Consider the following 57,671-nt stretch of genomic DNA (forward strand, 5'->3'; position numbering starts at 1 on the left):
AGCCTCGTAGGGTTCCGGCTTGCCGCCGGCTGCCCAGTGTTCGAGGACGGGATCGAGGATTTCCCAAGACAATTCGACTTCGGCATTGACGGGGAAGAGAGACGGCTCGCCGAGCAACACGTCGAGGATGAGTCGCTCGTACGCCTCCGGTGACGACTCGGTGAAAGCCTGACCGTACGAGAAGTCCATGTTGACGTCACGGACTTCCATGCTCGATCCGGGAACCTTCGAGCCGAACCGCATGGTGACGCCCTCGTCAGGCTGCACGCGGATCACGAGTGCGTTCTGGCCGAGATCTTCGGTCATGGTCTTGTCGAACGGCAGGTGTGGTGCGCGCTTGAAGACCACGGCGATCTCGGTGACGCGGCGGCCGAGACGCTTGCCCGTGCGCAGGTAGAACGGCACGCCCGCCCAGCGACGGGTGTCGACCTCGAGGGTGATGGCGGCAAAGGTCTCCGTTGTGGAGTCCGCTGCGAAGCCCTCTTCTTCGAGGAGTCCGACTACCGGCAACCCGCCCTGCCAACCACCTTCGTATTGTCCGCGGGCAGTGGTCTCGTCGAGTGGTTCGGCCAGACGCGTTGCCGAAAGAACCTTGATCTTCTCCGCCTGCAGATTGAGCGGTTCGAAGCTGATGGGTTCTTCCATCGCCGTGAACGCGAGCAATTGGAGCAGGTGGTTCTGGATCACGTCACGGGCCGCGCCGATGCCGTCGTAGTACCCGGCACGGCCACCTAGGCCGATGTCCTCGGCCATCGTGATCTGGACGTGGTCGACGTAGTGCGCGTTCCAGATCGGATCGAACAACTGGTTCGCGAAGCGCAGAGCCAGGATGTTCTGGACCGTTTCCTTGCCGAGGTAGTGGTCGATACGGAAGACCGTGTCCTCGGGGAACACCTTGTTGACGACGGCGTTCAGTTCGCGAGCGCTCTCGAGGTCGTGACCGAACGGCTTCTCGATGACAACTCGTCGCCACTGACCGTCCTCGGCCTGCGCGAGGCCCGACGCCGACAGTTGCTCGAGCACCTGAGGAAACGCGTTGGGCGGAATCGCAAGGTAGAACCCGTGATTGCCGCCGATACCACGTTCGTTGTCGAGGGTGGCCAACGTCTCGGACAGGTTCTGGAAGGCCTCGGCCTCGTCGAAACTGCCCTCCACGAACCGGATACCTTCGGCGAGCCTCTCCCAGACGTCCTGACGGAACTTGGTGCGAGCACCGTCCTTGACTGCTTCGAGGACGACGTTCGCGAAGTCCTCGTCCGTCCATTCACGCCGGGCGAACCCGACCAGAGCGAATCCGGGCGGCAACAGTCCACGGTTGGCGAGGTCGTAGATGGCTGGCATGAGCTTGCGCCTGGCGAGGTCGCCGGTAACACCGAAGATCACCAGGGCGCAGGGCCCCGCAATGTGCGGAAGCCGTTTGTCGGTGCTGTCCCGAAGGGGATTCACCCAATCTGATGCCGCCGCGGAATCGCTCACAGGCTCAGCTCTTCTGGGTTGCTGCGCGAAGCTGCTCGGCAGTTGCGTCGAGCAACTCGTTCCAGGACACCTCGAACTTGTCGACGCCCTCGGTCTCGAGGACCTTGAACACGTCCGCAAGATCGATGCCGACAGCTGCGAGCTGATCGAAGACGACCTGCGAGTCCTGAGCGGTGCCCGAAATCGTGTCGCCCGTGATCTCACCGTGGTCGGCGAGAGCGTCGAGCGTCTTCTCCGGCATGGTGTTGACCGTGTTGGGCGCAACCAGCTCGGTGACGTAGAGCGTGTCCGGGTAATCCGGGTTCTTCACGCCGGTCGACGCCCACAGCGGGCGCTGAGCCTTGGCGCCATCGGCCAGGAGAGCCTGGAAGCGCGGCTGCACCTCGAAGATCTGCTGGTACGCGTTGTACGCCAGACGAGCGTTTGCGAGTGCAGCCTTGCCACGAAGCTCGAGAGCTTCCGGCGTGCCGATCGCCGTGAGGCGGTTGTCGATCTCGGAATCCACACGGGAGACGAAGAACGAGGCGACCGACTCGATGGACGAGATGTCGCGGCCGGCAGCCTTGGCGGTGTCCAGACCGTCGAGGTACGCGCCCATGACAGCTTCGTAGCGCTCGACCGAGAAGATCAAAGTGACGTTGACGCTGATGCCTTCACCGATCACCTTGGCGATGGCGGGGATACCGGCCAGCGTTGCGGGGATCTTGATGAGGACATTCGGGCGGTCGACGATCTTGTGCAGCTCGATCGCCTGCGCGACAGTCGCGTCGGTGTCGTGCGCCAGACGAGGATCGACCTCGATGGACACGCGGCCGTCGACGCCGTTCGATGCCTCGAACTGCGGGGCCAAGATGTCGCACGCAGCGCGCACGTCGTCGGTGGTGACGGCCGTGATGGTGGCGTCGACATCGGCGCCGCGCTCGGCCAACTCGCGAACCTGAGCGTCGTAGTCGGAGCCCTTGGACAGTGCCGCCTGGAAGATCGACGGGTTGGTCGTGACACCCACGATCGACTTCGTGTCGATGAGGTTTTGCAAGTTGCCGGACTGGATGCGATCTCGCGAGAGGTCGTCAAGCCAGATGGAAACGCCTGCAGCGGAGAGCTTTTCGGTATTCACGTTCTGTGTCATCGAGATCATCCCTTCACAGATGCGAGGGAGCGCTGCGCGGCTTCGACAGTCGCGTCGGCGGTGATGCCGAACTCCCGGTACAAGGTCTTGTAATCGGCGGAAGCGCCGTAATGCTCGAGCGAGACGGCCTGGCCGGCGTCGCCGAGGATGCGCCACCACGGCATTGCGATACCGGCTTCGACGGACACGCGTGCGCGGACGGCGGGCGGAATGACCTCGTCGCGGTACGCCTGATCCTGCTCGAGGAACCAGTCGAGGCACGGCACGGAAACGACGCGGGTTGCGACGCCCTGAGCTTCGAGGGTCTCGCGAGCCTCGGTGGCCAGATGCAGTTCGGAACCGGTCGCAAGCAAGATGACCTCGGGCGAACCGTTGGCAGCGTCGACGAGGACGTAAGCGCCGCGCTTGACGCCTTCGGCAGCCTTCTCCTTGGTGCCTTCGAGAACCGGGATGTCCTGGCGGGTGAGCGCCAGAGCCGTCGGGCCCGTCTTGTTCTCGAGTGCTGCCTGCCATGCGAACGAGGTCTCGTTGGCGTCACCCGGGCGGACGACGGCGAGGTTCGGGATCGCACGAAGAGCAGCGAGGTGCTCGACCGGCTGGTGAGTCGGGCCGTCTTCGCCGAGACCGATCGAGTCGTGGGTCCAGACGTAGGTGACGGCAGTCTTCATCAGTGCAGCCAGGCGAACCGCCGGACGCATGTAGTCGGAGAAGACCATGAAGGTTCCGCCGTACGGGCGGGTCGGGCCGTGCAGCGCGATGCCATTGAGGATCGAGCCCATCGCGTGCTCACGGATACCGAAGTGAAGCGTGCGGCCGTAAGGCTGCGCAGTCCAGTCGCTCGTGGAGATGGAGAAGGGGCCGAACGAATCTGCGCCCTTGATGGTGGTGTTGTTGCTGCCGGCGAGGTCGGCGGAACCGCCCCACAGCTCGGGCAGGATCGGTCCGAGCGCGTTGAGAGCCGAACCGGAGGCCTTGCGAGTCGCAACGCCCTTGGCGTCGGCCTCGTAGGTCGGGAGAGCGTCGGCCCAGCCGGCAGGGAACTCACCGGCGAACAGGCGGTCGAAGAGTTCCTTGCGCTCGGACTCACGTGCGGCCCACGCGTCGAACTCGACCTGCCATGCCTTGTGTGCGTCGGCTCCGCGCGAGACGACCTCACGGGCGTGAGCCAGAGCGTCGGCGTCGACGTCGAAGGACTTGCTCGGATCGAACCCGAGGGCTTCCTTGACCGCGGCGACCTCGTCGGCACCGAGTGCGGAGCCGTGAACGTCGCCGGTGTTCATCTTCTTCGGCGCCGGGAAACCGATGATGGTGCGGAGCAAGATGATGGACGGACGATCGACGACGGCCTTGGCAGCGGCAACCGCGTCGAGGATGCCGGAGACGTTCTCGCCGCCATCGACGTGCTGAACGTGCCAGCCGTACGCCTCGTAGCGCTTTCCGACATCTTCGCCGAGAGCGATGGCGGTGTCGTGCTCGATGGAGATCTTGTTGTCGTCGTAGAAGACGATCAGGTTGCCCAGTTCCTGGACACCCGCGAGTGACGACGCCTCGGAGGTGACGCCTTCCTCGATGTCACCGTCGGACGCGATCACGTAGATGTGATGGTCGAAGGGGGAGGAGCCGACCGGGGTCTCCGGATCGAACAGCCCGCGCTCACGACGCGCAGCCATGGCCATGCCGACTGCGGACGCAAGGCCCTGGCCGAGCGGACCGGTGGTCATCTCGACACCGACGGTGTGGCCGACCTCGGGGTGACCGGGGGTCAGTGCGCCCCATGTGCGGAGAGCTTCGAGGTCAGCAAGCTCGAGACCGTAGCCCGACAGGTAGAGCTGGGTGTACAGCGTCAAGGACGAATGGCCACAGGAAAGAACGAAGCGGTCACGGCCGACCCATTCTGCATCCGAAGGATCGTGGCGCATGATGCGCTGAAAGAGGGTGTATGCCAACGGCGCCAAGCTCATTGCAGTTCCGGGATGGCCGTTGCCGACCTTCTGAACCGCGTCGGCGGCGAGCACGCGGGCGGTATCGACAGCCTTGGTGTCCAGGTCGGTCCAGTCCGAGGGGTGGACGGGTTGCGTGAGGACGTGGATCTCGTCTGTGATCGACACTGGCAGATGTCTCCTGACATGGTGTACGTGGATTGCGAGGGTGGGGTGTCCCTCCACTGCGTAACCCAGCCTAATGGTCCTGGCTGTCCGGGTCGATTCGGTTCCTCAATGGCTGCGGTCTACCATCGTTCGTAGTAGAGGACAGTGTCAGCAGTGTGTCGTGAACAGTTAGTGCGGTAACGCGTGGTGCAAGGAGAGAACGTGCGGACAGGGCAACAGCCGAGCGGACATGGCTTCGGCAGCCCAGGTGCCGCCCCGCGGGCGACCAATACCGATACGGTGTGGGGTCGCGCAACGGGCAAGGTTCTGGCTTATATCGCGCTCACGAAGCCGCGAGTTATCGAATTGTTGTTGGTGGCAACCATTCCGGCAATGCTGCTGGCCGATCGCGGAACGGTCGACATCGTTCTGATCCTCAGCACCCTCTTCGGTGGCTGGATGGGCGCAGCGAGTGCGAACTCGCTCAACTGCGTCGTCGACGCCGACATCGACAAGGTCATGAAGCGCACCGCGAAGCGTCCGTTGGCCCGCGAGGCGGTGCCGACCCGTAACGCACTCGTCTTCGGACTTCTTCTCGGACTCGCGTCGTTCCTGTGGCTGTGGTGGCGAGCCAACCTCCTGGCCGGCATCCTCGTCGTGATCACGATCGCGTTCTACGTCCTCATCTACACGATGGTTCTCAAGCGTCGTACCTGGCAGAACGTCATCTGGGGTGGCGCAGCCGGATGTATGCCCGTCCTCGTAGGCTGGGCCGCTGTCACCGGGTCGCTGAGCTGGCAGCCCGTCGTGCTGTTCCTGATCATCTTCTTCTGGACGCCGCCGCACACCTGGGCGCTCGCGATGCGATACAAAGAGGATTACAAGGCGGCAGGTGTTCCCATGCTTCCGGTGATCGCCACCGAGGAGCACGTGACCAAGCAGATCCTGTTCTACAGCTGGGCGATGGTCGTCACGACGCTTGTCCTCGTCCCCGCGTCGGGCGTCATCTACGCCGCAATCACCATCGTCGCCGGTGCGTGGTTCCTGCTCATGGCTCATCAGCTGTACCGCAGCGTTCGCGGCGGTGCTCAGGTCAAGCCGCTGCGCCTGTTCCTGCAGTCGAACAACTATCTTGCGATCGTTTTCGTCGGCCTCGCTGTCGACTCGGTTCTCGGACTCCAGACGATCAGCGACATGCTCAGCTGATTCTGCTGTGCGCCTTTATTAACCGCCCGCGGTTAATGAAGGCGCACAGCACTTCGCTAGGGGATCAGAACGATCGACCCGGTCGTTGCTCTACCTTCCAGATCCCGATGGGCTGTTGCCGCGTCGGCGAGGGGATACTCGGCGCCGACGCGAATATCGAGCTTCCCGGCCGCAATGGCGTCGAAGACATCGCCGGCACGCCAGGTCAGTTCCTCACGAGTGCGAATGTGATGCGCGAGCGTCGGACGCGTCAGGAACAACGAACCCGATGAATTGAGCCGCTGCGGATCGACGGGCGGAACCGGGCCACTGGCCGCACCGAACAACGCGACAGTGCCGCGAATACGGACGGAAGCCAAGCTCGAATCAAAAGTTGTCGCGCCGACGCCGTCGTATGCCGCCGCTACTCCTTCGCCGCCGGTCAACTCCCGGACTCGCGCTGCGATGTCCTCGTCGTACCGCAGGACCTCCGAGGCACCGGCGCCGCGCGAGAGTTCTTCCTTCGCATCCGACGACACAGTCGTGATGACCTTCGCCCCGAGGCTGACGGCCATCTGCGTCAGGATCAACCCGACGCCGCCCGCGCCTGCATGCACGAGCACGGTGTCGCCGCTCTGGATCGGATACGTCGACTTCGCGAGGTAGTGCGCCGTCATCCCCTGCAGGAGCGCCGACGCTGCGGCCGATGCCGGTACACCGTCGGGCACCTTCACCGCGACTGCGGCGGGAACGGCCACCTTCTCGGCGTAGCTGCCCGTGGCGGCCGCCCACGCGACACGGTCACCAACGGCGAATTCGGTGACGTCGGAACCGACAGCTTCGACGACGCCGCTGCCTTCGTCGCCGGGAATGTAGGGGAGCGGACGCTTGTACTGGCCCATTCGGAAATACGTGTCGATGAAATTGATGCCGATCGCTTCGGTCCTGACGAGTAGATCGCCTGGGCCGGGTGTCGGTTCGGGTTGTTCGGTCAGAGTCAGAACCTCTGGTCCGCCGGTCTCGGTCACGTAGATGGCTCGCATGGTTTCTGTTCTACACCCGGAACGGCCGACGCTCAGTCCATGCCTGGTGTCGCTTCCGGGCTACCGACCAGTATTGTCGAGTCATGAGCACCGATACCGAGAAGTCGGACGCCACCCCGTCCGCGCCGGAACTGCCGAAGTCCACGGTGAACGCCATCACCAAGTTCGTCGCCGAGCACGGCGGCACCGCCAGCGCCGTCATTCAGCCGGTCGGCCTGGCCGGCGTTCGCATCACTCTCGTGGGTGCCGACGGCATCCTCGGTGATCAGGTCGTCGAGGACCTTGCCACGGCCAATGCCGTCGTTGCGTCGTTCGACACCGTCACCGTTGCCGAGTGGGAGCGTGAGCTGACGAGCATCGTCACCCCCCAGGAAGGCCACTTCAAGAAGATGGCCGGTTGGGTCGCCAACCAGACTCGGTTCCCGAAAGCACGCAACGAAGCCTGAAATGACGTGTGGGGCGTAGGAACACTTCTTGGTGTTCCTACGCCCCACACGTGTCTTGAAGCGTCAGAGAGCCGGTATCGGCGAATCGGTCGGCGTGTACTGGCGGATCTTACCCGCAGCCCAAACTGCTGCGGTCGCAGCCGTGCACAGTCCCGCACCGGCGACGTGCATGATCACCAGAATTTCCGGCACATCGGTGAAGTACTGCACGACCCCGATGAGCGCTTGGGCGAGGATCAGTCCGAGCAGGACCTTCAGACGGATCTTCACGGCCGCAGATGTCCCGACCGCATATAGACCGAATGTCAGACCCACGACCAGCGCGAGATATCCGACCAGCAGCTGTGAGTGCAGATGAACAAGCGTCACGATCTCGACCTCCAGGCGCGGAACCGTGCGGTCCAGGCCTTTGTCGCCCGCGTGGGGACCTGCACCCGTCACGAGAGTTCCGGCGACCAATACGCCGGCGAGCGCGACACCGGACAGCGCGGTAAGCCAGCGCAGCGGCTTCGGCATCACGACCAGAGTTGTTGCCTCGTCGGGTTCCGCGATCTTCGCGTACATCACCGTGGCAACCCAGACCATCAGCATCGACGCAACCAAGTGAATGGCGACCGTCCACCACAGGAGACCTGTGAGGACGGTGATACCGCCGATCACTGCCTGAACGACAGTGCCGAGCGGCATCATCCAGGCGTAGACAAGCACCTCTTTGCGGCGGCGAGCGCGAGTCACCGCGAGCACGATTGCGGCAGCGACGATGACGACCAGGAACGTGAGTAGGCGGTTGCCGAACTCGACGGCTTGGTGAATCACCGCGACCTGTCCGTGGCCGACCGGGACGAAGCTACCGGGGAAGCATTGCGGCCACGTCGGGCAACCGAGTCCCGAGTCCGTCACGCGCACCACCGCGCCGGTGACAGCGATGCCGCCCTGCGTCAGGATCACGATGAACGCGATGATTTTCTGCGTTTTCAGCGAGGGGAGAGGTAGTCGATCCACCAAGCGTAAAAATCCGGCATACACACGATTCACCACGCCAACGATCGTAGTTCCCCATCAACTACACAGTGTCGTTGGGGCCAGCTCGCTTCGCGCCTGCCCCGCGTCGTTGGGGCCAGCTCGCTGCGCGCCTGCCCCGCGTCGTTGGGGCCAGCTCGCTGCGCGCCTGCCCCGCGTCGTTGGGGCCAGCTCGCTGCGCGCCTGCCCCGCGTCGTCGGGACCAGCTCGCGTCAGTTCGCGCGAACGCGCACGATTCCTGAGATCGTTCCCTGGAAGTACTCGCCCGACTCGGTGATGAGTGCCGACATCTGCAGGGTGTCGTTGAGGATCGTCGACGGCAGCGGAGCCGAACCGATCTGTGACCCGTCCTTCGAGTCGATCACCGCGAACGAGTACCCGTCGAGCGGAGAGGTGCTCGGATTACCGTCCCGCGTGACGGTGTAGATCGAGCCGTCCGCCGTCGAGAGGTGCGGTACCGCGGAGCTACGAATCGTGTTGTCCCACACGACATGGCAGCCGACCGGATCTATGTCGACCCGGGTCATTCCGCCGTTGAAGGGTGCCGTGGCGGGGACCGCTGGACCGGCACCTTCAGGAGTCGTGGGGTACGGGTATCCGTAAGTGCCGGCCACGTAGACCGAATGACCGATGCCGACGGGGGAGTTCTCGCTGCCACTCGGTGAGCCGTCCTTGCTGGCCGCGGACAACACCGGCTGCGTGCACACCTCGGCGCCCGTGTCAGCGCGATAGACGTGCAAGCTCACTGTCGGGTGGGCGTTGTCGACGATGGTCAAGAAATCGCTGCCCGTCGACGGGCCGAAGTATGTCGGAGTCGATCCGGTTCCCCAGCTGAGCTGACCCGGATTGCGGGCCGGCCCTCGGTCGTACGGCTGACGCCAGTCGATGACGACTTCGTCGCCACTTCGCTTCAGTTGGTAAAGCGCGTGGGTCGTTGCGACGGCAGTGCCCGTCGGGGAGGTGGAGATGCTGTTCTGCACCTGCTCACCCTCGGGGAGCGCAATGCTGTGCGCGATTCGATCCGCGCCGACGTACCCGACGGTGCCGTGCCCCGTGGCGAACCAGACATTGCCGTCCCAATCCGGGGCGAGGCCGGTGACGTTGTCGTCGGCGGCAACCGCACCACTGAGATCGATGACATCCGCGAGTTCCAGCCGCCAACTGCCGTCCGGATTCTGCGCATGGGAAATGCGGACCAGTTGACGGTTTCCGTCGACGGCTACGAGACGGTTCTCGTTGTCGAGGTAGGCGTAGACGCCGCCGAGGAGGCTGCCCTTCGCGAGCGGCAGTTGCGCGACCGACCGGCCCAACGGTGTGGCGTCGGCCTTCGGATCGATCAAATGGATGGTCGGGATCTGGCCGATCATCGTCGTGCAGAGCGAGACGATCATGCCGTCGGAACCCTGGAGGACCGTCGGGCAGGCGGCCATCATCGGGAAAGCTGTCACCTCGTGTGGGCCGGTTCCTGGACCAGGCAGCGGAGTGACGTCGGACGAGCCCGCGTCACCGTGCATGGTGGAAGTACCGACGGGACCGAGGTGAGGATTTGCAGGTGCGAGTGGACCGGACACCGAAGGGGTCGCCGTTGCGGGTCCGGCACACAACATCACTGTTGCGGCCACACAGCCGACGATCTGAGCTGTCCGTCGTGTACTCACGTGAACTTGAACCACCTTGCTGCGCAGACTCCGGCCACTGCGGCCCAGACGAGAAGTACGAGAATCGAGAACCAGTCCATCGAGGTGTCGAGGGCCGCTTCGAGTGCGTGTGCCAGGGCGCCGGACGGAACAATGCGCACCAGCGTGTGAACAGCGGTCGGGAGTTCACCGCTGGCGAAGACCACACTGCCGATGCCCACCATGATGAACCACAGGACGTTGGCGAGCGCGAGAACGATTTCTGCTCGCAATGTACCGCCGAGCAGCAGGCCAAGCGCTGCAAATGTGACAGTACCGATGGCAATGACCACTGCGCCGAGTACAAGTTCGACGAACGACGGACGCCACCCCAACGCCAAACCGATAGCGCCGAGCAACAGCGACTGCAGCGCCACGACGATGATGACGGCAGCGCTCTTGCCTGCGATGATTCCCCACCGCGGTAGAGGCGTTGCACCGAGTCGTTTGAGCGCGCCGTATCGGCGATCGAATCCGACGGCGATGGCCTGTCCGGTGAACGCCGTCGACATCACGGCAACCATCATGACACCAGGGAGCACGGTATCGACCCGAGAATCGCCCAAATCGCCGATCGGAAGTAGACACAGTCCGATGAGCAGGGTGATCGGGATGAACATGGTGAGCAGCAATTGCTCACCGTTGCGGAGCAGAAGTGTTAGCTCCAGTTTGGTCTGCGCCACCAGCATCTTGGCCGCCGAATTGGGGCGGGGATCCGGCGAGAAGGTGCCTGGCTCGAAGCGGTTCTCGGCGAGCCGTCGGTCTCTGGCAACGCTGATGGGACTGCTCTGGCCGTTCGACGCTGTTTCGTTCATGACCTTGATCTCCGTCATCCCCTCAGTTCCCGGCCCGTCAATTCGAGGAAGACGTCTTCCAGACTCCGTTGATCGACGCGAATGTCGTTGATCAGCACGTCCTGATCGGCACACCACGTCGCAACTGTTGCCACGGTTGCCGGATCGATTGCACCTTCGACGACGTAGGTGCCTGGGTTGGATTCCTCGATGCGGAACCCGGCGAGTGAACCGGCCAGCGAATCGAGGCTCAAACCGGGAACCGTCGTCAGACGGAGTTGTCCTTCGGCGCCCTTGCTGGTGACCTCGGCCGGCGTTCCCGATGCGACGATCTTGCCGTGGTCGATGATGACCAGTTCGTCGGCGAGTGCTTCGGCCTCGTCCATGAGGTGTGTGGTGAGCAGGACGCTCACGCCGTCGCGTCGCAGAGCGTCGATGAGTTCCCACACGAGCAGGCGCGCCTGAGCGTCGAGCCCAGCGGTGGGTTCGTCCAGAAATACCAATTCGGGGCGGCCGACCAGCGCGCACGCCAGGGACAGTCGTTGCTGCTGGCCTCCGGAGAGACGGCGGTACGGGGTCTTGCGCGCATCGGTGAGGCCGAGTTTGGAAAGGAGCCAGGCGGGATCGAGCGGGTCGGCCGAGTATGCGGCCACGAGGTCGAGCATTTCCCCGGCCTTGGACCCGGGGTACGCGCCGCCGCCCTGCAACATGACGCCGATTCGTGAGCGGACTTCACCGGAGTCGGCGATGGGGTCGAGACCGAGCACTCGAACCGTGCCGGCATCGGGGGTGACAAACCCTTCGCACATCTCGACGGTGGTTGTCTTACCGGCTCCGTTGGGGCCGAGCAGGGCAACGACCTGGGCCGTCTCGACAGTGAGATCGATACCGTCGACGGCTCGAACACCGTCGAAGGACTTGACGACACCCTGGATCTGTACCGCCGGCGTCGACGATCTGGAGGCTCTCGAGGTCACGGGGAATCAGCGTAAGCCCCCGCCGAGTTGTCTTCGTCTACCGGTCCGCCTTTCGTGATCTCCGCTACTGGCTTGTCGCTACGCCAGGGGAGTGAATTGCGGGTGAAGACGATGAGCGTTCCGGCGGTGAGGATGGTCGCGATGACGGCCTGCACGATCATGAACGGAAGGTATTCGGCGCCGTTGGACATCAACATGACGCTGACGATCGAGGTGAAGACGACGGCAGGGATGCGGAAAATCGGTGCGGTTGCCCACGCGGCCAGCGGAAGGATCGCCCACAGCAGATACCACGGCTGAACGACGGGGAACAGGAGAACGATCGCTCCGAGCGCGATGCCGAGTCCACCGACCGGGTGTATGCGGCCCATGTACACCGAGATCATCATCCGTGCGGTGACGAGCATGGCGACGAGAGTCGCGATGGGACGCGTGATCGTGAGGATCGCCGTCGTGTGATCGCCGAGTCCAAGCAGTACACCGGCCAATCCCGTGCCGACGCCCAAGAGCGTCGGGATGGACATCCAACTCCGGACTGCGGTGGCGGTGTCGAGGGTGTTGATCCAACCCATACCGAGCCCACTGGCCACGCTGATGACAAACGTGACGACAGCGGCAACGACGCCCAGGAGAATCGCGGCTCCCGCCAGGGCTTTCCAGGTTCCACCCCAACGCCGAGCCAAGGCCATGCCGACAAATCCCAGCGCAAGCAAGGACGGAATCTTGACGGTCGACGACAACGCGATCAAACCTGATCCCGCAACGAGATAGAACAGCGCTTGCCCACGGATGGGCCCGGACCCTTCGACTGCGCGGAGGGCGATCTCGATTCCGGCGAGCATCAACCCGAGCATGAGCGCTTCGTTGTGGATGCCGGCCACCAAGTGGAAGAGCAACAGAGGGTTCGCGGCACCGAGCCAGAGCGAACTGACAGCAGAGACACCGCATCGCTTGGCCAGTCGAGGTATCGCCCACACGATGAGCGCGACGCCGGCCAATGCGAGCAAGCGGTGCAAGAAGATTCCGGCCACGATGTTGTCGCCGGTCAGTGAGCTGATCCCGCGTCCCAGCCACAGGAAGAACGGACCGTACGGAGCCGGGGTGTCGCGCCAGATCGTCGGAACCGTGCGGGTGAGAACGTGGTCGACGCCCAGTGCCGCCTTGGGGCCGATGGCGTACGGATCGAGTCCACGGGCCGCGATTTCGCTTTGTGCCAGATACGAGTAGACATCGCGGCTGAACATCGGCGGTGCGACCGAGAGCGGCAGGATCCACAGCAGGAGTGTGCGGTCCAACTGGGAACGGGTCATGCGCCGCGGTGCGCCGGAACGGCTGCGTATGTCCCCGACTGCAAATCGGCCCATCATCAGCCAGGCGAGAACGACGAGCACGGTTCCGGTCATCGTCATGGTGAGTGAGACCGTCGGCATACGTCCGGGAAGGCTGAGGACTCGAAGTCCTGCGGTCGGATTCTGCAGGACGGGTTGTGCGCCGGCGCCGAGCGCTCCGACTGCCATCAAGACCGCGCCGGTCGCGCCGAATCGGCGGATCCCTCGCAGTTGTGCGGTTTCCTTCGCGTTCAGGCCCGGGCGCTCGTCCTCGTCGCCGTGCAGCACCGCGGCCATGCTCTGCCGGGGAGCGGATCCGAAAGGTCGAACGCCGATTGTGGAAAGCGCGAGTGCCTTGGGTTTTTCCAGCAGGATCGCGCGCGCCGATCGCGCGGTCGTCGTCTTCTCGGGGGTCTGCGGCACATCAGGCAGCGTAGCGGCTCCATCCAGCCGGACAGACAAGCACAAACAACGTACGTTGTCTGGATATTCCCGAATGTAATGCAGGTTGCCCTTAGTGGACCTGCGAAAAGAATTCCGTCACACTTGTGTTGTGAAAAGAAATGCGTCAGACCCACGAAGCAAGGAAGTTGCAGGTCAGCCCACTGTAGCGGCCTCGCCGAGTGCTGCCGCAAATCCGGTTACGGTGAGCGTCGAAGGTCAGACGCGGGCGGCAGTGGTCAAGCTGCTACTCGAAGAAGGCCCCATTACCGCCTCCGAAATCGGCACACGCCTCGGTTTGAGTGCCGCAGGTGTCCGACGTCACTTGGATGCGTTGATCGAGTCGGGCGAAGCCCGTACCGCTTCGGCGTCGTCGCTGCGTCAGCGCGGACGAGGTCGTCCCGCCAAGCAGTTCCAGATCACCGCGACCGGTCGCGGCCGCCTCGGCCACACTTACGACGATCTGGCGGGAGCCGCGATGCGGCAACTCCGTGAAATCGGCGGAGACGCGGCAATCGAGGAGTTCGCCAAGCGTCGGGTCCAGGCGATCGTCGGAGACGTCGAACCGGCTGATCCGACAGATGTCGACAACGTCGAGGCGACAGCGGACGCAATCGCCGAAGCCTTCAACGCGGTGGGGTTCGCAGCGTCGACCCGGCCGGTCGGCAACGGCGTGCAGATCTGCCAACACCATTGCCCGGTTTCCCATGTGGCAGAAGAGTTTCCGGAACTGTGCGAGGCAGAGCAGCAAGCATTCCGGCAATTGCTCGGGACTCATGTCCAGCGTCTGGCGACCATCGCCAACGGTGACTGCGCCTGCACGACGCACGTGCCCCTCGTGTCCACCGGGAGTAGATGACCGGACCACAGTGTTCTACCGAGCGTTGCCACCGTGCAGCGTTCGAATAGAGATTTTTCAGCTAGTTCTTCAAAGTCAGAACTGCTCGACCACAGCGACCAGCCCTCGCTGAACCCGAGCAGCCGTCAAGAAACAAGACTCCGGAAGGAGCTCGCATGACCGTCACATCAGACCAGGCGACTACCACTGCGGCAGCAGGCACCGAGCCGCTCACGCAGGAAGAGACCATCGCGTCCCTCGGTCATTACGGCTACGGCTGGTCCGATTCCGACGAAGCCGGAGCCAGCGCGCAGCGCGGGTTGTCCGAGGCTGTCGTGCGGGACATCTCCGCCAAGAAGAGCGAGCCCGAGTGGATGCTCGACATCCGCCTCAAGGCGCTGCGCACCTTCGACAAGAAGCCGATGCCGAACTGGGGCAGCGACCTCGAAGGTATTCACTTCGACAACATCAAGTACTTCGTCCGGTCCAGCGAGAAGCAGGCCGAGTCGTGGGAAGACCTGCCCGAGGACATCAAGAACACGTACGACAAGCTCGGCATCCCCGAGGCGGAGAAGCAGCGCCTCGTTGCCGGCGTCGCAGCTCAGTACGAGTCCGAGGTCGTCTACCACTCGATCCGTGAGGACCTCGAGGAGCAGGGCGTCATCTTCCTCGACACGGACACCGGTCTCAAGCAGCACCCGGAGCTGTTCAAGGAGTACTTCGGATCGGTCATCCCGGCCGGCGACAACAAGTTCTCCGCGCTGAACACCGCCGTGTGGTCCGGTGGCTCGTTCATCTACGTTCCGCCGGGAGTCCACGTGGACATCCCGTTGCAGGCGTACTTCCGCATCAACACCGAGAACATGGGTCAGTTCGAGCGCACCCTGATCATCGTCGACGAAGATGCCTCCGTGCACTACGTCGAGGGTTGCACCGCGCCGATCTACAAGTCCGATTCACTGCACTCGGCCGTCGTCGAGATCATCGTGAAGAAGGGCGGCCACTGCCGCTACACGACCATCCAGAACTGGTCCAACAACGTCTACAACCTGGTGACCAAGCGCACCAAGGTCGAGGCAGGCGGATCCATGGAGTGGGTCGACGGCAACATCGGCTCCAAGGTCACCATGAAGTACCCGGCCGTGTGGCTGATGGGCGAGTACGCCCGCGGTGAGGTTCTCTCCGTTGCGTTCTCCGGCGAGGGCCAGCACCAGGACACCGGCGCCAAGATGCTCCACCTCGCGCCGCACACGTCCTCGACCATCATCAGCAAGTCTGTCGCCCGTGGTGGTGGACGTGCGTCGTACCGCGGTCTGGTGCAGGTCAACAAGGGTGCCCACGGCTCCAAGTCGACCGTCAAGTGTGACGCTCTGCTGGTCGACCAGATCAGCCGAAGCGACACCTACCCGTACGTCGACATCCGCGAGGACGACGTCACCATGGGTCACGAGGCCACCGTCTCCAAGGTCAGTGACGATCAGCTCTTCTACCTGATGAGCCGCGGACTGACCGAGGACGAGGCGATGGCCACCATCGTGCGTGGATTCGTCGAGCCCATCGCGAAGGAACTCCCGATGGAGTACGCGCTCGAGCTCAACCGCCTTATCGAACTTCAGATGGAAGGGGCTGTGGGTTAGTGACCACGCCAGAGACCGGAGTCATCGGAGCTGTTGCCGGGGAGAACCCGACCGCTCCTGTAAAGGGTGCAGCCACAGGCTCACCTATCACGAACAAGGGCGAGCAGTTCTCCTCGTTCGACGTCAATGCATTCGAGGTTCCCGGCGGACGTGACGAGATCTGGCGGTTCACCCCGCTGCGTCGTCTCCGGGGACTGCATGACGGCAGCGCCGTCGCCAACGGACAGGTCACCGTCGAGGTCGACGGGGGAAGCGACATCACCGTCGAGACCGTCGGCCGTGACGACGCGCGTCTGGGCAAAGCCGGCGTTCCCGCTGATCGCATTGCAGCGCAGGCGTATTCGAGCTTCGAGACTGCAACGGTCATCTCGGTGGGCGCCGAGGTCGAGGTCGAGAAGCCAGTCGTGGTCACCATGACCGGCCCCGGAGTCGACAACGTCGCCTACGGACACACCCAGATTCACCTGGCACAGTTCGCCAAGGCGACGTTCGTGATCGACCAGCGCGGCAGCGGAACCTTCGCGGAGAACATCGAATTCGTTCTCGGTGACAGTTCGCAGCTGACCGTGGTGGCCATCCAGGACTGGGCGGACGACGCAGTTCACGTGACGTCACACCACGCTCGCCTGAATCGCGACGCAGTGCTTCGATACACCTCGATCAGCCTGGGCGGCGACCTGGTTCGCCTGTCCGCCACCGTCAAGTACGACGGACCGGGCGGCGACGCCGAACTGCTCGGCCTGTACTTCGCCGACGCCGGCCAGCATCTGGAACAGCGTCTGCTGGTCGATCATTCGCAGCCCAACTGCAAGTCCAACGTGGTCTACAAGGGTGCGCTTCAGGGCGATCCCGGATCCGGCAAGCCCGACGCGCACACCGTGTGGATCGGCGATGTTCTCATCCGCGCCGCAGCGGAGGGCACCGACACGTTCGAGCTCAACCGCAACCTGGTGCTGACCGACGGCGCCCGCGCCGACTCGGTTCCGAACCTCGAAATCGAGACCGGTGAGATCGTCGGTGCCGGCCACGCAAGTGCAACGGGACGTTTCGACGACGAGCAGCTGTTCTACCTGCGTGCTCGTGGTATCCCGGAGGATCAGGCTCGTCGTCTGGTCGTACGTGGGTTCTTCCACGAAATCATCAACAAGATCGCTGTTCCCGAGGTGCGCGATCGCCTCGAAGCCGCAGTCGAAGCCGAACTCGCAGCCGTCGGCTCCTGACCGCCCCGCCTGCGACACCACCCCGTCGCTACGCTCGCCCGCCTCATCTTGAAGGAATTTCATGTCTACCAGTGACAACACCACCACCTCGGTCCTCGAGGTTCGTGACCTGCACGTCGAGGTCGCCAACTCCGATGCCAACGCCGAGCCCATCCAGATCCTCAAGGGCGTCGACCTGACGGTCCGCTCCGGCGAGACCCACGCGATCATGGGCCCCAACGGCTCCGGCAAGTCGACTCTGTCGTACGCCATCGCCGGTCACCCCAAGTACCAGGTCACGTCCGGCTCCATCACCCTCAACGGTGAAGACGTCCTAGCAATGAGCGTCGACGAGCGTGCACGTGCCGGGCTCTTCCTGGCGATGCAGTACCCCGTCGAGGTTCCCGGCGTTTCCATGTCCAACTTCCTGCGCACCGCCGCTACGGCCGTGCGAGGCGAGGCTCCCAAGCTGCGCCACTGGGTCAAGGAAGTCAAGGAAGCCCTCAGCGAGCTCGAGATCGATCCCTCGTTCATCGAGCGCTCGGTCAACGAAGGCTTCTCCGGTGGCGAGAAGAAGCGCCACGAGATCCTGCAGTTGGGCATGCTCAAGCCGAAGATCGCGATCCTCGACGAGACCGACTCCGGCCTCGACGTCGACGCTCTGCGCACCGTCTCCGAAGGCGTCAACCGCTACAAGGAGCGCGAGAACGGCGGCGTTCTGCTGATCACGCACTACACGCGCATTCTGCGCTACATCAACCCCGACTTCGTTCACGTGTTCGTCGGTGGCCGCATCGTCGAGTCCGGTGGACCGGAGCTGGCCGACGAGCTCGAGACCAACGGCTACGTTCGTTTCACCGCGGACACCGCAGCTACCCAGGGAGCGTAATCACGATGACCACCTCGGTGCGCGAGCTCGACGTCACAGCGGTTCGGGCCGACTTCCCGATCCTGGCGCGAACCGTGCGCGACGGAAAACCTTTGGTGTACTTGGATTCCGGCGCTACCTCGCAGCGTCCGGTCCAGGTTCTCGATGCCGAACGGGACTTCCTGACCACGTGTAACGCGGCAGTACACCGGGGTGCTCATCAGCTCGCAGAAGAGGCGACGGACGCGTACGAGAATGCTCGCGCCACCATCGCTTCTTTCGTGGGCGCGGATTCGGACGAGTTGGTGTTCACCAAGAACGCCACCGAGGCTCTCAATCTGGTGACCTACGTTCTCGGTGACGATCGCTTCGACCGCCATGTCGGTCCTGGCGACGAAATCGTCATCACCGAACTCGAACACCACGCCAACCTCGTTCCCTGGCAGGAACTTGCGCGCCGAACCGGTGCGACGCTCAAGTGGTACGGCGTCACCGACGACGGCCGGATCGATCTCGATTCGCTGGAGCTGACAGACGCGGTGAAGGTCGTTTCGTTCACCCACCAGTCCAACGTGACCGGCGCGATCGCGCCCGTCGAGGAATTGGTGCGACGAGCACGCGCCGTCGGTGCACTCGTCGTGCTCGACGCGTGCCAGTCGGTGCCTCACATGGCCGTCGACTTCCACGAACTGGGAGTGGACTACGCGGCGTTCTCGGGCCACAAGATGCTCGGCCCTTCGGGGGTCGGAGTTCTCTACGGCCGTCGTGAACTGCTGGCAGCGATGCCTCCGTTCATCACCGGCGGGTCGATGATCGAGACGGTCACCATGGAGGTCAGCACCTACGCGCCGCCGCCTCAGCGTTTCGAAGCCGGCGTACCGATGACCTCACAGGTGGTCGGACTGGGCGCTGCCGTGGATTACCTGAACACCTTCGGGATGGACGCCGTCGCCGCGCACGAGCACGTGTTGGTGGAGGCTGCTCTCGAAAAGTTGTCGGCGATCGAAGGTCTGCGCATCATCGGACCGCAGACGTCCGAGAACCGCGGCGGAGCGATTTCCTTTGTCGTGGACGGTATTCACGCCCACGACCTCGGACAGATCCTCGACGACGAGGGCGTCGCGATCCGCGTCGGACACCATTGCGCGTGGCCGCTGCATCGTAAGTTCGGTGTCGCTGCGACGGCCCGTGCGTCATTTGCGCTCTACAACACCACCGCGGAAATCGATGTTCTCGTTGCAGCGATCAAGCGTGCGCAGGAATTTTTCGGTGTCGCAGGGGAGTTGAACTGAATCATGCGCATGGAGCAGATGTATCAGGAAGTGATCCTCGATCACTACAAACATCCGCACGGCCGCGGACTCCGTGAGCCGTTCGGCGCCGAGGTGCACCACGTCAACCCGACGTGTGGCGACGAGGTGACGTTGCGCGTCCAGATCTCCGAGGACGGAACGGTCTCCGACGTCTCGTACGACGGTCAGGGTTGTTCGATCAGCCAGGCGTCGACGTCGGTGCTGAACGACCTCGTCATCGGGATGCAGGTCACCGACGCATTGAAGACGGTGACGGCGTTCAACGAGATGGTGAGCAGTCGGGGCACCGTCGAGGGGGACGAGGACGTTCTCGGCGACGGCATCGCGTTCGTCGGTGTCTCGAAGTACCCGGCACGCGTGAAGTGCGCCTTGCTCGGATGGATGGCATTCAAGGATGCTGTAGTCCAGATTGTCGACGGCAGTGCTGCGACGACGGCGGACAGCAGCAGTGAATTGGTCGACACTACTGAAGGACAGGGATCATGACCGAGACACAACCAGTGCAGGACGCCGAGGTCGGCGCTCCGGTGAATCCGAATCCCGATTCCACTGCGGAATTCGGTGGCGCACAGGGCAGTGGCACTGTCCCGTCGCCTGAGCGACTCGACGAACTCGAAGAAGCGATGCGCGACGTCGTCGACCCCGAACTGGGAATCAACGTCGTCGATCTCGGCTTGGTCTACGGACTCTTCGAAGACGACGGTGTCGTCACGATCGACATGACTTTGACGTCGGCGGCGTGCCCGTTGACCGACGTGATCGAGGACCAGGCGCGCGGCGCACTTGTGCGTAGCGATCTGTGTACCGACATGAAGATCAACTGGGTGTGGTTGCCGCCGTGGGGACCGGACAAGATCACCGAAGACGGACGCGAGCAACTGCGCGCACTCGGCTTCACGGTCTGACAAGCAGCCTCGCTGCACGATCAACTGAATACATTTCACCGGAGCGTCGGTGCCCGTTCGTCGGGTACCGGCGCTTCGGTTTGTTATATAGGGCCGTTTTAGCCATGATATTCAGGACAATAGTCCCAAATGGTTGTTTGATGAATATTTGCTGGAAGCTGACTGATCGGTAACATCGCAGCTGATTGTCACGATGTGATCTCCGGCGGGCGATTTGCCAGTTTCCACCCGAGCTTTCCAATGTATTCGTCTCATTTCGAAGTGCCCCGATCAGTTCGAAGCGTCCAGCGGACGCATATACCTGTTTGCATCATGATCAAGTTGTAAGAGGGAGATTCGTGTGGATGGCAGTCCCGACCGAGGAATCGTTTCCGCAGCTCGTCCGGACGACGAACTCACCTTCCCTCTTTCTGCCGCGCAACTTTCCCTGCTTGTCGCACAACAGCTTCGACCCGAGATTCCCGTCAGCATCGCTCAGTACGTCGACGTGGACGGCCCGCTCGACATCGAGCTGCTGACCGCTGCCAGTAAACAGACCGGCCGTGAGATCGGCTCCGGATACCTGCGCCTGGTCGAGGTGGACGGGGTTGCGCGTCAGTGGCTCGATCTCGACATGGACGACTCCCTCGACGTGGTCGACCTGCGCGCCGAATCCGATCCGGAATCGGCGGCGCGAGAATGGATGCGCAAAGAGCACACTGCTGCCATCGATCCGTTCACCGATCGCCTGGTCAGGCTGGCAGTCCTGGTGCTTCGCGACGACCATTACTACTGGTACAGCCGTATTCATCATGTGGCGCTCGACGGTTTCGGCGCGATGTCGATGATGAACCGCACAGCCGAGATCTACACCGCCGCGGTGCGGGATCTGCCAGTTCCCCCAGCGGTAACTGCCCCCCTCCAATCGTTGGTGAAGGCAGAGGCCGATTATCTGGGCTCTTCCCGGTGGGAACGCGATCGCGACTACTGGAACACCAAGATGGCCGACAAGCCGGGCGGAACCTCGCTCGCGTCCTCGACTGCTCCGTCGCAGGCGTGGTCACGCCTACGGTCGGCGACGGTACCTACGGAACTGCGAAGCTCCCTCGAACGGCTTGCCGTCGCTCACGACGTGACTACGTCGTCAGTGGTGATCGGTGCACTGGCGGCTTACCTCGCCCGGGCCACCGGGACCCGCGACGTGGTCCTCAGCCTGCCGGTCTCGGGGCGGACGACAAAAGCTGCTCGCAGGTCCGGCGGAATGATGTCGAACGTCGTCCCGATACGTGCGAGTGTCGATCCGCACTTCGCGGTCGGGGACTTGCTGCACGAGGTGAAGATCGAACTCACGGGCGCACTGCGTCATCAGAAGTACCGCCACGAGGACCTACGACGCGACCTCAACGCCGGTGATCACAGCATCGCCGACGGACGCGGCTTCCACGGGCCGTTGATCAACCTCATGCTGTTCCACTCGGGAATCACTCTCGGGGACGCGCACGGCGAACTGAACGTGATCTCGACCGGGCCGATCGAAGACCTCTCGGTCAACGTCTATCAGACTTCCGCAGCCGAAGAGATCCAGATCGACTTCGCCGCGAATCCAGACCTCTACACCAACGAGGACATCACGCGTCACCACCGACGTTTCCTCGAATTCCTCGAATTGTTCTGCGCTGCGGAATCGGGAACTCGATTGATGGACATCGACCCGGACGCCGCGGGGAAGTGGATCGCCGAAGTTCAACACGCCCGCAACGTCGAGTACTGGTCTTCGACATTGTCGAACCCCGCCGAGGATCTGGGTTTGCCGGTCGTCGCCGGATCCGGTCGGACGTCCACGCCCCTCGAGATCGAGGCAGACCTCTGCCGCCGCCTCGAGACGATGGCGACGACGATGAACACGAGTCTGTTCGTGCTGTTCCAGTCTGCGATGGCCGGACTGCTGCGCCGCGTCGGTTCGGCTGACGAGGTGTCGATCGGCGTCTCGGTCCGCGGGTACGGCGCCTCGAACCCGGACGATTTCGTCTCGATGTTCGCCAACCAGTTGGTGCTTCGCTCGACGGTGTCGAACACCATGACGCTCAACGACCTGGTCGGTGCGGTGGACACCGTCGCAATCGAAGCATTCGAACACGCAGACATTCTTCTGTCTTCGGTGACCGCCGCACTCGGTGACGGCCGCTGGGTGGAGACGGGCCCGTTGTTCCGGGCGATGGTCTGCTTCGAGGAGCCGCTGGATGCTCACCCGAGATTTCCGGGGCTCATGGTCGGTGCGCCTATCGGATCGGATCTGGCCACCGTGCCGGAACTGTTTGTCTCCCTGGCGATTCCGACTGGTGAGCATGCCGATTTCGATCAGCCGATCTCCGGTGTTCTGGATTGGCTCGGCACGAAGGAGCAAGCCGAGGACCTCGCCGACCGTTATCTACGAATCTTGACCGCGATGGTCGGTGCTCCGCACTCGGCGCTCGGCTCAGTGGATCTGCTCCGCCCGGACGTGCGCCAGGCGCTGGTGCCGCCCGTTCTCCCGATTACCCCGGTCCGAACGCTCTCCGACATCCTTTCCGACCGCATTCGGGCGACCCCGGAAGCGATCGCCGTTGTCGCAGGTAGCGAGCGCGTGTCGTACCGCGAACTCGATCGACGATCGAATCAGTTGGCGCGCAAGCTCGTCGAGCATGGCGTGCAATCCGAGTCGTTGGTCGGAATCATGCTGCCGAAATCCGTGGACATGATCGTTGCCGCTGTCGCGGTAGTGAAGGCCGGCGGCGGATACCTCCCACTCGATCGTGCGCACCCCGCCGAGCGTTTGGCATACGTGGTCGAGGATGCGCAACCGGTGTGCGTCATCTCCGATTCCACTTTCCCGAACTCCGCCTTCCCGAACTCTGACGTGGTGGTCGTCGGGGTCGACTCCGACGAGTACTCCGGTGAGGGTCTGGAAACCGATGAGTGCCCGCGCGGGCACGGAGTCGACAATCTGGCATACGTGATCTACACCTCGGGGTCGACGGGCCGACCCAAGGGCGTCTCGGTTACTCACGCCACCGTGGTGCGATTGTTCGAGAACACGCAGGTCGAATTCGGATTCGACGGCAACGACGTGTGGACGATGTTCCACTCGTTCGCCTTCGACTTCTCGGTGTGGGAACTGTGGGGCGCGCTGCTCCACGGTGGAACGCTGGTTCTGGTCGATCAAGAAGTCTCACGCGACCCCGATGCCTTCCGCGCGCTCGTCGCCGCAGAAGGCGTCACCGTGCTCAATCAGACGCCCTCGGCCTTCTACCAGTACATCGAAGCCGACCTGCGGGCCGATTCGGCGACCCGGCTCCGGTACGTGATCTTCGGTGGCGAAGCCTTGGATCTTCGTCGCCTCGGGCGCTGGTATGACAATCACGCGGGCTACGACGATCACACGGAATCCGGGCCCGCACTCGTCAACATGTACGGCATCACCGAGACGACGGTGCATGTCACCCATCTCGAACTCGACCGGGCGAGCGCGAGTGCGGTTACCGGCAGCCGGATCGGTGACGCGATCGACGGACTTCGTGTGTACCTGCTCGACGAGCATCTCTCCCCGGTCCCGGTGGGGATTGCGGGGGAGATCTATGTTGCCGGCGGTCAACTCGCCCGTGGCTATCTGGGCCGACCAGACCTCACCGCGGGCCGGTTCGTTGCCGATCCGTTCAATGCCGGCGGACGACGGTTGTACCGGTCCGGTGACCGCGCACGATGGATTGCGCCCGGACAACTCGAATACCTCGGACGCGGCGACGCGCAGGTCAAGATCCGCGGATTCCGGATCGAACTCGGCGAAATCGACTCCGTCATCCTCGGCGCGCCGGGAATCGACGACGCCGTGACCGTCGTGGCTCCGACGCCGGCCGGCGGCGCTCTCGTGACCTATGTGACCGCTTCGGACGCCGTGGACGCCGAAGCCCTTCGCACGCACGCCGCCGAAGCCCTCCCGACCTACATGGTTCCCGATGCCTTCATGGTCATCGATTCGATTCCGTTGACCACCAACGGAAAACTCGACCGGCGTGCGCTGCCGTCGCCGATCCTCGCCTCCACCAAGGTCTTCCGCCCCCCGACGACCACGACCGAGGGCAAGGTAGCCGCGGTTCTGGCTGACATCCTGGGTAGTGGACCGCTCGGGCTCGACGATAATTTCTTTCATTTGGGCGGAAACTCGCTGGTAGCGACGACGGCTGTGGCGCGCTTGACCGAAGCCACCGGAGTTCGTATGCCGCTGCGTGCGCTCTTCGACCATCCCACGGTGTCCGGGATCGCGGCGACGATCGAGCGTGCCGCCCAGACCCCGGACGCCGACGGTATCCAGGTCGTGGCCCGGCCGGCGGTACTGCCTCTTGCTCCCGCGCAGCAGCGACTGTGGTTCCTGAACCGCGTCGCACCGGAATCAGGTGCATACAACATTCCGTTGGCGGTGTCGTTGCGCGGCGACGTCGATCCCGACGCACTGAGCGCCGCGATCGTGGACGTCGTGACACGTCACGAATCACTACGCACCGTGTTTCCTCAAATCGGGGACAACGCAACGCAGAAGGTTCTGGGCCTGGGCGAGGGTATCGCGGGGCTCGAGTCGATCGAAGTGGAACGCGAGAATCTCGAAAGAGTGATCTTCGAATTCTCCTCGGCGGGTTTCGATCTGGTCCGCGAACGCCCGGTCCGATACCTGCTGATCACTGTCGCCGACGATGAGGACGGCGATGACAAGGACGGCGATGACGAGCAAGCAGTCCTCGTCGTAGTTCTGCACCACATGGTGGCCGACGGCTGGTCGCTCGCGCCGTTGGCTGCTGATCTCACCGGCGCTTACGCCGCCCGCGTCGGCGGCAACAGCCCGCAGTGGGCACCCCTTCCGGTGCAGTACGCCGACTACACGCTCTGGCACCGAGAACACCTCGGCGACGTGGCATCCACCGATTCGCTTGCCCACTCACAGATCGCGTTCTGGAAGCAGCAGCTGGCGGGAGCGCCCGAGCAACTCCACCTGCCGACGGACCGTCCGCGCCCACTCGACCCGACCATGCGCGGGGCCGGAGTCGACATCAGAATTGGCGCTTCCACTCATCAGAAGCTCGTTGTACTTGCCGGCGATCACGACGCCACGCCGTTCATCGCCCTGCACGCGTGCTTCGCCCTGCTTCTGGCCAAATACAGCGGGACGGACGACATCGTCATCGGAACACCGGTGGCAGGACGAGGGGACAGATCTCTCGATCTGCTCGTCGGCATGTTCGTCAACACTCTGGCCTTGCGGACCGTCGTAGATCGGGACGCGACGTTCGCCGCACACCTGTCGCAGGTCAGGGCCGTCGACGTGGATGCCTTCGACAGTGCGGACGTGCCTTTCGACGTCGTCGTGGACGCGCTCGAACTGGACCGCTCGCCTGCGCACCATCCGGTCTTTCAAGCTGCCATCACCTCTCGGATAACCACCGCTCACACAGCCGAACTGGCCGGGGTGTCGATGACGGCGCGGGCAGTCGAGACGGGGCTGACCAAGTTCGACCTCGAGCTCACCGTCACCGAACGTCACGAGTCCGGGACCGCAGCTGGAATCGATGCCACGTTCACCTATTCCACCGACCTGTTCGACAACGCGACCGTCGAAGCCTTGGCGCGAAACTTCGTGACCCTCGTGGAATCGGCAGTGTCGGAACCGACTGCACCGGTTGGTGATCTTCGTGTACTCGGATCCCGGGAGAGTGCCGCGATATTGCCGCGGCGCGGCGTGGCTTCGGTGGGCGAATCGACGCTGGCGCAGATCCTCGGGGATACCGCGAGGACGTATCCCGACGCGATCGCCCTCGAAGACTCCGATCGCTCACTCTCGTACGGGGAGCTGGAGCGTCGATCGAATCGGATCGCCCGATACCTCATGGACCTGGGCGTCGGCCCCGAGACACCGGTCGCACTGGCCGTCGCCCGATCGGTCGACTCCGTGCTCGCAGTCTGGTCGGTCACCAAAGCCGGCGGCGTTTTCGTCCCGGTCGATCCCCGTTATCCCGCAGATCGAGTTGCGCACATGCTCGAGGATTCGGGTGTGCGGATCGGAATTCGGTCCGCCGAGGTTGCGGCCGGTCCGGCAACCGGCGGGAACGTCGCAGTCTGGATCGACCTCGGCGACGCGGACACGGTTGCAGAATGTGCCGCCTACTCCGACGCTGCCATCGACGACGCTGCCATCGACGACGCTGACAGAACAGCGTCGATCACTGCGGCGTCGGCTGCGTACGTCATCTACACCTCCGGCTCGACCGGAGTGCCGAAGGGCACCGTCGTCACTCACGCAGGTTTGGCCAATCTCGCTCGCGAACAACAGGATCGGTACCGGATCACCGCCGGGTCGCGGACTCTGCATTTTGCGTCACCGAGCTTCGACGGCGCCGTACTCGAGCTACTGCTCGCCGGTTCGACCGGCGCGACGATGGTGATCGCCCCTCCCGACATCTACGGAGGGGAGGCGTTGAGCGAGTTCCTCCGAAGCCGCGAGGTCACTCATGCCTTCATCACTCCGGCTGCTCTGGCGACCGTCGATCCGGCGGGCGTGACGGCGCTGGAATGCGTAGTCGTCGGCGGCGACGTGTGCACCCCGGAATTGGTCTCGAGCTGGGGCAACGGGCGCAGACTGCACAACGGATACGGTCCGACCGAAACCACTGTCATGGTTGCCATCAGTGACCCACTCTCACCGGGCGATCCGATCACCATCGGCGGTCCCATCCGCGGAATCGACGCCGTGGTGCTCGACGCTCGGCTGCAACCGGTCCCGATCGGCGGCGTCGGCGAGCTGTACATCGGTGGGCCGGGGCTTGCACGCGGTTACCACCTTCGTCCCGCGCTGACGTCGGATCGTTTTGTCGCGCATCCGTACTCGACGTCCGGTGCGCGGATGTACCGAACCGGTGACCTGGTCCGCTGGACCAAGGACCTGACCCTTCGCTACGTGGGCCGCAGCGATCATCAGCTCAAGATCCGCGGGTTCCGCATCGAACTCGGCGAGATCGACGCTGCTCTGATGGATTCCCCTCTCGTTCACTTCGCCACGACGATTCCCGTCGAATCCGCCGCAGGCACCACTCTGGCGTCGTACGTGTTGCTCAGCGGCGACGCTGATATCGAGTCGCTCTTTGCGGCACTCGCCGACACGCTGCCGCGGTACATGATTCCGTCGTCGATCACCCCGATCGACGCGATTCCGTTGACTCCGGTCGGCAAACTCGATCGGAGAGCATTGCCGACGCCGATACCGCGCGAAGTCCTCGGTACGGGTCGTGAACCCGAGACCGGGCTCGAACGCACCGTCGCCGACGTGTTCGCTTCACTGCTCGACGTACCCGAGGTCCGGGCCGGAGACAGTTTCTTCGATCTCGGGGGCAACTCCCTCGTCGCGACGCAGGTGTCCGCGCGGTTGAGCGCAGCGACGGGACTCGCGGTGGACGTGCGCTCGATCTTCGAAGCGCCGACCGTCGAAGCGCTCGCTGCACGTCTGGCGGCGAGCGCCGAAGAATCAGACGATCGACCTGCCCTGAGCGCCGGTGCTCGCCCGGACCGACTACCGCTCTCCGCTGCGCAACAGCGGCTGTGGTTCGTCAATCGCTTCGACCCGCAGTCCGCGGTCTACAACATTCCGTTCGCGATCCGGATCACCGGAGACATCCACGGCGATGCACTCGAGGAGGCGCTTGCGGACGTCATTGCACGCCATGAGGTGCTTCGAACGATCTACGTCGACAGCGCCGACGGCCCGAGCCAGGTCATCCGAGCAATTTCCGACGTGCAGTTCTCCGTCGAGCGCTATTGCGGATCCGAAGGTATCGAATCCGCGACGACGGAGTTCGCGGCGCGTGGGTTCGATCTCGGTTCGGATCTGCCGATTCGGGCCATGCTGGTGCGCGAGGACACTTTCGCTCACGTACTGGTCGTCGTCATCCACCACATCGCCTTCGACGGCTGGTCCCTGACTCCCTTCGCGACAGATTTCGTCGCGGCGTACTCCGCACGCGTCGTCGGAGACGCCCCGGTTTTCACACCGCTCGACGTGCAGTACGCCGACTACGCGGTGTGGCAGCAAGACTCGCTCGGGCAGATCGACGACCAGAAGTCTCTGGTTGCCCGCGAGCTGACCTTCTGGACCGCTGCCATGGCTGGTGCCCCGGACGAGGTACTGCTACCGGTGGATCGCCCACGCGGATCTGTCACCACGACCGCCGTCGGATCGGTGCCGATCGTCATCGACGCGGCGACCGGGGAGCGGCTCGCCGCCTTGGCAAGGCGCAGTGGCACGACGCAATTCATGGTCGTACACGCGATCTTGACGGTTGTTCTGGCGCGTCTCGGTGCTACCGACGACGTGGTGGTCGGCACTCCGGTGGCAGGCCGCGGCCGACCCGAACTGGATTCCCTGATCGGGATGTTCGTCAATTCGGTACCGCTTCGCACACCGGTCGATCACCGAGCGTCGTTCACCTCCCTGCTCGAGGTCGTCCGTGAACGCGACCTTGCCGCCTTCGCGCACCCCGAGTTGCCATTCGAGGTGCTGGTCGACGCCCTCGATCTCGACCGGTCCACTACGCGACACCCGCTGTTTCAGGTCATGCTGTCGTACCACCAGAATGTGGTCTCGCCGCAGGTAACCGTCCACGACGCGCATCTCGAGGCGCAAGCGCTCGAACCGTCCGTCGCGAAGTTCGACCTCGAGTTCACCCTGCTGGCAGGCGATTCCGAGAAGGCGGAGATCACCGGGTCGCTCAGGTTTGCCGAGGCGCTCTTCGACATTTCCACTGCGGAAACGATCGCCGCACGTGTGCAGTCGGTGGCCCGTGCCGTCGCCGCAGACCCGGACACCGCAATCGACGACATGGAATTCCTCAGCACCCTCGAGCGGGCGTCGCTGATGCCGGTACGAGGTCCGGCGTGGACCAGTTCGCGCACCTTGGCCGAAATATTGACGCGGACCGCCACCCGTTCAGGCGATTCGGTGGCCCTTCGATCTGGTGACACCACCGTGCTCTACCGAGATCTCTTCGCCCGTGCATCGGCGCTTGCCCGCCGTTTGACCACAGAAGGTATCGGCGCCGAAGACATTGTGGCGATAGCGATTCCGCGTTCGATCGACTCGATCGTCGCGTTGTGGGGCGTTTCCTTGACCGGCGCCGCGTTCGTTCCGGTCGATCCGCGGTACCCAGCCGATCGCATTCTGCACATGCTCACCGACTCCGGAGCCACTCGCGGAGTGACAACGGAAGCGGTGATCGAATCACTGCCCCGTCCGGTTCCGTGGATGACGATGGACGACATCCACGGCGACGGTGTCTGGCAGCCGGTTCCTGCCGCGCCGATCCGAATCGACAACCTCGCCTACATCATCTACACCTCCGGATCGACGGGAAAGCCCAAGGGTGTCAGCGTCACTCACCGTGGCCTGAGCGCATTGGCCGCCGAGCAGACGGCGCGCTACGGCATCTCGGCGCAGTCGAGGACGCTGCACTTCTCCTCACCGAGCTTCGACGCATCCATCCTCGAACTGCTGCTCGCCGTCGGTGAGGGCGCGACGATGGTGATCGCATCTCCCGATGTGTACGGCGGCGAGGACCTCGCAAAACTGATCACCGATCAGCAGGTGAGCCACGCGTTCATCACGCCGGCTGCGCTGGCCTCGGTCGATCCCACCGGGCTGGACGTCTTGCAGTCGATCGTTGTCGGCGGCGAGGCCTGTTCACCCGAACTGGTCCGCAAGTGGGCACCGGGTCGCCGGTTGTTCAACGGTTACGGGCCGACGGAAACCACGGTCATGGTGTGCATCAGCGATGCCCTGACGGTGGGGGAGTCCGTGACCATCGGCGGGCCCGTCCGGGGCGTGTCCGCGGTAATTCTCGACGGCTCGGCTCAGCCGGTACCCGTCAGCGTCACCGGTGAGCTCTACATCGCCGGCCTGGGACTTGCCCGCGGCTACCTCGACCAACCCGCGTTGACGGCGACGCGATTCGTGGCAGCGCCGTTCGGCCCGGCCGGCACCCGCATGTACCGGACCGGTGACCTGGTTCGGTGGACGCCGCTCGAGACGATCGAATACGTCGGACGCTCTGATCACCAGGTGAAAGTACGCGGATTCCGCATCGAACTGGGCGAGATCGACTCCGTGCTCAGCGATTACCCCGGCGTCGAGTTCGCGGTCACCGTGGGCATCGACGCAGCTTCCGGTGAGACGATGTTGGCGTCGTACGTAGTACTCGGCGCCGATGCGGTCGAGATGGACGAACTGCTGAACCATGCGCGCCGCTCACTGCCCGCCTTCATGGTGCCGTCGGCGATCACCCCGATCGAGCACGTTCCGCTGACCCCCGTCGGGAAACTCGACCGAGCGGCACTGCCGGCGCCGACACTGCGTTCGTCCGAGCGAAGTGTCGAGCCGCTGACCACCGCGACCGAACTCCAGGTTGCCGGCGTCGTGGCAGAACTACTGGGTATCGAACAGATCAGTGCGTCGGACAGTTTCTTCGAACTCGGCGGCAACTCACTGCTCGCCACCAGACTGGCCCAGCGACTGGGCGAATCGTTGGGCAGGCAGGTACCTGTCCGAATGCTGTTCGAGCACCCCGAAATTCGGGAACTTGCCACCGTGCTCGACACATCCGCCGGGGCGAAGGCGCTACCACCGATCACCGCCGTCGACCGCCCCGAGCAAGTTCCGCTGTCCTACGCGCAGGCCCGCATCTGGTTCCTCAACCAGATGGATCCCGGCTCACCCGCGTACAACGTCCCCGCCGCGATCTCCCTCGACGGTGCACTCGACGTCCCAGCCCTCGAAGCTGCGGTCCTCGACGTGATCGAAAGGCACGAAATCCTGCGCACGGTGTTCCCCGACTCCGACACCGGCCCACACCAGGTGATCCAGGATGCATTCACCTCGCTGGAGTACGCAAATGCGGACACCCGTGAACCGGCAGAGCTCGCCAGAGAATTCGCGTCGCGTGGATTCGACATCACGACCCAATCTCCCGTTCGCGCGCTCCTGCTCGAGTCGACGCCGCAGCACCACACACTTGTCATCGTGATCCACCACATCGCGGCGGACGGATGGTCGATCGCGCCGTTGATGAAGGACGTGCTCACCGCCTACGTCGCGAGAAGTTCGGGACGCGCTCCCGAGTTCACCCCGCTCGAGGTGCACTACGCGGACTTCGCCATCTGGCAGCGGGAAGCGCTGGGCTCTGTGAACGAATCCGAGAGCGTGCTCGGGGCACAGGCGTCGTACTGGCTGGAGACGTTGCGGGGAGCACCTGAGCTGATCGACCTTCCGAGCGATCGAGCGCGCCCGCTCACCCAGTCGTTGAGCGGCGGCCACACCGCGGTCTCGCTTCCGGCGCACACCCGGATCGCGGTCGAGGCGGTCGCCGGCTCGAATGCGGCGACGCCGTTCATGGTGTTGCACGCTGCCTATGCCGTGCTGCTGTCCAGGCTGAGTCGAAGCACGGACATCGTGATCGGATCTCCGGTCGCCGGGCGAGGACACCGAGTTCTCGACGACCTCGTGGGAATGTTCGTGGGCACGGTCGGACTGCGCACGACGGTCGATCCCGGGTCGACGTTCGTCGACGTTCTGCGTACTGTCCGCTCCGTCGATCTCGACGCCTTCGCCCACGCGGACATTCCGTTCGAGCAGGTCGTGGACGTTGTGGCGCCGACCCGGACCACCGACCGTCATCCGGTGTTCCAGACGATGATCTCGTTCCACGGCGCCCACCCGACGACGTGGGACCTGCCTGGACTTGCCGTTCGTGCCCACGAGATCACACCGGACATCGCCAAGTACGACCTGCAGTTCACCGTTGTCGAACAGACCGCGGAGGAAGGCGGCGGCTACGAGGCCTCCCTCACATACGCGAAGGACCTCTTCGACACCGATACGGCGGAGTCGTTTGCGGTGATGCTGGAAACGATCATCGAGACACTGACTGCCCAGCCCTCCGCCGTCGTCGGTGACGTGGATCTTGCGGGACGTGGCCTGCGTGCGTTGCCCGGACGTCCGGCCGGCGATGCTTTGACCTTGCCGGAGTTGCTGCTTCGCGGCGCGGCCGATCCGCATGCTCCGGCAATCGTCGACGTCGCGGCTTCCGCCACGCTCACGTACGGCGAACTCGACCGACGCTCCGACGCAATGGCGTTTGCGTTGATCGCTCGCGGGATTGCGCCGGAAATGATTGTGGCACTCGCGCTTCCGAGGTCGGCCGACTATGTGATCGCGCTCTGGGCCGTAGCGAAAGCCGGCGGAGTGTTTCTTCCCGTGGACCCGGCGTACCCCGCCGAGCGGATCGAGCACATGCTCACCGACAGTGGGGCGGTACTCGGTATCACCAGGGGCGAGTATGTGGCCGGCCTTCCGGGCGCCACGTCGTGGATCGAGCTCGACGCGGTCGAATTCACCACCGAAATCGAGGCAGCCCATTCCGAGACACTGCCGGACGCGCCACTCGAGTTCGACAACCCGGCCTACCTGATCTACACCTCGGGCTCGACCGGAAAACCCAAGGGCGTATTGGTCACTCACGCGGGATTGGCCGCGTTTTCCGACGAACAGCGGGAACGTTTCGGCGTCACCGCGCACTCTCGCGCTCTGAGCTTCGCCTCGACGAGCTTCGACGCGTCGGTCCTCGAGCTCCTTCTGGCATTCGGCGCCGGCGCAACGATGGTGATTGCGCCTCCGACGGTTCTCGGCGGTGTCGAATTGCACGAACTGCTCGACGAGCAGATGATCACCCATGCATTCGTGACGCCGGCCGCCCTGGCGACTGTCGATCCCGCCGGTCTCGACCATCTCGAGGCCGTCGTTGTCGGTGGCGACGCCTGCACCGCCGACCTCGTATCTCGGTGGGCGCCGAGGCGCCGAATGTTCAACGCGTACGGCCCGACCGAGGCCACCGTCGCAGTCACCATCAGCGATTCACTCGTCGCGGGGGAGACCGTGACGATCGGCGGTCCGATCCGAGGCGTGGATGCGATGGTTCTCGATTCCCGACTGCACTCGGTCCCCGGACGGGTCGTCGGTGAGCTCTACGTGTGCGGCGACGGTCTCGCCCGCGGGTACCTCGGCAACCCCGCGCTCACGGCAGCGCGGTTCGTCGCCGACCCGCACGGACCCGAAGGCTCTCGGATGTACCGCACCGGGGATCTTGTGCGTGAAGATCGCGCACGGTCGCTTGTCTATCTCGGACGCGCGGACCACCAGGTCAAGGTTCGAGGGTTTCGGATCGAACTCGGTGAAATCGACGCGGTGCTGGCGTCGGAGGCGTCCGTGCATTCGGCTGTGAGCGTGGTCGTCGGCGACGGCGTCGACGCTCGGATAGTCGCGTACGTCGTCCCGGCACACGGGGACGTCGACGTCACCGCACTACGACGCCACGCAGGCACATCCCTACCTGCGCACATGATCCCGTCCGCTTTTGTCACGATCGATGCAGTCCCGACCACACCGGCGGGCAAGCTGGATCGCGCAGCTCTGCCTGCGCCCCTCTGGGAGGCGCCGAGTGGACGCAGTCCGGAAGGCAGCGACGAGATTGCGATCTGCGCTGCTTTCGCGGAGGTCCTCGATCTCGCCGACGCAGACACGTACGCCGATTCGAGCTTCTTCGAACTCGGCGGAAACTCGCTCATGGCAACGCGTTTGGTCGCTGCCATCAAGGAACGCACCAGCATGACCGTCCCCGTCGCGTGGATATTCTCCGACCCGACGCCGGAGGCATTGGCGCGCAGACTCTTCGAACTCGAGGCAACAGTTGTGACAAGTGACGCGGATACCTCCGCACTTGCAGTAGTCCTGCCACTACGCCCGGAAGGCCGCGCCGAGCCACTGTTCTGCATCCATCCGGCCATCGGATTGGCCTGGTGCTACGGGGCACTCGATCGGTACGTCGATTCCAGCCGGCCGCTCTACGGCCTGCAGTCGCCGATTCTGACGGACCCCGAATTCCGGGCGGAGCTGATCGAGGATTTCGCAGCGCGGTACGTCGAGGAAATTCGCGGAGTTCAGCCGCACGGTCCGTATCACCTGCTGGGGTGGTCGATCGGGGGATTGATCGCTCACGCGGCGGCGGTGCAGTTGCAAGCAGCGGGTGAGAGCGTCGCCGACCTGATTCTGCTCGACAGCTTCGTTCTCGAAGACCCGACGATGGCGGGCGCGCAGCCTTCTCTCGCCGAACTGATCGGCGGGTTGGGGATCTCGGTCCCGGACGCCGACGAGCGTGAGATGACACCCGAGGACGCCGAAGCGCTCTTGCATGAAGCCATCGGCGATCACCCTTTGGTCTCGAGCGATCGGATCGAGCGACTGTTCGAGGAATACTCCGCAGGCGCGCAGCTTGCCCACCGGTACCGCCCGGGCAAGTTCGTGGGCGATCTGCTGTTCTTCTCGGCACAGACCGACACCTTCGACCCGCTGCGAACGGCGTCGGCGTGGCGACCGTTCGTGTCCGGGGTGATCATCGACCGTCCGGTGCCCACGTCACACGCCGAAATGTTCACCGAGGCAGGTCTGGAGGCGATCGGGCCCGTGATCAACCTGGCGGTCGGAACGGGTCGTCACGCGGCCCCGGACGTCGACGCCGAGTTGGACGCTCTGATCGAGATCCAAGACGTGCGCGGCTGACTCAGGCTCGTTTCTTCCTCGGTGTGGTCGACTTCGACGAGCCGGCCTTGGAGGCGTTCGACTTCGCTTCGTCCACACTGCGCTGCAGTGCGGCAACGAGGTCGACCACCTCTGCATCGGTGCCCTCTTGGTCGACCTCGGCGGCGGGGATGACCTTCTTGCCGCCGTTCTCGATCATCTCGTCGAGCAACTGCCGCAGTTGGAGCTGGTAGTCGTCGGTGAACTCGGTCGGATCGAAATCGCCCGCCATGCTCTCGACGAGCGTCTGCGCCATCTTCAGTTCCTTGGCCTTCGGCTTCTCCACGTCGTCGAGCGAAGGGAACTCTGCTGCGCGAACTTCGTCGGGCCACAGCAACGTCTGGATCACGAGGACGCCGTCGCGAGCGCGCATCGCGGCCAGGCGCGTCTTCTGTCGCAGAGTGAAATGCACCAGTGCCGTTCGATCACTCTCGGTGAGCACAGTCGAAAGCAGGACGTACGCCTTCGGCGACGCCGAATCGGGTTCGAGGAAGTAACTCTTCTCGAACAAGATCGGATCGATCTGATCGTTCGGCACGAATTCCAGCACCGGAATCTCGTGCTTCTCCGCGGCCGGGAGTTTGTTGAAGTCCTCGTCGCTCAAGATGACGCGCGATCCGTCTTCCGAGTCGTACGCCTTGTCGATGTCCGCGAACTGAACCGTGTTTCCGCACTCGGAACACACACGGTTGTACTTGATGCGGCCACCGTCTTTTGCATGGACCTGGTGAAATCGGATGTCGTGGTCCTCGGTCGCCGAGTACACCTTGACCGGAACGTTGACCAGACCGAAGGCTATCGAGCCTTTCCAAATCGAGCGCATGCCTCCCATGATGGTCGCCCCCAGCCGATTGCGCGAGGCAAACGCTCACGGTTGATCCCGAACCGTTGCGTCCGGGTGGGCCGGTTCGAGGCGCGGCGAGCGGGTATCCGCTCCGAGAATCCGACTCGCACACCTGGGGGCATACTCCGATGAGTATCCGAACCTACCGTCGACGCGTAGCAGCAGCGCTGGCAATTTCACTGGTTCCACTGCTGTTTGCGCCTTGGCCCGCGAACGCAGATCCGGCACGCACCGTAACCATCAGCGTCCACTCCGATGCGATGGGCCGCGACATCCCACTCGAGGTGATCCTCCCCGCCGACACGAGCGCCCCACGGCCCACGTTGTATCTGCTCAACGGCGCCGGTGGTGGCGAGGACAGTGCAACGTGGGAAGGACGGACCGATGTCCTGGACTTCTTTGCCGACAAGAACGTCAACGTCGTGACGCCGCTGGAAGGAGCGTTCAGCTACTACACCGACTGGCAGAAGGACGATCCCGTACTCGGACGCAACAAGTGGCAGACGTTCCTCACTCGCGAACTGCCGCCAGTCATCGATGCGCAGTTCGGTACCAACGGGGTCAACTCCATCGCGGCGATCTCGATGACCGCGACCTCGGTACTCAATCTCGCGATCTCAGCCCCAGGGCTGTATCGGAGTGTCGGGGCCTACAGCGGGTGCGCGGAGACTTCCACCCAGCCGGGTCAGGACTACGTGCGACTGGTGGTCGGTGCGCGGGGTGGCGCTGATCCGACAAACATGTGGGGACCGTTCGACGGTCCGGGATGGCGCGAGAACGATCCCGTCGTGAACGCGGAGAAGCTGCGGGGGACCGAACTGTACGTCTCCACCGGATCCGGGCTGCCAGGTCCGCACGACAACCTTCAGGCGCCCGATGTGAACGGAAACCCCGGAGCACTCCTGAATCAGATCATCGTCGGCGGCATCATCGAATCCGCGGTCAACGGGTGCACGCACGGATTGGCGGACCGACTGAACGCACTGGGCATCCCCGCGACCTTCGACTTCAAGCCGACCGGAACCCACTCGTGGGGTTACTGGCAGGACGACCTCCACAACTCCTGGCCGATGATCGCCAGCTCGATGGCAGCGCAGTAGTCGGTGCGGATCAGTAGTCGGTGCGGATCTGGTCACCGGAAAAACGGCGCGCGCATCAACGTCTTTCTCACGTGCCACGGTGACGATCGGAACAGTGTTGCCATCACCTTCGCCGTCGCGGCCGCGTCCCGCCGATCGGAAAGGTATGACCGCTGAGCCTCGACCGGTAGATCGAAGAACTTGTCGAAGAATGTGGTGACTTCGCCCGAGTCGAGGGTGAGAAGTGCGTTCAGACCAACGCGGCGGAGAGCGGATACCGCCTTGGCCGAGCGAGGCCAGAGTGCCGCGTTCGGATCCTCACCGTCGGCGATTGCTTTCGCGACAGTGTCGGCCTCGGCGAGTGAGGAGGCAACGCTGTATCCGGTTCCCGGATGCATCAGACCGCCTCGCCCGCCGAACCGGAGGACAGCGTCCGGGGACGAGTCCTTCGGGCCTTCGACCGCAAAACGGACTCGCTCGACCGGCGCGTCGTCGGGGACTTCGCAGCCCCGATTGTGAAGTCGGGTGCGCAGACGTGTTTCGAGTTCGCGCAACCCCAACGCCGGCCGGCCGACGAGGCAGGTCTCCTCGAGGAGGACTCGCTCGTCGTCGAGCGGGACCGCGTAGAGAAACGACGGAGTGTCGGCGTCGGAGGTGCCGTTGTCTGTTCGCCAGTCCATGAACCAGGCCTCGCTGCCGCCCAGAATCGGATCGGCCAGAGCTCGGTCCACGATCATTCCGAAGGCCGTCTGCTGCGCGGTTGTCACTGCCAGATCGGTGCCTCGGGCGTCGACGACGACGGATCCCGTCAGCTGCGATCCGTCCACGCACACGACGGTGGTGGTGGACAGTGTTTGAGCGCGTAAGCCTCTGACCTTTATGGATGTGTCGGAGAGAAATGATTGCAGTAGAGATGTATTCAATACGCAATAGATGCGATCAAGCGTTTTCTGCCCGCTGGTCCACACGCTCGGGCGTTCGATTCGGCTCGCGATCACCTCGTCCGGCAGCCACGACGGCAGCTCGTCTGCCCACGCCGAGTACGTCGGCGTCCACACCCGATGAGGATGCGGATCGACAACGACAACAGTGAGTTGCCGGGCGATACAGCGCGTCGCGAGTGCCCGCCCCGCCGGCCCTCCGCCCACGATCACCACGTCGGCGGAGGAGTCGAGTGTGCTCATGATCGGCGCACTACATCGATCCCGTTGCGAGCAGACCGCCGTCGACCCGGACCGTTTCGCCGGTGATCCATGCCGCCGCGTCGGAGACGAGGAAGCCGACCAAGCCGGCAACGTCCTCGGGGGTGCCGAGCCGCTTCATCGGGTAGCCCGCCGACGCCTTGTCCTCGCCGGCAGCGACCAGTGCTGCCGCGAACTGCGTCTTGACGATCCCGGGAGCTACGGCATTGACACGAATCTTCGGTCCCAGTTGCCAGGCCAGTTCTTCCGTCAACCGGATGAGCGCAGCCTTCGACGCGCCGTACGCCGCGATGACGCCCGTCGATCGGATCCCGGCCACACTTGCCAGGTTCACGACGGCTCCACCGTGTTCGCCCATCCACGCCCGATGTGCTTGTTGGACGTAACCGAGGGCGGCAACCACGTTCACGTCGAAGATCTTGCGCACGGCGTCGAGGTCCGCCTCCATGAGCGACCCGAAGACGGGATTGATTCCGGTGTTGTTGACCAGAATGTCGAGCGAACCGAACTCGGCGACGGCGCGGTCGACGGCACCGGATCGGGCCTCGGCATCGGCTGCGTTGCCCGCGAATGCGACGACCTTGCCGCCGTGCCCCAGATCGGACAGTTCGGATGCAGCGGCCTCGAGGGGCTCCGGCTTGCGGGCTGTGATCAAGACGTCGGCGCCGCGGGCGAGGAGTTCGGCGGCGACAGCTTTGCCGATTCCGCGACTTGCGCCGGTGACGATGGCGGCGCGGCCTTCGAGGTCGCGAGGACGAGTGCTGTTTTCGCTAGTCATGTCCCGAACGTTAGCGGACTCACACGCTCCTGGTCGGAACGACCGTCAGGTCACGGTAAAATCGATAGTTCTTGTGTCTGTAGTCAGGCATTGTTTACCCGTATTCGTCGTTTTTCCTGAGGAGTTTGCTTGATTACCGCCACTGACCTCGAAGTTCGTGCCGGTGTCCGCACCCTTCTCACAGCTCCCGGGCCTTCGCTGCGCATCCAGCCGGGCGACCGGATCGGACTCGTCGGACGTAACGGTGCCGGAAAGACGACCACTCTGCGCATCCTCGCCGGTGAAGGTGAGGCATATGCGGGAAGCGTCGTACGCACCGGTGAACTCGGATACCTCCCGCAGGACCCCAAAGAGGGCGACCTGAGCATCCTCGCCAAGGACCGGGTTCTCTCTGCCCGCGGCCTCGACACGATGCTCCGCGAGATGGAGAAGCAGCAGATCCTGATGGGCGAGGTGCTCGATCAGGAATCTCAGGACCGCGCGGTCAAGAAGTACGGCCAGCTCGAGGATCGATTCTCGGCCCTCGGCGGCTACGAAGCCGAGAGCGAAGCCGCACGTATCACCAGCAGCCTCGGCCTCGAAGACCGTATTCTCGGGCAGCCGCTCAGCACGCTGTCCGGCGGTCAGCGTCGTCGTGTCGAATTGGCTCGAATCCTCTTTGCCGCCTCCGACGGCAGCGGTGCCCGCTCGGACACGACTCTGCTGCTCGACGAGCCCACCAACCACCTCGACGCCGACTCCATCACCTGGCTGCGTGGATTCCTCCAGAACCACGAGGGCGGACTGGTGGTCATCAGTCACGACGTCGACCTGCTCAACGACGTCGTCAACCGTGTGTGGTTCCTCGATGCCGTCCGCGGTGAGGCTGACGTCTACAACATGAACTGGAAGAAGTACCTCGACGCTCGTGCCACTGACGAGCAGCGTCGTCGCCGCGAGCGCGCGAACGCCGAGAAGAAGGCCGGTGCGCTGCGGATTCAGGCAGCGAAGATGGGTGCAAAGGCAACCAAGGCCGTCGCGGCTCAGAACATGGCCAAGCGAGCCGACAAGTTGATGGCGAACCTCGATGCCGAACGTGTCTCGGACAAGGTTGCGCGGATTCGTTTCCCCGAGCCCGCCGCTTGTGGCAAGACTCCGCTGATGGGCAAGAACCTCACCAAGGTGTACGGCTCGCTCGAGATCTTCACCGGTGTCGATCTCGCGATCGATCGTGGGTCTCGTGTGGTTATCCTCGGACTCAACGGTGCAGGTAAGACCACACTGCTCCGCATCCTTGCGGGCGCGGAGAAGGCGGACGCGGGTGAGCTGATCGCCGGCCACGGACTCAAGGTCGGCTACTTCGCTCAGGAGCACGACACCCTCGACGACGACGCGTCCGTGTGGGAGAACATCCGCCACGCCGCGCCGGATACAGGGGAGCAGGAACTGCGTTCTCTGCTCGGTGCCTTCATGTTCACCGGCCCACAGCTCGAACAGCCGGCCGGAACGCTCTCGGGTGGTGAAAAGACGCGTCTGGCTCTGGCCGGTCTGGTGTCGTCCGCTGCCAACGTTCTGCTTCTCGACGAGCCCACCAACAACCTGGACCCGATCTCACGCGAGCAGGTGCTCGACGCGCTCCGCAGCTACACCGGTGCCGTCGTCCTGGTCACCCACGATCCGGGCGCTGCCGAGGCACTCAACCCCGAGCGGGTCATACTCCTGCCCGACGGCAACGAGGACCACTGGTCGCAGGAATACCTCGAGCTGATCCAGCTCGCCTAACCCCCTGTGAGTGGTTAGGGAGTCCCCGCACTCCTCAACCACTCACAGGGGCGAAGCCCCTCAATCTCGCCGCCGCACCGATTCCTCGACCAGATCGAGAACAGCTGACAGGTTGTCGACGCCGTGGCCGGAGGCGATTCTCGCGACCAGGCCGTCCATCACCAGATCCAGGTATCCGATCAGAATTTCGGTGGGAACGTCGTCACGGAGCCGACCGGCCGATTTCTGTCTGGCGAGGCGCGCACTGGTCGCTTCCGTCAGTTCTACGGAGCGCTGTGACCACTTCTCGCGGAAGTCGGCGTCGTTGCGCAGTCGACGCGCTATCTCCAGTCGCGTTCCCAGCCAATCGAATTGATCGGGCTGCGCGAGCATGTCCCGCATGACCTGGACAAGGCCCTCTTCGGCGACGACATCTGCCATCCGGCTCGCATCCTCGCTTGCGAGAGCGAGGAACAGGCCGTCCTTGTCCTTGAAGTGATGAAAGATCGCTCCTCGGGACAAACCGGTGACTTCTTCGAGACGGCGAACTGTGGCGCCGTCGTAGCCGTATTCCGCAAAGCAGCGGCGGGCGCCGTCAAGGATCTGACTGCGCCGTGCCGCGAGATGGTCTTCACTGACCTTGGGCACGTTGTTGTCCTCGTCTCGCGCTTTCTTTGTGCTCTGAACGCACGTGGCGGACTCAGCACCTCGCTGAGTCCGCCACGTGGGTTAGAGCAGGGCTCGGTTGACTAGCCCCGGATCATGTTGCGAAGCACGTACTGCAGGATGCCACCGTTGCGGTAGTAATCCGCTTCGCCGGGGGTATCGATGCGTACGACTGCGTCGAACACGACCTTCTCGCCGTTCTCGCGCGTCGCCGTGACCTTCATGGTCTTCGGGGTGACGCCCTCGTTGAGCTTCTCGACGCCTTCGATGTCGAAGGTCTCGGTGCCGTCGAGCTTGAGCGAACCTGCGGACTCGCCGACCGGGAACTGCAGCGGGACAACGCCCATGCCGATGAGGTTGGAGCGGTGGATGCGCTCGAACGACTCGGTGATGACGGCCTTGACGCCGAGCAGGCTGGTGCCCTTGGCTGCCCAGTCACGTGAGGATCCGGAGCCGTACTCCTTGCCGCCCAGGACGACCAGCGGGATGCCGGCTGCCTGGTAGTTCTGCGACGCGTCGTAGATGAATGCCTGCGGTGCGCCTTCCTGCGTGAAGTCGCGGGTGTAACCACCGGAGACGTCGTCGAGGAGCTGGTTGCGCAGACGGATGTTCGCGAACGTTCCGCGAATCATGACCTCGTGGTTACCGCGACGCGAGCCGAGCGAGTTGTAATCCGCACGCTCGACGCCGTGGGAGTCGAGGTACTGCGCAGCGGGGGTACCGACCTTGATCGGACCTGCCGGGCTGATGTGGTCGGTGGTGACCGAGTCGCCGAGCAGTGCGAGGACGCGAGCGCCCTTGATGTCCTTGACCGGAGCCGGATCCATCGTCATGCCGTCGAAGTAAGGTGGCTTCCGCACGTAGGTGGAGTTCACGTCCCACTCGAAGGTGTCACCCTTCGGGGTTTCGAGGTTCTGCCAGCGGCTGTCGCCCGCAAAGATGGTTGCGTACGACTTGCGGAACATGTCCTGGTCGATCGAGGACTTGATCGTCTCTTCGATTTCCTGCGTGGACGGCCAGATGTCCTTGAGGTAGACGGGGTTTCCGTCGGTGTCGTTACCGAGCGAATCGGTCTCGAAGTCGAAGTCCATGGTTCCGGCGAGGCCGTATGCAATCACGAGCGGCGGGGAAGCCAGGTAGTTCATCTTGACGTCGGGGGAGATACGTCCCTCGAAGTTACGGTTACCCGAGAGCACCGCGGTGACCGAGAGGTCGTTGTCGTTGATGGCCTTCGAGACTGCCTCGGGCAGGGGTCCGGTGTTACCGATGCACGTGGTGCAGCCGTAACCACCGAGGTAGTAACCGAGCTTCTCGAGGTACGGCCACAGGCCGGCCTTCTCGTAGTAATCGGTGACGACCTGCGAACCGGGAGCCATGTTGGTCTTGACCCACGGCTTGGTGGCGAGGCCCTTTTCGACGGCGTTGCGTGCGAGCAGTGCAGCACCGAGCATGACCGACGGGTTGGACGTGTTGGTGCAGGAGGTGATACCTGCAACAACAACGGCGCCGTGGTCGAGAACGAACTCACCGGCGTCGGACTTGACGACGACCGGCTTGCTCGGACGGCCTTCTGCGCCGTTGGCAGCAGAGAGAACGTCGACCGCTCCGTCGTCGGCAAACGACAGAACCGCGGGATCGGAAGCCGGGAAGGACTCTTCGACGGCCTCGTCGAGCTGGGTGTGCTCGGTCGGGTAGTTCTCTTCCACGTAGTTGTGGATGTCCTTGCGGAACGCAGTCTTGGACTCCGACAACAGGATTCGGTCCTGCGGGCGCTTCGGGCCGGCGATCGAGGGAACAACGGTTCCCAGATCCAGCTCGATGTACTCCGAGAAGACGGGTTCCTTGTCGGGGTTGTGCCACAGGCCCTGTTCCTTGGCGTACGCCTCGACGAGAGCGAGCTGCTCGTCGCTGCGGCCGGTGAGGCGCAGGTACTCGATGGTCTCGGCGTCGATCGGGAAGATCGCTGCGGTGGAACCGAATTCGGGGCTCATGTTGCCCAGCGTTGCGCGGTTCGCGAGCGGAACCTCGGCAACACCGTTGCCGTAGAACTCGACGAACTTGCCGACGACGCCGTGCTTACGGAGCATCTCGGTGGCGGTGAGCACGACGTCGGTTGCGGTGACGCCGGGCTTGATCTCACCGGAGAGCTTGAAGCCGACAACGCGGGGGATCAGCATGGAGACGGGCTGGCCGAGCATTGCTGCCTCGGCCTCGATGCCGCCGACGCCCCAGCCGAGCACGCCGAGGCCGTTGACCATCGTGGTGTGCGAGTCGGTGCCGACACAGGTGTCGGGGTATGCCTGTCCGTTACGGGACATGACGGTGGGTGCCAGGTACTCGATGTTGACCTGGTGAACGATGCCCATTCCCGGGGGGACGACCTTGAAGTCGTCGAATGCGCCCTGGCCCCAACGGAGGAACTGGTAACGCTCGCCGTTGCGCTCGTATTCGAGGTCGACGTTGCGCTCGAGTGCGTCGGCCTGGCCGAAGACGTCGAGGATGACCGAGTGGTCGATGACCATGTCGGCGGGGGAGAGCGGGTTGACCTTGTTCGGGTCGCCGCCGAGGGTGGTGACGGCCTCACGCATGGTGGCGAGGTCGACGATGCAAGGAACGCCGGTGAAGTCCTGCATGATCACGCGGGCAGGCGTGAACTGGATTTCGATGCTCGGCTCGGCTGAGGGATCCCAGCTCGCGATTGCGCGGATGTGATCCGCGGTGATGTTGGCACCGTCTTCGGTGCGGAGAAGGTTCTCGGCGAGAACCTTCAAGGAATAGGGCAATTTCTCGGTGCCGGGGACGGCCGAGAGGCGGAAGATCTCGTAAGAGTTCTCACCGACCTCGAGGGTTCCCTTGGCTCCGAATGAATCGATACTGGTGCTCACGTCTGCTCCACTCGTCTATGAGGGTCGCTACCGACGGGGCTGTGTCGGCAGCTGAAGCGAGGTACTTCGGCCGGGAAGATCCTCCGTAGCTCACGCCAATCGCACAGTTCGCGTGAGAACTGTCCGAACATCGGAGCTGCAGTAGAACCTGTCCTGACCGGTGGTACCTCTTGGTCCAAGTCTAACAGTACGCTTGTCCTGTGAGAATTCAGGGCAAGTTGACCGAAACAATCTTCATGCAGACTGCGGGCCTGCGCAACGCAGGCTTGGCTGGGTGACCACACCCACAGTTACCGCTCGGGCGGCACGCGCGGCGGTTGCGTGTGACGCCTGGTGGCAGTCGACCTGAAGTAGGCTGCATGCAGGCCCGTCGCGGGTCGGCCGCCGAAAAACGACCTCGGAAGAACTCCCCGCATCTCAGCGGTGGACGGAATCCGAACAGCACCCGGATGAGAGATGTCTGCTCCTACCAATCACGCTTTTGCGCCTGTGCACGTGAAGTCCCCGTTGCACGTCGCTGTTCCGTCGGATGTCGATCTCGACGACGTGCTCGCGGACCTTTCGACGGACGGCGTCTCCGCCCCGGAGTCCGATGTTGTGGGGCTGACTGCGGTGGTGACCGACGCCCGTGAACGTGGTGTCGACTTGAGCGTCGTGGTGGTCGACGCAAATCCGGGCCGGCCGTCCGATCTTCGCGACCTGGCCACGACGGTCGGCAAAACCGAAGGCGGCACGGTTCTCGTTCTGAGCCCAGACTGGATGGGTAGCTACAGCGACTCGATCAGTCGCGTGCAGCTCGAAACCGCGCAGGACCGATCTTTCGGAGAAAGCGCGAGCGTGACCGCGGACCGCTTCTCGCACGAGATCGTGGCGCCGGGTCCGCCGTGGACGCTTTACACGGTCCTTGTCATCGCACTGGTTGCGGTTATTGCCGGAATTACCTTTGCCGTCAAGTGGCGGCGAGAGCCGGAAAACGCGCAAACCAGACATGTCGCGTCGACTTCAGAAACGGCGACATCTTCCGACCACCGGGCCGATTCCGTCTGACCTTGGTCCTTTTGCGAGATTTTCAGTAACTCGTCGAAAACAGGTACTCACCGCTGTTTGCGGTGAGTACCTGCCCTTTTTGGTACCTGCATGCCATTCGACCAGCTCAAATACCGTTTGTGTTATTTGTGGCTAAAGTTTCCAAAGAACGCTTGAGTGTCGTACGGTACAACTGGCACTTTTTGGGGAAGAAGTGTCGCAGACAGGCTGATGTTGTTCGACGCGTACTTGTCGGTTGCCTTGTTCTCGAGGTGTCGACGGTGGCGTTCGTACGGCACGTCCAGGTCGACGAGCAGCTCTCGGGCTGTGGGCGACCGGTGCTTGGTCTGCGCATTCCCTCCCCGCACGGATCGGCGACCCAGCGGGCCGTGGCGTTACACGCGAGGGAGAGTTATTTGTGAGGCAAGTAACACGTGGCGGCGAGTCCCGTCGTGGTCCTTCCCGTAAGTCGATGCGCCTGGCGCAACTGGTCATCGGATTCGGCGTTGTCGGGTCCCTGATCGTCGGTACGCCCGCCATGTCCTCGGCCGTACCACCGCCGCCGCCGAATCCGAGTGACTCGGACATCGCTGCGGCCGATTCGCAGGTCTCGTCGAGCGTCGGCACCGTCAGCGCGCTCATCAATCAAGTCGCATCGGCCAACGAACAGTTGTCGGCACTCGACAACGAAGTTGCGATCAAGCGTGAAGACGTCAACAAGACGCTCGTGGATCTGCAGAACGCTCGCGGCGCCGCAGACACCGCAGCGCAGGCCGTCGGCGTCACCAAACAAGCTCTTAAGGACGCGTCGGCGCAGATCGAGGTCGCTCAGACGGACTTCGACAAGTACGCACGCTCGAGCTACGTCAAGGGCACCAACACCGCGTCCATCTCGTCGTTCCTCGACGCCAAGGGCCCGGGCGACGTCCTCGACCGCGCGCAGGTCCTCAAACTGCTCGCCAATACGCAGAGCGCAGTGCTTGACGGTCTCCAACGAGCACGTACCGAGCAGGCGAACAAGGACTCCGCGACCCGCCAGGCAAAGCAGCAGGCCGACGCCGCCGCCGAGGTCGCGGCACAACTGAAGGATCTGGCCGAGCAGGCGATTCAGATCGCGCGCAACGCTCTCGATCAGCAGGTTGCCAAGAAGGCCGCGATCGAAGCCGAGCGGAACTCCGCTCAGGCTCAGCTCGACGCCGCCCGCAATGCAGTCGCAGGTTTGCAGGGCCAACGCCAGGCGTATGCGACGTGGGACGAGCAGCGTCGCGCCGAGGAAGCTCATCAGAAGGCTCTCGAAGCTGCCGCCAAGGAAGCTGCCGCACAGGCTGCTGCCCGCGCAGCTGCCGACCAGGCCGCCAAGGATCGAGCTGCAGCACTGGCAGCGGCTCAGCGTCCGCACACCGCTGTGGAAGACCCGACTCCGACCGTCATCCCGGACGACGACGACACCTGGACTGACGAGGAAACCGGGACCGACGAGGAAACAGGCACGGACGAAGAGACCGGTACCGAAGAGGAAACGGTCACCACGCCCAAGCCCACCACCCCCAAGCCGACGACGCCGAAGCCCAGCACGCCGAAGCCTTCCGTTACCGGAAGCGCTGCAATCGAATCCGTCATCGACCGCGGAATGTCTCAGCTCGGCGTGCAGTACGCCTGGGGCGGCGGTGACGAAAACGGTCCGACGCGAGGCATCCGTGACGGCGGCGTCGCCGACAGTTACGGCGACTTCAACAAGGTCGGTTTCGACTGCTCGGGCTTGATGATCTACGCCTTCGCCGGCATCGGAATCTCGCTGCCGCACTACACCGGCTATCAGTACACCGCGGGCACGCAGGTTCCGTCTTCGGAGATGAAACGCGGCGACATGATCTTCTACGGTCCCAACGCCAGCCAGCACGTGGCGCTCTACCTCGGTAACGGGCAGATGCTCGAGGCACCACAATCCGGTTCGAGTGTCATGGTCTCCCCGGTTCGCTGGGGCGGAATGACGCCGTACGCCGTCCGACTGGTGTCCTGACCGTCAGAGGAAATGCCGCTGACACCCGCATTGTCAGGGAACTATCAAGTTCCCGACGTGGTGTTACGGCATCGAGCGCAACTACCTGGAATAGTTGACGGGGAACACGTTACTGTCGGTACTTTTCTAGGTGAAAGCGATGGATTCTTGGTGACCTCACGTGAAGATTCGGTCGGAACGGTCGACGTAAGCAAGGCGAGCGGAAGTGCGGACGGAGCAGCACCTTCCCTGGCAGCCGACGTTCAGACCTTGGAACGAGCGATCTACGAGGTCAAGCGAGTCATCGTCGGGCAGGACCGGCTTGTCGAGCGCATTCTCGTCGGACTTCTCGCCAAGGGTCACGTCCTCCTCGAAGGCGTACCCGGTGTCGCCAAGACGCTGGCCGTCGAGACTTTCGCGAAGGTCGTCGGCGGTTCGTTCTCCCGCGTCCAGTTCACCCCCGACCTGGTGCCAACCGACCTCATCGGCACGCGCATCTACCGTCAGGGCCGCGAGGAGTTCGACACCGAACTCGGACCCGTCGTCGCCAACTTCGTGTTGGCCGACGAGATCAATCGTGCCCCGGCCAAGGTGCAGTCCGCGCTCCTCGAGGTGATGGCAGAACGCCACGTCTCGATCGGCGGCAAGCGCTACCACATGCCCGACCCGTTCCTGGTGATGGCGACACAGAACCCCATCGAGAACGAGGGTGTCTATCCGCTCCCCGAGGCACAGCGCGACCGCTTCCTGTTCAAGATCCTCGTCGACTACCCGACAGTGGAGGAAGAGCGCGAAATCGTCTACCGGATGGGCGTGGCAGCCCCGGAGCCGCACCAGATCCTCGGTCCGGAGGAGTTGGTGCGGCTCCAACGCGTCGCCAGCAACGTCTTCGTCCACCACGCGCTCGTCGACTACGTTGTCCGGGTCATCGCCGCTACGCGTACGCCGCGTGAGGTCGGACTCGAGGACGTCGCGGGCTGGATCGCGTACGGCGCCTCACCCCGCGCGACGCTCGGCATCATCGCCGCGTCGCGGGCTCTCGCTCTCGTCCGCGGCCGCGACTACGTCGTGCCGCAGGACGTCATCGAGGTGATCCCGGACGTGTTGCGCCACCGCCTCGTTCTTTCCTACGACGCCATGGCCGACGAGGTGACTCCCGACGCGGTCATCGCCCGGGTGCTGCAGACCGTCGGACTGCCGCAGATCGCCGCGCGGCCTGTTCCCACCGTTCCCGGTCCGCCTCAGCAGGGCGCACCGCAGGCACCTCAGTTCAACGCACAGGGCACCGCGAATCCACAGGGCACAGTCAATCCACAGGGAAACGGCGCGCCGATCGCGACCGCTGAGACGATGAGTCGCCCGCAGTGACCGAAGGCCGCGACGGTGGCCAGGCGACACCCGCCGGATCCACCGGTTCTCCGCCGTCGTTCCGATCCGGCGAGCTCAGCGATCCCAAACTCACCGCTGCGCTGCGCACCCTCGAGCTGACGGTTCGTCGTCGCCTCGACGGTGTGCTGCACGGCGATCACCTCGGCCTGATTCCCGGCCCGGGTTCCGAACCGGGTGACGCCCGCGAGTATCAGCCGGGCGACGACGTGCGGCAGATGGATTGGTCCGTGACTGCACGGACGACGCACCCACACGTGCGCCAGTCGGTCGCGGATCGTGAGCTCGAGACGTGGCTTGTCATCGACCTGTCTGCAAGTCTCGACTTCGGGACCGCCGGATGCGAGAAGCGCGACCTGGTTGTCGCCGCAGCCGCGGCGATCACTCACCTGACCAGTTCGGGCGGTAACCGCGTCGGCGCCATCATCTCGACGGGCGCCCAGACAACTCGAATTCCGGCCCGCGGTGGGCGCATTCACGCACAGGCGATGCTCCGCAAGATCGCGACGACTCCGCACGCTCCGGACGGGGTACGCGGTGATCTGGTCGGCGCGATCGAAGCGCTCAGACGCCCACAGCGTCGGCGTGGACTCGCGGTCGTCATCAGCGACTTCCTCGGGCCGATCGACTGGGAACGCTCGCTGCGCGCCATTTCGGGACGTCACGACGTGCTCGGCGTCGAGGTGGTAGATCCGCGCGACCTCGAACTTCCGGACGTCGGCGACGTTGTGCTCCACGATCCCGAGTCCGGCCGGACCAGAGAATTCACCACGACGCCGCAACTGCGCGCCGACTTCGCCAGAGTCGCCGCCGAGCACCGCGTCGAGGTCAGGCAAGCTCTACGTCGTTGCGGCGCACCGCTCATGTCCCTGCACACCGATCGGGACTGGATCGCCGACGTCGTGAGATTCATCTCGGCACGCCGACACAGTTATGGTGCCGGCGCCGGAACTGGGGGCGTTCGTTCGTGAGTCTTTCTCAATTCACCGCACCGTGGTGGCTGCTGTTCCTCGCTGTCATCGCCGCGTTGGTGGTCGGTTACGTACTCGTGCAGAAGCAGCGGGCCAAGCACACACTTCGGTTCACGAACTTCGCGCTACTGGAGAAGGTCGCGCCTTCGCGGCCCGGGCGGTGGCGTCATATTCCGGCGATTCTGATGGTCGTCGCATTGGTGTTCTTCACCGTCGCCCTTGCCGGTCCGACGGCAGACAAGAAGGTCCCGCGAAACCGTGCCACGGTGATCCTCGTGATCGACGTGTCGCTGTCGATGCAGGCCACCGACGTCGAGCCGACGCGATTGGCAGCAGCGCAGGAAGCTGCGAAGTCGTTCGCCGACGGTCTGACTCCCGGCATCAACCTCGGGTTGGTCGCATTTGCCGGAACCGCTTCGGTTCTGGTGTCGCCCACCACGAATCGTGACGCGACGAAGGTCGCCATCGACAACCTCAAGCTCAGTGAGCGAACGGCGACGGGCGAGGCGATCTTCACCTCGTTGCAGTCGATCGACACGCTGTCGGCTGTTCTCGGCGGCAGCGATCAGGCGCCACCGGCGCGCATCGTGTTGCTGTCCGACGGTAAGCAGACCGTTCCCGAGAACTCGGACGATCCGCGGGGCGGATTCACCGCTGCCCGTCAGGCCAAGGACAAGGGCGTTCCGATCTCGACCATTTCCTTCGGAACGACATACGGGCGAGTCGAGATCGAAGGAGACCGAATCCCCGTCCCGGTCGACGATGCGTCACTGAAGGAGATCGCCAACCTGTCCGGCGGAAGTTTCTTCACGGCATCGAGCCTCGAAGAACTGCGCCAGGTGTACGACACGCTCGAAGAGCAGATCGGTTTCGAGACGACACGAGGCGATGCGAGTCGACCGTGGTTGGTCCTCGGCGTCGTGTTCGCGACCGCTGGTCTGACGATTGCCCTGGTACGCAGGCAGCGTCTGCCCTGATCGAGAGCAGTTCCGAATTGTCCAAATACCGCTGGTACGCGGCCCGCAGAGAATTGATAGGTTGATCGCCATGTCTACCCCTCCCACGACAGTGGTTTCCGAACGGACCGTCACCACACCGCGCTCGGTGCTCGTCACCGGTGGTAACCGCGGAATCGGCTTGGCCGTCGCTCAGCGGCTCGCCGCAGACGGCCACAAGGTAGCCGTCACGCACCGCGGTTCCGGTGTCCCCGAAGGGTTGTTCGGCGTCGTTTGCGACGTCACCGACACCGAGTCGATCGACCGTGCATTCAAAGAGGTCGAAGCGCACCAGGGGCCGGTCGAGGTCATCGTCGCCAATGCCGGCGTCACCGACGACACACTGATCATGCGAATGAGCGAAGAGCAGTTCACGAGCGTCGTCGACGCGAACCTCACCGGTACGTTCCGCCTCTCGAAGCGTGCGACCCGGTCGATGCTGCGCGCGCGTTTCGGACGCTTCATCTTCCTCGGTTCGGTGGTGGGTCTGGCGGGACAAGCCGGCCAGGTCAACTACGCCGCGTCCAAGGCAGGCATCGTCGGTATCGCTCGTTCCCTGACAAGGGAACTCGGCTCGCGTTCGATCACCGCCAACGTCGTCGCACCGGGTTTCATCGAGACCGACATGACGGCAGCACTGGGCGACGACGTGAAGGACAAGGCCACCGAGTTCATCCCGTTGCAGCGGACCGGAAAGCCGGAAGATGTTGCAGCAGTTGTCAGTTTCCTCGCCTCCGACGATTCGGCATACGTCTCGGGTGCAGTCATCCCCGTCGACGGCGGACTCGGCATGGGGCACTGACCCGCTTTTCGCACACACACCTTTCTCGTACGTCTGAAATCAGGAGGACATCTCATGGGCGGTTTGCTCGAGGGTAAGACCATTCTTGTCACCGGCATCATCACCGATTCGTCGATCGCGTTCCACGTGGCCAAGGTCGCGCAGGAGCAGGGCGCGAAGGTGCTGATCACCGGATTCGATCGTCTGCGCCTCATCGATCGCATCGCCCAGCGCCTGCCGCAGCCCGTGCCGCCGGCAATCTCGCTCAACGTCCAGAGCTCGGAGGATCTCGCATCTCTCGCCGAGCGTGTGCGCGAGCTGGCTCCCGAGGGTATCGACGGCGTGGTCCACTCGATCGGCTTCGCTCCCCGCTCCTGCCTGGGAAGCCCGTTCATGGACGCGCCGTGGGAAGACGTGGCGGTCGCACTCGAGGTGTCCGCATACTCGTACAGCGCACTGGCCAAGGCCTTGCTGCCGGTGCTCAACGACAACGCGTCCATCGTCGGAATGGACTTCGATCCGGCACGCGCTATGCCCTTCTACAACTGGATGGGTGTCTCCAAGGCAACCCTCGAGGCCGTCAATCGGTACGTGGCCAAAGAGGTGGGCGTCCGCGGTATCCGCTCGAACCTGGTGTCCTCCGGCCCGATCAAGACCCTGGCCGCCAAGGCCATTGCCGGCGACAGCACCGGTCCGGGCGCGGAGTTGGACAAGCTCAACACCGCATGGGACGGTGCTGCGCCCATCGGCTGGGACGTCGACGATCGCGAGCCGGTCGCCAAAACGGTCTGCACCGTTCTCTCGGATTGGTTGCCCGGCACGACCGCGTCGATCATCTACGTCGACGGCGGCTTCCACGCGATGGTCGGCTAGTAGCACCCCTTCTACTACACAGGTGAGTACCCGGGTGACCCCCGCCGAACGGCATCACGCAAGATTGAACTCATGACCGCAAGTATGGACATGCAGTTCGATGCTCTTCTCGTTTTGTCGTTCGGCGGTCCCGAAAAACCCGAAGACGTACGGCCGTTCCTCGAAAACGTCACGCGCGGTAGGGGAGTGCCACCGGAGCGGCTCGACGCCGTTGTCGAGCACTACATGCATTTCGGTGGAGTTTCGCCCATCAACGCGCTCAACCGAGACCTGATCGAACGGGTCGAAGGTGAGTTGGCAGCAGCCGGCGTGGACCTGCCCGTATACTTCGGCAACCGCAACTGGCACCCGATGGTCGAAGACACCGTCGCCAAGATGCGCGAGGACGGTGTCCGCAATGCCGCCGTGTTCGCCACGTCGGCGTGGGGCGGTTACTCGGGATGTCGGCAGTACCACGAGGACATCGTCCGTGCCCGTGAAGCCGTCGGTGACGGCGCACCGACGCTGACAAAACTTCGTCAGTACTACGACCATCCGCTCGTCGTCGGCGCGTTCGCCGACGGTGTGCGCGCGGCCCGCGCAGAGTTGCCCGAAGCGACTCGCGATACCGCGCGCCTGGTGTTCACGGCGCATTCGGTCCCGAGTGCCGCAGACCGCAATGCAGGGCCGCCGGCAGAGGGCGGAAACCTCTACAGCCGACAGGTTGCCGAGGCTGCGAAGTTGGTTGCCGAGGCCGTCGGCGTCGAAGATTTTGATCTGGTGTGGCAGTCGCGATCAGGCCCGCCGCAGGTTCCGTGGCTCGACCCCGACATCTGTGATCACCTGGATACGCTGTCCGCCAAGGACGTTCGCGCCGTGATCGTGTGTCCTGTCGGTTTCGTCTCCGATCACCTCGAAGTGGTGTGGGACCTGGACACCGAGGCCAAGGACAAGGCGGCCGAACTCGGTATGGATTTCGTGCGCGCCGCGACACCCGGCCGCGATCAGCGTTTTGCGCAGCTGGTGCCGACGCTCGTTCGGGAACTGGCCGACGCCGAGCAGCCACTGCGATTGGGGGTCGAGCCGCTGCTCGGCTCGACCACCAACGGTCTCTCGTGTGCGGTGAACTGCTGCGCGGCCGTTCAGCGCCCCCGCTGACGGAAGCTTTCCGACGCTCAGGAGTTCGGCTGCTTCAGCTTTCCGCAGGGTCCCGGAACGGTGGACGTGCTGCGTGAGGTGAGGAGCGTCTCGACGATCTGTCGATCTTCGGGGCTCAGTGACGGGTCGATGTAGTTGAGCTTGGGCGCCCCCAGTTCGCGGACTCGCCCGGCGAGGGTCGCTACAAATGACACTCGTTCTTCGTCGTCGTCGTTGACGTCGTGGATCTGCAGCACTGACACCGGAAACTTGCGCAGCGTCACAGGCAGGAAGCGGGCGCCGAGCACATGGTCGACGTTGAATCCCGCCCACTGTCCCTGGTTGGCTTCCACGCATTCGGCGTCGGAGTGAATTGCGCTCTCGCCGATGTACTTACGGGCGGGGAGCATCTTCTTCGGTGCTAGTTCGGATGCACCTTGCTGTAGCACGGGAAAGTCGCCGTCCGAGTACAACCAGGGTTGGTTGGCCATCGAGATCAACCGGCCGGCGTCCAGATCCGGGAGATAGCGAGACTTGAGGAGAAACGCGACGCTGTCGACCGAGATGCCCAGCAGTTCGGCGGCCTTCTGTCGGCTCATCGCAAACGTCGGGGCATTCTTCGGGGCGATCTGGATCAAATTGACCATGCGAACTCCTGTAAGTGTTCAATTGTTGCGGGTTTGGTACAGCTGACATGACAATTCGCCGATTATCAACCTCTAGCTGATTTCCGACTTGTAGATGAGTCGGTTGTCACCATCCGAGTTCACGCAACCGGGGATCTCCGATCCCGAAGTGGTGGCCGATTTCGTGGATCACGGTTCGGCGAACTTGCTCGATCACCTCGTCTTCGGTGCTGCAGATCGCACAGATGGCCCTGCGGTAGATCGTGATGCGGTCGGGGAGGACGCCGGCGTACGTGGTGGTTCTCTTGGTCAGTGGGATGCCCTGATACAACCCGAGCAACCCCGGTCGTCCCCCTTCGAGTTGAACGGTCACCGCGACGTTGGCCATCTCCGCACCCAACTTCGGGGGCAGACTGTCGAGCGCCCGCTTGACCATGTCCTCGAACTGACTGTCGTCCACGTCGATCATCTGCCCATTGTGCGTGCGAGGGCGGGATCCGGGTGTGTCCATGTGGAAACAGTGCAGCTTACGGCTATGTTCATTGCGTGGCCGAAGACCTCTATCACCGTTACGAATTCACATTCATCGTTCAGATGCTGACAGTCTCGCAAGAGCAGGCGATCGAAGAGAGCTTGGGCGGAAAGGTCGAGGACCGGCGTGGACTGCAGTTGCTGACGCTCACCTCGGAAGGTATGCGAGCGGCGACGACGGCTATCACCGTGGTCGACCAGTTGGTGGCTGCAGGCGTGCGTCCCCAGCGGACGCATCCCGATTTGGTGTCACGTCAGGACATTGCCGACCGCGCGGGGGTGACGCGGCAAGCTGTCGGACAGTGGGTGCGAGGGGTCCGGCAGGCGGCTACTCCCTTCCCGATTCCGTACAACTCGGTCGCCGGGGGGATCTGGTTCTGGGGCGATGTCCTGGCTTGGTTGCGCCGTCAGGGGTACAGCCAGGACACCGGTTTGCGCTACCCAACGCTGGACGAACATATTCGCATCGACCGACATATTGCGATCAATCACAAGACTGCGGGTTGACCGATCAAGCGGTTTGCCTGAAAATAGCTATTGAAACAAACCGATGGTAGGTATAAAGTCCCTAAATACCTCAATCAATCTATCGGTGCGTCGGTCCTGCTCTGGGGGGAGTTTGGTCTGCGCTGCAGATACCCGAGCATGCGAGCAGGAATTCATGGTTTCGACCCCCGAAGTTAGACCGATGCCCAAATCGGCCGCACTCACGACTTCTGTGGCTATTTCCAGCGCTGGAGCAACGACGAAGCTACGCGAAGATGCAACGGACAGGGGTCGTCTGCGAGCGGCGACGGCGGCACTGTTCCGGCGCTCACGCCCACGCGCGGCTTCCGCGCCACCGTTGAGCGTGCTTCTTCTCGTCACCTCCGACAATGGTCTCTCGCAGCGGGCTGGTCTTGTTCTTCGCGAGGCGGGGCACCAAGTCCGCACCGCCGTCGTCGCCGACGCGGACGCAGTGCTGGCCGCGACGTCTGCGGGAGATTTTGATCTCATCATCTGCCCGTTTCTGAAAGCCTATGTACCGGAATCTATTTGGCAGCGGTGGACAACGATCATCATCCATCCCGGCCCGCCCGGTGATCGCGGACCGTCCTCGCTGGACTGGGCGATAACGGATGGCGAACCGATCTGGGGAGTGACCGCGTTGCAGGCCGCCGAGGAACTCGATGCCGGAGCGGTGTGGGCGTGGCGGACATTCGAACTCCAGAGCGGTGTAACCAAATCTTCGGTATACAACGAGGCAGTCACCGACGCGGCGATGGAGTGCATTACGGAGGTCGTCGAACATTTCCGTACTCCTGACTTCCAGGCGATCCCATCGGACCGAGTTGCGCGGCCCGTGGCATCGGCCCGATCGAGGCCCAGCATGAAACAGGCCGATCGCGTTTTCAGCTGGGAGGAAGACGCGTCGAGCATCGTCCGCGCCGTCAACGCCGCCGACGGGTTTCCCGGCGTCGCCGTTCAGTTGGGGCTCGACCGGGTCTACGTCTACGACGCTCACCCCGATACCCACGTCGATGCAGCGCCCGGCACCATTGTCGAGTACTTCCACCAGGCGATACGTGTCGCCACCGGTGCGGGCTCCGTATGGATCGGACATGCGCGGCTCGTCGGCGCCGGCAATGTCAAACTTCCGTCGACCGCGGTCGTACGTCCGGACGTGTTCGTTCCACAGGTCTGGGAGAGTCGTTACCCCGAGACCGACTATCACCGCGACGGCGAAATCGGATATCTCTCGTTCCGCTTCTACAACGGTGCGATGAGTACGAAGCAATGCGCCCGACTGGCCGCCAGGCTCCGCTGGGCGATCGCGCAGGACACCAAGATCCTTGTCCTGACGGGTGACTACGACAGATTCAGCAACGGTATCCACCTCAACGTCATCGAGACAGCGTCGGATCAAGCCGGAGAAGCGTGGGCCAACATCAAAGCCATCAACGAGATCGCGAAAGCGATCGTCACCTGTACGGAACAGGTTGTGGTGGCGGCATTCACAGGCAACGCCGGTGCCGGCGGGGTCATGCTCCCGCTTGGAGCCGACGTAGTCGTGGCCAGGGACGGTGTGGTTCTCAATCCTCATTACGCCACGATGGGCCTGTTCGGCTCGGAACTGCACACGTACACACTTCCGGCTCGGGTCGGCGAGGAGCAGGCCCGCAGCCTGCTGGCCGAGTGCAGTGCGATCGGTATCCGTCGAGCCTTGGACATCGGACTTGTCGACGCGATCGGCCCCAGGCGGCCGGATCTGTTCGAGGCGTGGTTGCACGAGGTCGCCACCGACTTGCTCGAAGGAGATCGGATGGAATCGATGCTGGAGCGCAAACGTCTTCGACTGGAACGTGATCCGGTGGAGCCCTACGAGGAGCGTGAGCTCGAAGAGATGAAGATCGACATGTTCGGTGACCGCAACGGGTTTGCCGAGAAACGCCGGAACTTCGTGCTCAAGCTCTGATCGACACGCTGTTCGCCGACGCGACACGGGCAGTGCGAACGACGTCCCACAGTCGTCGCAGCAGGTCGTCACGCCTCTGCGCAGTGGACACGCTCGGGGCCTGATTGGTCGAGACCGACGCAGCGACGGTAAGAATGGCTGCCACGTTGTCGGCGGTGTCGATCACCTGTAGATGCCGAGGTGACAGTGTCGACGGCCAGCGGTACCCGGCCTGGGCCTGCAGCGCTTCGGCGACCAGCGTACGAGCGTCGCCCCCAGGCATTCCGGTGGCTACGGTCGGAAGCCCGCCGAGCACCTCCGCTGCGTCCCGAACAGCCTGGCGCAGTTCGTATTCGGCTTCACGGAGTCCGATCGATTCGGCGCTGCCCGCCACAGTGGGAATGGAGAAAACCGTCCACCGCAAGACGTCCGGACCTTCCTTCGACGGCACGAGGCCGACTCCCGGCTTGCCGACGGCGCCGATCTGTATCCCTTCACCCGTTGCGATCGCAGCGCGTGCGAACTCGGTGCCAGTGGGCAGGCCACGTACATCGCCGGCCGTAGGAAGGACCAGGCGGACTTCAGCGGCCTCCGAGCGTGCGATTCTCAACAGGGTGGACACACCCGAAGCCGTGACTCCCGGCCACTCGAGATCGTGGCGGACCGCGGTTTCCGCATCGGCAGCGCCGATCAGGTGCATCGG

Annotated in this window: 39 protein-coding genes (2 of these 39 only partly in view); 22 read left to right on the top strand and 17 right to left on the bottom strand. The window is 63.7% G+C overall.

Annotated features, from left to right (window positions below; genetic code table 11):
- The 3 genes in view from zwf to tkt are tightly spaced (at most 5 nt apart) and all read right to left on the bottom strand, a layout consistent with a single transcriptional unit that may run on beyond the window.
- Positions 1-1,476: the 5' portion of a glucose-6-phosphate dehydrogenase gene (gene zwf / locus FEZ59_RS15330; protein ID WP_020907722.1), read on the bottom strand. 69 nt of this gene lie to the left of the window's left edge; the window shows 1,476 of its 1,545 coding nt (coding positions 1-1,476); the start codon lies at positions 1,474-1,476; its stop codon lies beyond the left edge, outside the window.
- A gap of 4 nt (positions 1,477-1,480) precedes the next feature.
- Entirely contained in the window at positions 1,481-2,605 is a 1,125-nt protein-coding gene (gene tal, locus FEZ59_RS15335) for a transaldolase (RefSeq protein WP_046379904.1), read from the bottom strand.
- Positions 2,606-2,610: 5 nt separating this feature from the next.
- Complete coding sequence (gene tkt, locus FEZ59_RS15340) at positions 2,611-4,713, bottom strand: transketolase (protein ID WP_019748403.1); 2,103 nt, start codon at positions 4,711-4,713, stop codon at positions 2,611-2,613.
- Between the two features lie 201 nt (positions 4,714-4,914).
- Between tkt and FEZ59_RS15345 the strand changes: the two genes are divergently transcribed.
- Entirely contained in the window at positions 4,915-5,898 is a 984-nt protein-coding gene (locus FEZ59_RS15345; RefSeq protein ID WP_003944994.1) for a heme o synthase, read from the top strand.
- Positions 5,899-5,954: 56 nt separating this feature from the next.
- Here the strand turns inward: FEZ59_RS15345 and FEZ59_RS15350 are convergent, their stop codons facing one another.
- A complete protein-coding gene (locus FEZ59_RS15350) occupies positions 5,955-6,920 on the bottom strand; it encodes a quinone oxidoreductase (protein WP_019748405.1) in 966 nt (321 codons plus the stop codon).
- Positions 6,921-7,003: 83 nt separating this feature from the next.
- Between FEZ59_RS15350 and FEZ59_RS15355 the strand changes: the two genes are divergently transcribed.
- Positions 7,004-7,366 (top strand): hypothetical protein, encoded by a 363-nt coding sequence (locus FEZ59_RS15355; protein ID WP_020969598.1) that lies wholly within the window; start codon positions 7,004-7,006, stop codon positions 7,364-7,366.
- Positions 7,367-7,429: 63 nt separating this feature from the next.
- Here the strand turns inward: FEZ59_RS15355 and FEZ59_RS15360 are convergent, their stop codons facing one another.
- The 5 genes from FEZ59_RS15360 to mptB all read right to left on the bottom strand — a co-directional run bounded on the left by FEZ59_RS15360 (position 7,430) and on the right by mptB (position 13,584).
- A complete protein-coding gene (locus FEZ59_RS15360; protein ID WP_172932847.1) occupies positions 7,430-8,404 on the bottom strand; it encodes a COX15/CtaA family protein in 975 nt (324 codons plus the stop codon).
- 194 nt (positions 8,405-8,598) lie between these two features.
- Positions 8,599-9,993, bottom strand: a complete 1,395-nt coding sequence (locus tag FEZ59_RS15365; RefSeq protein ID WP_202022912.1) for a hypothetical protein — start codon at positions 9,991-9,993, stop codon at positions 8,599-8,601.
- 47 nt (positions 9,994-10,040) lie between these two features.
- On the bottom strand, positions 10,041-10,895 hold the full coding sequence (locus FEZ59_RS15370; protein WP_172932849.1) for an ABC transporter permease: 855 nt from the start codon (positions 10,893-10,895) through the stop codon (positions 10,041-10,043).
- A complete protein-coding gene (locus FEZ59_RS15375; protein WP_007727917.1) occupies positions 10,892-11,833 on the bottom strand; it encodes an ABC transporter ATP-binding protein in 942 nt (313 codons plus the stop codon). Before FEZ59_RS15375 ends, FEZ59_RS15370 begins: the two co-directional genes overlap by 4 nt.
- Positions 11,830-13,584 (bottom strand): polyprenol phosphomannose-dependent alpha 1,6 mannosyltransferase MptB, encoded by a 1,755-nt coding sequence (gene mptB / locus FEZ59_RS15380; RefSeq protein WP_082148452.1) that lies wholly within the window; start codon positions 13,582-13,584, stop codon positions 11,830-11,832. Before mptB ends, FEZ59_RS15375 begins: the two co-directional genes overlap by 4 nt.
- A 130-nt stretch (positions 13,585-13,714) precedes the next feature.
- On the opposite strand from mptB, the gene FEZ59_RS15385 reads away from it, so the two are divergent.
- From FEZ59_RS15385 to FEZ59_RS15420, 8 genes are all read left to right on the top strand, one after another.
- The gene (locus FEZ59_RS15385) at positions 13,715-14,461 is read left to right on the top strand and encodes a metalloregulator ArsR/SmtB family transcription factor (protein WP_269455348.1); all 747 of its coding nucleotides are present in this window, start codon (positions 13,715-13,717) and stop codon (positions 14,459-14,461) included.
- Positions 14,462-14,616: 155 nt separating this feature from the next.
- Positions 14,617-16,077, top strand: a complete 1,461-nt coding sequence (gene sufB, locus FEZ59_RS15390; RefSeq protein ID WP_003944799.1) for a Fe-S cluster assembly protein SufB — start codon at positions 14,617-14,619, stop codon at positions 16,075-16,077.
- Entirely contained in the window at positions 16,077-17,297 is a 1,221-nt protein-coding gene (gene sufD / locus FEZ59_RS15395) for a Fe-S cluster assembly protein SufD (RefSeq protein WP_020907733.1), read from the top strand. The genes sufB and sufD overlap by 1 nt, the downstream gene beginning before the upstream one ends.
- A gap of 61 nt (positions 17,298-17,358) precedes the next feature.
- On the top strand, positions 17,359-18,165 hold the full coding sequence (gene sufC / locus FEZ59_RS15400) for a Fe-S cluster assembly ATPase SufC (RefSeq protein ID WP_003944795.1): 807 nt from the start codon (positions 17,359-17,361) through the stop codon (positions 18,163-18,165).
- 5 nt (positions 18,166-18,170) lie between these two features.
- Entirely contained in the window at positions 18,171-19,436 is a 1,266-nt protein-coding gene (locus FEZ59_RS15405; protein ID WP_003944865.1) for a cysteine desulfurase, read from the top strand.
- A gap of 3 nt (positions 19,437-19,439) precedes the next feature.
- Positions 19,440-19,943, top strand: coding sequence for a Fe-S cluster assembly sulfur transfer protein SufU (gene sufU / locus FEZ59_RS15410; protein WP_134999241.1), 504 nt, complete (start codon positions 19,440-19,442; stop codon positions 19,941-19,943).
- Complete coding sequence (locus FEZ59_RS15415) at positions 19,940-20,362, top strand: metal-sulfur cluster assembly factor (protein WP_003944963.1); 423 nt, start codon at positions 19,940-19,942, stop codon at positions 20,360-20,362. Before sufU ends, FEZ59_RS15415 begins: the two co-directional genes overlap by 4 nt.
- A 340-nt stretch (positions 20,363-20,702) precedes the next feature.
- Positions 20,703-35,018 carry a non-ribosomal peptide synthetase gene (locus tag FEZ59_RS15420; RefSeq protein WP_172932850.1) on the top strand — a complete coding sequence of 4,772 codons (14,316 nt, stop codon included), beginning with the start codon at positions 20,703-20,705 and terminating at the stop codon, positions 35,016-35,018.
- Between the two features lies 1 nt (position 35,019).
- On the opposite strand, the gene FEZ59_RS15425 is transcribed toward FEZ59_RS15420, so the two are convergent.
- Positions 35,020-35,868 (bottom strand): Ku protein, encoded by an 849-nt coding sequence (locus FEZ59_RS15425; RefSeq protein ID WP_020907736.1) that lies wholly within the window; start codon positions 35,866-35,868, stop codon positions 35,020-35,022.
- A 140-nt stretch (positions 35,869-36,008) separates the two neighbouring features.
- On the opposite strand from FEZ59_RS15425, the gene FEZ59_RS15430 reads away from it, so the two are divergent.
- Positions 36,009-36,980, top strand: a complete 972-nt coding sequence (locus FEZ59_RS15430; protein WP_019748416.1) for an alpha/beta hydrolase family protein — start codon at positions 36,009-36,011, stop codon at positions 36,978-36,980.
- A 32-nt stretch (positions 36,981-37,012) separates the two neighbouring features.
- On the opposite strand, the gene FEZ59_RS15435 is transcribed toward FEZ59_RS15430, so the two are convergent.
- On the bottom strand, positions 37,013-38,143 hold the full coding sequence (locus tag FEZ59_RS15435; RefSeq protein WP_134999242.1) for a lycopene cyclase family protein: 1,131 nt from the start codon (positions 38,141-38,143) through the stop codon (positions 37,013-37,015).
- 10 nt (positions 38,144-38,153) lie between these two features.
- Positions 38,154-38,939 (bottom strand): SDR family oxidoreductase, encoded by a 786-nt coding sequence (locus FEZ59_RS15440; RefSeq protein ID WP_019748418.1) that lies wholly within the window; start codon positions 38,937-38,939, stop codon positions 38,154-38,156.
- Between the two features lie 129 nt (positions 38,940-39,068).
- On the opposite strand from FEZ59_RS15440, the gene FEZ59_RS15445 reads away from it, so the two are divergent.
- Entirely contained in the window at positions 39,069-40,700 is a 1,632-nt protein-coding gene (locus FEZ59_RS15445; RefSeq protein ID WP_020907739.1) for an ABC-F family ATP-binding cassette domain-containing protein, read from the top strand.
- 60 nt (positions 40,701-40,760) lie between these two features.
- On the opposite strand, the gene FEZ59_RS15450 is transcribed toward FEZ59_RS15445, so the two are convergent.
- Positions 40,761-41,327, bottom strand: a complete 567-nt coding sequence (locus FEZ59_RS15450; RefSeq protein WP_003944970.1) for a TetR/AcrR family transcriptional regulator — start codon at positions 41,325-41,327, stop codon at positions 40,761-40,763.
- Between the two features lie 101 nt (positions 41,328-41,428).
- The gene (gene acnA / locus FEZ59_RS15455) at positions 41,429-44,230 is read right to left on the bottom strand and encodes an aconitate hydratase AcnA (RefSeq protein WP_019748421.1); all 2,802 of its coding nucleotides are present in this window, start codon (positions 44,228-44,230) and stop codon (positions 41,429-41,431) included.
- Positions 44,231-44,686: 456 nt separating this feature from the next.
- Between acnA and FEZ59_RS15460 the strand changes: the two genes are divergently transcribed.
- The 8 genes from FEZ59_RS15460 to FEZ59_RS15495 all read left to right on the top strand — a co-directional run bounded on the left by FEZ59_RS15460 (position 44,687) and on the right by FEZ59_RS15495 (position 53,398).
- On the top strand, positions 44,687-45,277 hold the full coding sequence (locus FEZ59_RS15460; protein ID WP_019748422.1) for a DUF6676 family protein: 591 nt from the start codon (positions 44,687-44,689) through the stop codon (positions 45,275-45,277).
- A gap of 451 nt (positions 45,278-45,728) precedes the next feature.
- The gene (locus FEZ59_RS15465; RefSeq protein WP_029255350.1) at positions 45,729-47,276 is read left to right on the top strand and encodes an NlpC/P60 family protein; all 1,548 of its coding nucleotides are present in this window, start codon (positions 45,729-45,731) and stop codon (positions 47,274-47,276) included.
- Between the two features lie 228 nt (positions 47,277-47,504).
- Positions 47,505-48,623, top strand: coding sequence for a MoxR family ATPase (locus FEZ59_RS15470; protein ID WP_225989466.1), 1,119 nt, complete (start codon positions 47,505-47,507; stop codon positions 48,621-48,623).
- Entirely contained in the window at positions 48,620-49,612 is a 993-nt protein-coding gene (locus FEZ59_RS15475; protein ID WP_003944991.1) for a DUF58 domain-containing protein, read from the top strand. The genes FEZ59_RS15470 and FEZ59_RS15475 overlap by 4 nt, the downstream gene beginning before the upstream one ends.
- Complete coding sequence (locus tag FEZ59_RS15480) at positions 49,609-50,589, top strand: VWA domain-containing protein (RefSeq protein ID WP_019748426.1); 981 nt, start codon at positions 49,609-49,611, stop codon at positions 50,587-50,589. The genes FEZ59_RS15475 and FEZ59_RS15480 overlap by 4 nt, the downstream gene beginning before the upstream one ends.
- 70 nt (positions 50,590-50,659) lie before the next feature.
- On the top strand, positions 50,660-51,409 hold the full coding sequence (gene fabG1 / locus FEZ59_RS15485; RefSeq protein ID WP_007727875.1) for a 3-oxoacyl-ACP reductase FabG1: 750 nt from the start codon (positions 50,660-50,662) through the stop codon (positions 51,407-51,409).
- A gap of 54 nt (positions 51,410-51,463) precedes the next feature.
- Positions 51,464-52,261: an NADH-dependent enoyl-ACP reductase InhA gene (gene inhA / locus FEZ59_RS15490; RefSeq protein WP_003944803.1), complete on the top strand. Its 798-nt coding sequence runs from the start codon at positions 51,464-51,466 to the stop codon at positions 52,259-52,261.
- An 84-nt stretch (positions 52,262-52,345) separates the two neighbouring features.
- Positions 52,346-53,398, top strand: coding sequence for a ferrochelatase (locus FEZ59_RS15495; protein ID WP_021344248.1), 1,053 nt, complete (start codon positions 52,346-52,348; stop codon positions 53,396-53,398).
- Between the two features lie 17 nt (positions 53,399-53,415).
- Here FEZ59_RS15495 and FEZ59_RS15500 read toward each other — a convergent pair whose 3' ends face one another.
- Together FEZ59_RS15500 and FEZ59_RS15505 are read right to left on the bottom strand one after the other, a co-directional pair.
- A complete protein-coding gene (locus FEZ59_RS15500; RefSeq protein ID WP_020907744.1) occupies positions 53,416-54,024 on the bottom strand; it encodes a hypothetical protein in 609 nt (202 codons plus the stop codon).
- Between the two features lie 106 nt (positions 54,025-54,130).
- Positions 54,131-54,472, bottom strand: a complete 342-nt coding sequence (locus FEZ59_RS15505; protein ID WP_003944783.1) for a metallopeptidase family protein — start codon at positions 54,470-54,472, stop codon at positions 54,131-54,133.
- Between the two features lie 77 nt (positions 54,473-54,549).
- On the opposite strand from FEZ59_RS15505, the gene FEZ59_RS15510 reads away from it, so the two are divergent.
- Both FEZ59_RS15510 and FEZ59_RS15515 read left to right on the top strand, forming a co-directional pair.
- Positions 54,550-55,041, top strand: a complete 492-nt coding sequence (locus tag FEZ59_RS15510) for a hypothetical protein (protein ID WP_134999245.1) — start codon at positions 54,550-54,552, stop codon at positions 55,039-55,041.
- Between the two features lie 181 nt (positions 55,042-55,222).
- Positions 55,223-56,989 carry an enoyl-CoA hydratase-related protein gene (locus FEZ59_RS15515; RefSeq protein ID WP_242459820.1) on the top strand — a complete coding sequence of 589 codons (1,767 nt, stop codon included), beginning with the start codon at positions 55,223-55,225 and terminating at the stop codon, positions 56,987-56,989.
- Here FEZ59_RS15515 and FEZ59_RS15520 read toward each other — a convergent pair.
- A protein-coding gene (locus FEZ59_RS15520; RefSeq protein ID WP_019748431.1) for a hypothetical protein crosses the window boundary here: on the bottom strand, positions 56,979-57,671 show its 3' portion. The gene runs 99 nt beyond the window's last position; 693 of the gene's 792 nt are visible here — the last part of the coding sequence; the start codon falls outside the window, past its right edge; its stop codon occupies positions 56,979-56,981. The genes FEZ59_RS15515 and FEZ59_RS15520 overlap by 11 nt on opposite strands.

It is taken from the genome of Rhodococcus sp. MS13 (genome assembly GCF_013277835.1).
Classification (GTDB): Bacteria; Actinomycetota; Actinomycetes; order Mycobacteriales; family Mycobacteriaceae; genus Rhodococcus_F; species Rhodococcus_F erythropolis.

Coding starts and splice junctions, on each gene's coding strand:
- FEZ59_RS15465 (WP_029255350.1), top strand. CDS start 45,729: ATGCGCCTGGCGCAACTGGTCATCGGATTCGGCGTTGTCGGGTCCCTG.
- FEZ59_RS15355 (WP_020969598.1), top strand. CDS start 7,004: ATGAGCACCGATACCGAGAAGTCGGACGCCACCCCGTCCGCGCCGGAA.
- FEZ59_RS15415 (WP_003944963.1), top strand. CDS start 19,940: ATGACCGAGACACAACCAGTGCAGGACGCCGAGGTCGGCGCTCCGGTG.
- FEZ59_RS15495 (WP_021344248.1), top strand. CDS start 52,346: ATGGACATGCAGTTCGATGCTCTTCTCGTTTTGTCGTTCGGCGGTCCC.
- sufB (WP_003944799.1), top strand. CDS start 14,617: ATGACCGTCACATCAGACCAGGCGACTACCACTGCGGCAGCAGGCACC.
- FEZ59_RS15460 (WP_019748422.1), top strand. CDS start 44,687: ATGTCTGCTCCTACCAATCACGCTTTTGCGCCTGTGCACGTGAAGTCC.
- FEZ59_RS15370 (WP_172932849.1), bottom strand. CDS start 10,895: ATGACGGAGATCAAGGTCATGAACGAAACAGCGTCGAACGGCCAGAGC.
- inhA (WP_003944803.1), top strand. CDS start 51,464: ATGGGCGGTTTGCTCGAGGGTAAGACCATTCTTGTCACCGGCATCATC.
- FEZ59_RS15440 (WP_019748418.1), bottom strand. CDS start 38,939: ATGACTAGCGAAAACAGCACTCGTCCTCGCGACCTCGAAGGCCGCGCC.
- FEZ59_RS15515 (WP_242459820.1), top strand. CDS start 55,223: ATGCCCAAATCGGCCGCACTCACGACTTCTGTGGCTATTTCCAGCGCT.
- FEZ59_RS15365 (WP_202022912.1), bottom strand. CDS start 9,993: ATGTTGTGTGCCGGACCCGCAACGGCGACCCCTTCGGTGTCCGGTCCA.
- sufC (WP_003944795.1), top strand. CDS start 17,359: ATGTCTACCAGTGACAACACCACCACCTCGGTCCTCGAGGTTCGTGAC.
- FEZ59_RS15405 (WP_003944865.1), top strand. CDS start 18,171: ATGACCACCTCGGTGCGCGAGCTCGACGTCACAGCGGTTCGGGCCGAC.
- FEZ59_RS15435 (WP_134999242.1), bottom strand. CDS start 38,143: ATGAGCACACTCGACTCCTCCGCCGACGTGGTGATCGTGGGCGGAGGG.
- fabG1 (WP_007727875.1), top strand. CDS start 50,660: ATGTCTACCCCTCCCACGACAGTGGTTTCCGAACGGACCGTCACCACA.
- FEZ59_RS15505 (WP_003944783.1), bottom strand. CDS start 54,472: ATGATCGACGTGGACGACAGTCAGTTCGAGGACATGGTCAAGCGGGCG.
- FEZ59_RS15500 (WP_020907744.1), bottom strand. CDS start 54,024: ATGGTCAATTTGATCCAGATCGCCCCGAAGAATGCCCCGACGTTTGCG.
- tal (WP_046379904.1), bottom strand. CDS start 2,605: ATGACACAGAACGTGAATACCGAAAAGCTCTCCGCTGCAGGCGTTTCC.
- sufU (WP_134999241.1), top strand. CDS start 19,440: ATGCGCATGGAGCAGATGTATCAGGAAGTGATCCTCGATCACTACAAA.
- FEZ59_RS15425 (WP_020907736.1), bottom strand. CDS start 35,868: ATGGGAGGCATGCGCTCGATTTGGAAAGGCTCGATAGCCTTCGGTCTG.
- FEZ59_RS15430 (WP_019748416.1), top strand. CDS start 36,009: ATGAGTATCCGAACCTACCGTCGACGCGTAGCAGCAGCGCTGGCAATT.
- FEZ59_RS15350 (WP_019748405.1), bottom strand. CDS start 6,920: ATGCGAGCCATCTACGTGACCGAGACCGGCGGACCAGAGGTTCTGACT.